At 36.0% G+C, this 54429-nt stretch carries 75 protein-coding genes (2 of these 75 running past the window's edge); 19 read left to right on the top strand and 56 right to left on the bottom strand.

Annotated elements, in window-relative coordinates; all coding sequences use genetic code 11:
* Positions 1-351 carry the 3' end of a hypothetical protein gene (locus DW862_RS13730; RefSeq protein ID WP_050486466.1) on the top strand. It extends 798 nt beyond the left edge of the window, so the window shows 351 of its 1149 coding nt (coding positions 799-1149); its start codon lies beyond the left edge, outside the window; its stop codon occupies positions 349-351.
* 329 nt (positions 352-680) lie between these two features.
* Here DW862_RS13730 and DW862_RS13720 read toward each other — a convergent pair whose 3' ends face one another.
* A complete protein-coding gene (locus tag DW862_RS13720; RefSeq protein ID WP_050486465.1) occupies positions 681-1094 on the bottom strand; it encodes a helix-turn-helix domain-containing protein in 414 nt (137 codons plus the stop codon).
* A gap of 60 nt (positions 1095-1154) precedes the next feature.
* Positions 1155-1394 carry a hypothetical protein gene (locus DW862_RS13715; protein WP_032846211.1) on the bottom strand — a complete coding sequence of 80 codons (240 nt, stop codon included), beginning with the start codon at positions 1392-1394 and terminating at the stop codon, positions 1155-1157.
* Positions 1395-1504: 110 nt separating this feature from the next.
* Here DW862_RS13715 and DW862_RS13710 point away from each other — a divergent pair, with 110 nt between their 5' ends.
* Positions 1505-1951: a hypothetical protein gene (locus DW862_RS13710; RefSeq protein WP_032555589.1), complete on the top strand. Its 447-nt coding sequence runs from the start codon at positions 1505-1507 to the stop codon at positions 1949-1951.
* Positions 1952-2056: 105 nt separating this feature from the next.
* On the opposite strand, the gene DW862_RS13705 is transcribed toward DW862_RS13710, so the two are convergent.
* The 6 genes from DW862_RS13705 to DW862_RS13670 form a co-directional block, all read right to left on the bottom strand.
* Entirely contained in the window at positions 2057-2482 is a 426-nt protein-coding gene (locus DW862_RS13705; protein ID WP_120068815.1) for a hypothetical protein, read from the bottom strand.
* Between the two features lie 7 nt (positions 2483-2489).
* On the bottom strand, positions 2490-2669 hold the full coding sequence (locus DW862_RS13700) for a hypothetical protein (RefSeq protein WP_032846337.1): 180 nt from the start codon (positions 2667-2669) through the stop codon (positions 2490-2492).
* Positions 2666-2866 carry a hypothetical protein gene (locus tag DW862_RS13695; RefSeq protein ID WP_032846339.1) on the bottom strand — a complete coding sequence of 67 codons (201 nt, stop codon included), beginning with the start codon at positions 2864-2866 and terminating at the stop codon, positions 2666-2668. Before DW862_RS13695 ends, DW862_RS13700 begins: the two co-directional genes overlap by 4 nt.
* 385 nt (positions 2867-3251) lie before the next feature.
* Positions 3252-3641, bottom strand: coding sequence for a hypothetical protein (locus tag DW862_RS13685; RefSeq protein ID WP_008768617.1), 390 nt, complete (start codon positions 3639-3641; stop codon positions 3252-3254).
* Positions 3642-3892: 251 nt separating this feature from the next.
* Positions 3893-4078, bottom strand: a complete 186-nt coding sequence (locus DW862_RS13675) for a hypothetical protein (RefSeq protein ID WP_032555586.1) — start codon at positions 4076-4078, stop codon at positions 3893-3895.
* A gap of 19 nt (positions 4079-4097) precedes the next feature.
* Positions 4098-4409, bottom strand: a complete 312-nt coding sequence (locus DW862_RS13670) for a hypothetical protein (RefSeq protein ID WP_032846348.1) — start codon at positions 4407-4409, stop codon at positions 4098-4100.
* Positions 4410-4545: 136 nt separating this feature from the next.
* On the opposite strand from DW862_RS13670, the gene DW862_RS13665 reads away from it, so the two are divergent.
* On the top strand, positions 4546-4764 hold the full coding sequence (locus DW862_RS13665) for a hypothetical protein (protein WP_133304326.1): 219 nt from the start codon (positions 4546-4548) through the stop codon (positions 4762-4764).
* A 52-nt stretch (positions 4765-4816) separates the two neighbouring features.
* Here the strand turns inward: DW862_RS13665 and DW862_RS13660 are convergent, their stop codons facing one another.
* The 36 genes from DW862_RS13660 to DW862_RS13495 form a co-directional block, all read right to left on the bottom strand.
* Entirely contained in the window at positions 4817-5185 is a 369-nt protein-coding gene (locus DW862_RS13660; protein WP_133304325.1) for a hypothetical protein, read from the bottom strand.
* 30 nt (positions 5186-5215) lie between these two features.
* Positions 5216-5911, bottom strand: a complete 696-nt coding sequence (locus DW862_RS13655) for a class I SAM-dependent methyltransferase (protein ID WP_032846354.1) — start codon at positions 5909-5911, stop codon at positions 5216-5218.
* Positions 5912-5931: 20 nt separating this feature from the next.
* Positions 5932-6108: a hypothetical protein gene (locus DW862_RS25940; RefSeq protein WP_165861919.1), complete on the bottom strand. Its 177-nt coding sequence runs from the start codon at positions 6106-6108 to the stop codon at positions 5932-5934.
* A 9-nt stretch (positions 6109-6117) separates the two neighbouring features.
* Positions 6118-6336: a hypothetical protein gene (locus DW862_RS13650; RefSeq protein ID WP_032846355.1), complete on the bottom strand. Its 219-nt coding sequence runs from the start codon at positions 6334-6336 to the stop codon at positions 6118-6120.
* 15 nt (positions 6337-6351) lie between these two features.
* A complete protein-coding gene (locus DW862_RS13645; RefSeq protein WP_032846357.1) occupies positions 6352-7989 on the bottom strand; it encodes a DNA cytosine methyltransferase in 1638 nt (545 codons plus the stop codon).
* Positions 7986-8612 carry a hypothetical protein gene (locus tag DW862_RS13640; RefSeq protein ID WP_008647745.1) on the bottom strand — a complete coding sequence of 209 codons (627 nt, stop codon included), beginning with the start codon at positions 8610-8612 and terminating at the stop codon, positions 7986-7988. Before DW862_RS13640 ends, DW862_RS13645 begins: the two co-directional genes overlap by 4 nt.
* Positions 8613-8627: 15 nt before the next feature.
* A complete protein-coding gene (locus DW862_RS13635; protein WP_008647747.1) occupies positions 8628-8879 on the bottom strand; it encodes a hypothetical protein in 252 nt (83 codons plus the stop codon).
* Positions 8880-8932: 53 nt separating this feature from the next.
* Complete coding sequence (locus tag DW862_RS13630; protein ID WP_120068811.1) at positions 8933-9631, bottom strand: DUF1566 domain-containing protein; 699 nt, start codon at positions 9629-9631, stop codon at positions 8933-8935.
* A gap of 290 nt (positions 9632-9921) precedes the next feature.
* A complete protein-coding gene (locus DW862_RS13620; RefSeq protein ID WP_117615068.1) occupies positions 9922-10230 on the bottom strand; it encodes a helix-turn-helix domain-containing protein in 309 nt (102 codons plus the stop codon).
* A 310-nt stretch (positions 10231-10540) separates the two neighbouring features.
* The gene (locus DW862_RS13610) at positions 10541-10900 is read right to left on the bottom strand and encodes a hypothetical protein (protein WP_243636491.1); all 360 of its coding nucleotides are present in this window, start codon (positions 10898-10900) and stop codon (positions 10541-10543) included.
* Between the two features lie 21 nt (positions 10901-10921).
* The gene (locus DW862_RS13605) at positions 10922-12067 is read right to left on the bottom strand and encodes a hypothetical protein (protein ID WP_243636490.1); all 1146 of its coding nucleotides are present in this window, start codon (positions 12065-12067) and stop codon (positions 10922-10924) included.
* Between the two features lie 78 nt (positions 12068-12145).
* Positions 12146-13135 (bottom strand): hypothetical protein, encoded by a 990-nt coding sequence (locus tag DW862_RS13600; protein ID WP_008768607.1) that lies wholly within the window; start codon positions 13133-13135, stop codon positions 12146-12148.
* Between the two features lie 34 nt (positions 13136-13169).
* On the bottom strand, positions 13170-13628 hold the full coding sequence (locus DW862_RS13595) for a hypothetical protein (protein ID WP_008768606.1): 459 nt from the start codon (positions 13626-13628) through the stop codon (positions 13170-13172).
* A gap of 1018 nt (positions 13629-14646) precedes the next feature.
* Positions 14647-15915 carry an RNA-directed DNA polymerase gene (locus DW862_RS13590; RefSeq protein WP_117615065.1) on the bottom strand — a complete coding sequence of 423 codons (1269 nt, stop codon included), beginning with the start codon at positions 15913-15915 and terminating at the stop codon, positions 14647-14649.
* Entirely contained in the window at positions 15912-16235 is a 324-nt protein-coding gene (locus tag DW862_RS13585; protein WP_115484585.1) for a hypothetical protein, read from the bottom strand. Before DW862_RS13585 ends, DW862_RS13590 begins: the two co-directional genes overlap by 4 nt.
* Complete coding sequence (locus DW862_RS13580; RefSeq protein ID WP_115484584.1) at positions 16225-16827, bottom strand: hypothetical protein; 603 nt, start codon at positions 16825-16827, stop codon at positions 16225-16227. The genes DW862_RS13585 and DW862_RS13580 overlap by 11 nt, the downstream gene beginning before the upstream one ends.
* Positions 16790-17047 carry a hypothetical protein gene (locus DW862_RS13575; protein WP_115484583.1) on the bottom strand — a complete coding sequence of 86 codons (258 nt, stop codon included), beginning with the start codon at positions 17045-17047 and terminating at the stop codon, positions 16790-16792. The genes DW862_RS13580 and DW862_RS13575 overlap by 38 nt, the downstream gene beginning before the upstream one ends.
* A gap of 5 nt (positions 17048-17052) precedes the next feature.
* Positions 17053-17385 carry a hypothetical protein gene (locus DW862_RS13570; RefSeq protein WP_243636489.1) on the bottom strand — a complete coding sequence of 111 codons (333 nt, stop codon included), beginning with the start codon at positions 17383-17385 and terminating at the stop codon, positions 17053-17055.
* A gap of 20 nt (positions 17386-17405) precedes the next feature.
* The gene (locus DW862_RS25935) at positions 17406-17576 is read right to left on the bottom strand and encodes a hypothetical protein (RefSeq protein WP_165861918.1); all 171 of its coding nucleotides are present in this window, start codon (positions 17574-17576) and stop codon (positions 17406-17408) included.
* 13 nt (positions 17577-17589) lie between these two features.
* Positions 17590-17838, bottom strand: a complete 249-nt coding sequence (locus DW862_RS13565; protein ID WP_004318162.1) for a hypothetical protein — start codon at positions 17836-17838, stop codon at positions 17590-17592.
* Positions 17839-17857: 19 nt separating this feature from the next.
* The gene (locus tag DW862_RS25930) at positions 17858-18022 is read right to left on the bottom strand and encodes a hypothetical protein (protein ID WP_165861917.1); all 165 of its coding nucleotides are present in this window, start codon (positions 18020-18022) and stop codon (positions 17858-17860) included.
* A 12-nt stretch (positions 18023-18034) separates the two neighbouring features.
* Entirely contained in the window at positions 18035-18313 is a 279-nt protein-coding gene (locus DW862_RS13560) for a hypothetical protein (RefSeq protein WP_133304324.1), read from the bottom strand.
* A 17-nt stretch (positions 18314-18330) separates the two neighbouring features.
* Positions 18331-18540: a hypothetical protein gene (locus DW862_RS13555; protein ID WP_120068794.1), complete on the bottom strand. Its 210-nt coding sequence runs from the start codon at positions 18538-18540 to the stop codon at positions 18331-18333.
* 17 nt (positions 18541-18557) lie between these two features.
* The gene (locus tag DW862_RS13550) at positions 18558-19259 is read right to left on the bottom strand and encodes a hypothetical protein (protein WP_120068791.1); all 702 of its coding nucleotides are present in this window, start codon (positions 19257-19259) and stop codon (positions 18558-18560) included.
* Positions 19260-19263: 4 nt separating this feature from the next.
* Entirely contained in the window at positions 19264-19728 is a 465-nt protein-coding gene (locus DW862_RS13545) for a hypothetical protein (protein ID WP_120068788.1), read from the bottom strand.
* Positions 19729-19732: 4 nt separating this feature from the next.
* Positions 19733-19966: a hypothetical protein gene (locus DW862_RS13540; protein WP_128131928.1), complete on the bottom strand. Its 234-nt coding sequence runs from the start codon at positions 19964-19966 to the stop codon at positions 19733-19735.
* A gap of 1 nt (position 19967) precedes the next feature.
* A complete protein-coding gene (locus DW862_RS13535) occupies positions 19968-20345 on the bottom strand; it encodes a hypothetical protein (protein WP_008647778.1) in 378 nt (125 codons plus the stop codon).
* A 221-nt stretch (positions 20346-20566) separates the two neighbouring features.
* Positions 20567-21019, bottom strand: a complete 453-nt coding sequence (locus tag DW862_RS13530) for a hypothetical protein (RefSeq protein WP_008768596.1) — start codon at positions 21017-21019, stop codon at positions 20567-20569.
* Positions 21016-21333, bottom strand: a complete 318-nt coding sequence (locus DW862_RS13525) for a hypothetical protein (protein WP_008647782.1) — start codon at positions 21331-21333, stop codon at positions 21016-21018. The genes DW862_RS13530 and DW862_RS13525 overlap by 4 nt, the downstream gene beginning before the upstream one ends.
* A 12-nt stretch (positions 21334-21345) precedes the next feature.
* A complete protein-coding gene (locus DW862_RS13520; RefSeq protein ID WP_032846450.1) occupies positions 21346-22023 on the bottom strand; it encodes a DUF4120 family protein in 678 nt (225 codons plus the stop codon).
* 11 nt (positions 22024-22034) lie between these two features.
* Positions 22035-22211, bottom strand: coding sequence for a hypothetical protein (locus tag DW862_RS25925; protein ID WP_008647785.1), 177 nt, complete (start codon positions 22209-22211; stop codon positions 22035-22037).
* Positions 22212-22213: 2 nt separating this feature from the next.
* Complete coding sequence (locus tag DW862_RS13515; RefSeq protein ID WP_032555573.1) at positions 22214-22477, bottom strand: hypothetical protein; 264 nt, start codon at positions 22475-22477, stop codon at positions 22214-22216.
* A 13-nt stretch (positions 22478-22490) separates the two neighbouring features.
* Positions 22491-22766, bottom strand: a complete 276-nt coding sequence (locus DW862_RS13510; RefSeq protein ID WP_008768594.1) for a hypothetical protein — start codon at positions 22764-22766, stop codon at positions 22491-22493.
* The gene (locus DW862_RS13505; protein ID WP_032846452.1) at positions 22763-23017 is read right to left on the bottom strand and encodes a hypothetical protein; all 255 of its coding nucleotides are present in this window, start codon (positions 23015-23017) and stop codon (positions 22763-22765) included. The genes DW862_RS13510 and DW862_RS13505 overlap by 4 nt, the downstream gene beginning before the upstream one ends.
* Complete coding sequence (locus DW862_RS13500) at positions 23001-23327, bottom strand: hypothetical protein (RefSeq protein ID WP_229119730.1); 327 nt, start codon at positions 23325-23327, stop codon at positions 23001-23003. The genes DW862_RS13505 and DW862_RS13500 overlap by 17 nt, the downstream gene beginning before the upstream one ends.
* 333 nt (positions 23328-23660) lie before the next feature.
* Complete coding sequence (locus DW862_RS13495) at positions 23661-24353, bottom strand: J domain-containing protein (RefSeq protein WP_008768591.1); 693 nt, start codon at positions 24351-24353, stop codon at positions 23661-23663.
* Between the two features lie 1822 nt (positions 24354-26175).
* On the opposite strand from DW862_RS13495, the gene DW862_RS13490 reads away from it, so the two are divergent.
* Positions 26176-27090, top strand: a complete 915-nt coding sequence (locus DW862_RS13490; protein WP_117513990.1) for a hypothetical protein — start codon at positions 26176-26178, stop codon at positions 27088-27090.
* Between the two features lie 45 nt (positions 27091-27135).
* Here DW862_RS13490 and DW862_RS26365 read toward each other — a convergent pair whose 3' ends face one another.
* The 11 genes from DW862_RS26365 to DW862_RS13425 all read right to left on the bottom strand — a co-directional run bounded on the left by DW862_RS26365 (position 27136) and on the right by DW862_RS13425 (position 35820).
* Positions 27136-29241 (bottom strand): hypothetical protein, encoded by a 2106-nt coding sequence (locus DW862_RS26365; RefSeq protein WP_243636488.1) that lies wholly within the window; start codon positions 29239-29241, stop codon positions 27136-27138.
* Positions 29238-29426, bottom strand: a complete 189-nt coding sequence (locus tag DW862_RS13475; RefSeq protein WP_032846052.1) for a hypothetical protein — start codon at positions 29424-29426, stop codon at positions 29238-29240. The genes DW862_RS26365 and DW862_RS13475 overlap by 4 nt, the downstream gene beginning before the upstream one ends.
* A gap of 219 nt (positions 29427-29645) precedes the next feature.
* A complete protein-coding gene (locus DW862_RS13465) occupies positions 29646-30380 on the bottom strand; it encodes a TIGR02757 family protein (protein ID WP_120068779.1) in 735 nt (244 codons plus the stop codon).
* The gene (locus tag DW862_RS13460) at positions 30358-30690 is read right to left on the bottom strand and encodes a hypothetical protein (protein WP_120068776.1); all 333 of its coding nucleotides are present in this window, start codon (positions 30688-30690) and stop codon (positions 30358-30360) included. Before DW862_RS13460 ends, DW862_RS13465 begins: the two co-directional genes overlap by 23 nt.
* Positions 30687-31109 carry a hypothetical protein gene (locus tag DW862_RS13455; RefSeq protein WP_225720544.1) on the bottom strand — a complete coding sequence of 141 codons (423 nt, stop codon included), beginning with the start codon at positions 31107-31109 and terminating at the stop codon, positions 30687-30689. The genes DW862_RS13460 and DW862_RS13455 overlap by 4 nt, the downstream gene beginning before the upstream one ends.
* Positions 31110-31349: 240 nt before the next feature.
* Positions 31350-31937, bottom strand: coding sequence for a tyrosine-type recombinase/integrase (locus DW862_RS13450; RefSeq protein WP_008647802.1), 588 nt, complete (start codon positions 31935-31937; stop codon positions 31350-31352).
* A 121-nt stretch (positions 31938-32058) separates the two neighbouring features.
* Entirely contained in the window at positions 32059-34017 is a 1959-nt protein-coding gene (locus tag DW862_RS13445; protein WP_109115718.1) for a BRCT domain-containing protein, read from the bottom strand.
* A 56-nt stretch (positions 34018-34073) separates the two neighbouring features.
* Entirely contained in the window at positions 34074-34517 is a 444-nt protein-coding gene (gene dut / locus DW862_RS13440; RefSeq protein WP_109115717.1) for a dUTP diphosphatase, read from the bottom strand.
* The gene (locus DW862_RS13435) at positions 34498-34845 is read right to left on the bottom strand and encodes a hypothetical protein (protein WP_008647806.1); all 348 of its coding nucleotides are present in this window, start codon (positions 34843-34845) and stop codon (positions 34498-34500) included. Before DW862_RS13435 ends, dut begins: the two co-directional genes overlap by 20 nt.
* A complete protein-coding gene (locus DW862_RS13430; RefSeq protein WP_008647809.1) occupies positions 34823-35287 on the bottom strand; it encodes a hypothetical protein in 465 nt (154 codons plus the stop codon). Before DW862_RS13430 ends, DW862_RS13435 begins: the two co-directional genes overlap by 23 nt.
* Positions 35287-35820, bottom strand: coding sequence for a DUF4494 family protein (locus tag DW862_RS13425; RefSeq protein WP_115484573.1), 534 nt, complete (start codon positions 35818-35820; stop codon positions 35287-35289). Before DW862_RS13425 ends, DW862_RS13430 begins: the two co-directional genes overlap by 1 nt.
* 222 nt (positions 35821-36042) lie before the next feature.
* Between DW862_RS13425 and DW862_RS13420 the strand changes: the two genes are divergently transcribed.
* The 9 genes from DW862_RS13420 (at position 36043) to DW862_RS13380 (ending at position 44132) form a co-directional block, all read left to right on the top strand.
* Positions 36043-37380 carry a DUF935 family protein gene (locus DW862_RS13420; RefSeq protein ID WP_008647813.1) on the top strand — a complete coding sequence of 446 codons (1338 nt, stop codon included), beginning with the start codon at positions 36043-36045 and terminating at the stop codon, positions 37378-37380.
* Between the two features lie 146 nt (positions 37381-37526).
* On the top strand, positions 37527-38240 hold the full coding sequence (locus DW862_RS13415; protein ID WP_008768578.1) for a hypothetical protein: 714 nt from the start codon (positions 37527-37529) through the stop codon (positions 38238-38240).
* Complete coding sequence (locus DW862_RS13410; RefSeq protein WP_032555571.1) at positions 38225-38719, top strand: hypothetical protein; 495 nt, start codon at positions 38225-38227, stop codon at positions 38717-38719. Before DW862_RS13415 ends, DW862_RS13410 begins: the two co-directional genes overlap by 16 nt.
* On the top strand, positions 38716-39489 hold the full coding sequence (locus tag DW862_RS13405; RefSeq protein ID WP_008768577.1) for a hypothetical protein: 774 nt from the start codon (positions 38716-38718) through the stop codon (positions 39487-39489). Before DW862_RS13410 ends, DW862_RS13405 begins: the two co-directional genes overlap by 4 nt.
* A gap of 52 nt (positions 39490-39541) precedes the next feature.
* On the top strand, positions 39542-40813 hold the full coding sequence (locus tag DW862_RS13400) for an ATP-dependent Clp protease proteolytic subunit (RefSeq protein WP_115484572.1): 1272 nt from the start codon (positions 39542-39544) through the stop codon (positions 40811-40813).
* A gap of 20 nt (positions 40814-40833) precedes the next feature.
* Complete coding sequence (locus DW862_RS13395; RefSeq protein WP_008768575.1) at positions 40834-41904, top strand: hypothetical protein; 1071 nt, start codon at positions 40834-40836, stop codon at positions 41902-41904.
* 79 nt (positions 41905-41983) lie between these two features.
* Entirely contained in the window at positions 41984-42337 is a 354-nt protein-coding gene (locus DW862_RS13390; protein WP_008647821.1) for a hypothetical protein, read from the top strand.
* A gap of 11 nt (positions 42338-42348) precedes the next feature.
* Positions 42349-43662: a DUF2586 family protein gene (locus DW862_RS13385; RefSeq protein ID WP_117615057.1), complete on the top strand. Its 1314-nt coding sequence runs from the start codon at positions 42349-42351 to the stop codon at positions 43660-43662.
* Positions 43663-43670: 8 nt separating this feature from the next.
* Complete coding sequence (locus DW862_RS13380; RefSeq protein WP_008647825.1) at positions 43671-44132, top strand: hypothetical protein; 462 nt, start codon at positions 43671-43673, stop codon at positions 44130-44132.
* 168 nt (positions 44133-44300) lie between these two features.
* On the opposite strand, the gene DW862_RS13375 is transcribed toward DW862_RS13380, so the two are convergent.
* Complete coding sequence (locus DW862_RS13375) at positions 44301-45191, bottom strand: Abi family protein (protein WP_117615056.1); 891 nt, start codon at positions 45189-45191, stop codon at positions 44301-44303.
* A gap of 227 nt (positions 45192-45418) precedes the next feature.
* Here DW862_RS13375 and DW862_RS13370 point away from each other — a divergent pair, with 227 nt between their 5' ends.
* The 6 genes from DW862_RS13370 to DW862_RS13340 all read left to right on the top strand — a co-directional run.
* Positions 45419-45805 carry a hypothetical protein gene (locus DW862_RS13370; protein WP_117615055.1) on the top strand — a complete coding sequence of 129 codons (387 nt, stop codon included), beginning with the start codon at positions 45419-45421 and terminating at the stop codon, positions 45803-45805.
* Positions 45806-46093: 288 nt separating this feature from the next.
* Entirely contained in the window at positions 46094-49846 is a 3753-nt protein-coding gene (locus DW862_RS13360; protein WP_243636487.1) for a phage tail tape measure protein, read from the top strand.
* Position 49847: 1 nt separating this feature from the next.
* Complete coding sequence (locus DW862_RS13355; RefSeq protein ID WP_225472620.1) at positions 49848-50888, top strand: DUF6046 domain-containing protein; 1041 nt, start codon at positions 49848-49850, stop codon at positions 50886-50888.
* 2 nt (positions 50889-50890) lie between these two features.
* A complete protein-coding gene (locus DW862_RS13350) occupies positions 50891-52351 on the top strand; it encodes a hypothetical protein (protein ID WP_070612606.1) in 1461 nt (486 codons plus the stop codon).
* Between the two features lie 4 nt (positions 52352-52355).
* Positions 52356-53270, top strand: coding sequence for a hypothetical protein (locus tag DW862_RS13345; RefSeq protein WP_117615052.1), 915 nt, complete (start codon positions 52356-52358; stop codon positions 53268-53270).
* Positions 53270-54429: the 5' portion of a hypothetical protein gene (locus DW862_RS13340; RefSeq protein ID WP_115484569.1), read on the top strand. The gene runs 520 nt beyond the window's last position; only the first 1160 of its 1680 coding nucleotides appear in the window; it begins with the start codon at positions 53270-53272; the stop codon falls past the right edge of the window. The genes DW862_RS13345 and DW862_RS13340 overlap by 1 nt, the downstream gene beginning before the upstream one ends.

Genomic DNA, 54429 nt, shown 5'->3' with positions numbered 1-54429 from the left:
AATTTATATACTAAATTGTGTTCCTTTTTTCCAGAACTGGACATTATTCACCATTATAAAGCAAAATGGCTCGAAAAGCAACATATTGACATATTCATTAAAGACATTAATACAGCAATAGAATATCAAGGTGAGCAACATTATAAACCTGTTGAACGTTTTGGCGGCGCAGCTGCCTTAAAAACAAACATCAAAAGAGATAATATCAAACTTCATAAATGCCTTCAAAATAAAATAATACTAATTCGTGTTTATCCTAAATACATTTTCGATGATATAACAACCATTATAAGCCGAATAAAAGATGGAAAACATAATAAATATGTATATGATATAGGGGAACTGAACTAATTTCTTTACCTCTACACATCCACCACAAATAATTACCAATTACTATTTGACAAGAAATCATCTTTTAGATCTAAAAAACGATATACCCAAAGCATAAATAACAATACCAATTACCCCAATAGCTAAGAAAAACTTATATAGTAATTCATAATGTTCGTTATACATATAGTCCAATAAAATGGCACTGCCTGCTCCTACTATAATAACTATCGCGCTATTTCCTTTTGACAACCGTTTTTGGGGATTCTCTAATAACCCAAATGGAAACATTAGTACCAACATTATAATAATCCAAATAATAACACAAATGAACGCAACCATAGCAATTATTATTTTTCTATTTTAACTGTATAGCCCAAAACATCTACTATTTTAAGCATTGTGTCTATACTAATAATTGATTTTTTAGATTCAATTTTAACTATTGTAGAATACACAAAACCAGTTTTTTCAGCCAAAGCTCTCTGTGAAATCGCTTTTTCTTTACGAATTAATGCTAATATACTTCCTAATTCTTGTGCATCATTTGTATGATATGAATGTTGACCGTTCTCAATTACAAGAATATGCTGTAGTGCTTTAATATACGACATCATATTCCCCATTTCAAAATTGCTACTTCCTTTTTCTAAACGATATATAGCAGTAGGCATAACCCCCATTTGAAAACAAATATCTTTCATTTTAATGGTAGACTGCTTTCGTATATCTGCAATTATTTGGCAAAATTCTTGTCTATTCATGTTCTTATAGTTAATAATACAACAAAAATAAGCAATGTATTTGATATACACAAATAATACCTATTTTTTCTTTATTATTTTCTCTTCCACAAACCCAACGACCTCATCTATCTTGCTTATACAGTCCTCTATCAGGCCGATATAGTCCTGCATTTTTTCTCCTCTGGAAGACATTTGTAAGCCATCTGGGAGAGAATCGTAGGAGTCTTGTTCTTCATTTAAGATGTCCTCCAGTTCTCCCTTCGCTTCTTCCAGGGAACTAATAACATCGTTGAATCTACCTTTCCTTTCTTTGTTCATTTATTTAAATACGATTATATTCGATTATACACATTATTATTAAATTTGTAGCCAACTATGATAATGAATATCATGTTGGCTACTATTATTTGAAATAAATATTTTTAATCATGTACAAAACACCTAATAAATATTACGAAGACAACCACAAAGAAAACAGTAAACTGTCTTTTAAAGCTTTTCAGAAAAGATCAGAATTTTGGCAGGGTGTACTCGTAGCCAGCGCAAGCCTATACGGGATATTAGTTTCCCTCCATGATAATTTTCAAGAACCGCTATGTACCCGCGTGGTATTTCTTTGTCTGACAGTCGTGTTGACCATTGGTGTGAGTACAGCTGGCGTAACTTTATACAACTACGCAATTCTTCTTGAACGTCATAGGCAAGAGGTCGAGAAGGAATTATTATCTGCATTGAATAAAGATGCTCTGGTGTCGGAGGTACATACCGGTTTATCAAAGAAGGAGGAGTTCGTAGAATGGTTGGCTCTGTTTGCATTGCTAAGTACACCTTTTCTATTACTCGCATACACCATCCTAAAAATGTACGTGAATTAACCTTGTCCCTGTCTTTCCATAAAGGCATCCTCCAGTAATATTCTTCCGGGAACTTGCAGAATGGATGATAGCATGGATCATCCATAAGAGTAAAAGGCATTCTTCTCATAGCAAAAATTCTTTGCTAAAATACCCTTTTGCAATAAGCCACTTAATCATAGACACACAACTGTCAAAAGGACTGTTCTCGATAGGAGTACCGGCAAAACAATCTACGGTATATCTACATACGGAGAAGTTATATCCAGCCTCATACTTAATCAATTCTGGATGGTGAAGAACATTTGGTTTGTCGCAAGGAATCTCATAAGGAAGCAGTTCAAGTAACCGGACCAAGCTCCATGCTGGAATGTCATTGTTATCTATGTTTTCCAGTGATGGCGGACACAATTGTAGTTCCCATTCCAATGAATCAGTTTTTGATTTTGTACAGTGATATACCAAATCTGCTGTTTCAGGTTTTACACCTAACTCTATTAATTGTTGCGACTGCTCTATGCTTGTTGCAACTTGTGTTATAAACTGTGCCATATCGTTATTATTTTTTCATTAGTTCTTCTTCAAATTCGGCAATGATACAATCTGCATCACCACCATGTACCCAATTCTCTAAAACAGAAGCCAGAATTTCTATAGCTCTTTTCTTGGCATCTTCTTCACCTTGTTTGTAGGCATCCGTACCTATTCGATCTATGTCTCCTAAAAAATCATAACTCATACTTTCTCCTTCTTTACCAATTCAACTTCTGTCGGCTCTTCATCTTCCCATTTTACTTCGGGAAATAAAGATGAGTCTAGCTTGTAGAAATCATGGGGATTGTCACTACATGGTTGCCAATTTTCCTTTTTATCATGCTTCACGGGTCGTTCTCTATAAAGATACAAATCACCGTCTTTGTCTCTTGCTATATACATAATCAACAGATTTTAGCTGTTCTTTCAATTCTTCAATCATCCGTTCAAGACGATGATATTCATCTCTTCCTGCTGGATAAGACTGGTCAATACAATCACGACAAAATTCCAGACGTTTAATTTGTTGTTCCAATGTTTCATTCATATTTCTTATTATTATATTTTATTCCAGAGGACAATCACTGGGAATATCAACTTCGTCACTTTCGTAGGGTCGAAGCGCAGCAGCTACTGTCCTTTTTAATTTTTCACAGAAGAGTTTTACGTCATCGTCACAAAACCAATCATACGGATCTGGGTCCGGAAGAATTGTACAATGTGGACATTGTGTACATTTCTCGATTTCATTAACTATTGTTTTACCCATATTGTATATCAACTTTAATTAAACCAATGTTTTCAATATTCCAATCGCTTTTGCTATACTCAAAACTTCCTTCTTTGTTTTTACGGAAGCTGGAATAATTGTCCCATTTGCAGACTTAGAATAGGTCTTGCCACGACATAATTCATAATCGTAACCCATTACTTGTTTCTTACGAGAGAAACCTATACATCCATATTGCAGCGTCCATTCAGAACCACCTCCAAACGGCATATAGTTACCTTTATCATCAGACCACGAATTTTGATGACGTCTTGCATGAAAATAACGAGTACCAGGTTGATTATACAATAGCACTTCGTATGCACTATTAATTGAACGATTATGTAAATTCAATCGTTCGCAATTCAATCGTTGTTGAGTATCAATCGGTAAATCACAGAATTTCATATTTATTCTTATCTGAGTGTTGGTTTCTCGAATGTAATATTAGGCAGAAGAGAGTCGACTTTATTAGCAATTCTACAATTCCATTCTTGTTCTACATTTGATATAGCTTCCATTATCTTACCGAAAAGGCAAACTGGAATTTCATCGCAGCAGGGGTCTATAAAAGAGACACATCCTTTTTCATCTATCTTATACCGTATTAAAAGCTGTTTACGGTCATCTGTAATTCTCTTTTTACTCATTTACGATATTTAATAAGTTAAATTTCCATCTTTACTAATAGTAATCACCCCGCTCGTTACCCCAACAAAATAATACTCGGCCTTTGAGATGATGCCTTTGTTTTTCTCCAACATGTGTTCTGCTTCTATTTTATCAAAAGCGGTAACTAAGCAAAGTGTATTATCAATGCATAGTCTAAAAATAAATGTTCCCATATTAATTACTATCTTTTTATTAGTTAATTTTCACCCAAATACGAGAACCGGGTAAATCTGACTTAGCTGACATTACATGAAATGCCAACACCTTTTTCACATCTACGCGGTTCCCTTTGATTGTTCTTTTAACTTTTTCAGCACTCACAAAATAAGTGTATTCACGTTCACCATTTAGATGTTTGTTAAGAGCTTCTTTTGCGTCAGATTCCTCTTTAAAAACATCATAAGAATATGCGTTATAGGTCCGTTCTCCATCCAATTTAAATTGTAGCTGATAAAAGACTTCATTTGTTTCTTTATCAAAAGATTTTCCTATTCTTATCTTCATTTCTATACATTTATTAGTTAAAGAGCACACCCTAATAAAAATAAAGTGTCGAATTTTAAAATTATTGCTGAAATGGATGCGCCCTTTGTTTTTTATTACTACTTTTACAACTGTCGAATTTAAAAAATTATTGTTTATGAAATTAACTAGTGAAATTATCAACATCCTCAACGCAGGTGGAAGTGTAAAGATTAACTGTAAATCAAAACTAACTTCAGAACTAATCAACATTGCTATGGCTGCGTCAAAGAATAACGTAACTCTCATTTGTACCAATGCAGGATGCAAATTAACATCAGAGCTAATTAACATAGCTGCTGCTGGTAAAGGACATGTTGTTTTTGAATTAGACTAATGTTTAAAGTCAGGGCGTGCACAACTATTGCTACCTGACTTTACGTCATTTTCTATTGTGTAATCCATTTGTACAGTTTTTCGGCAACTTCAATGATGGATTCTTTATCACAGATTTTCACCGATACTTCCACACACCATCTACGCAAATCCATTTCCTGTTCTTTAGGTGTCATTGCTAAATCTTTTGTTTCTGATTTTTCTTTCATACATTCTTGTTTTTTGTTTTGTTCCTCTAATTTGCAACAATTATGTTTATCATCTTGCTTCCAACATGGAAGCCCTGAACCTGAATATAAGTCACAATAGTCACAACCGTCCCAATTTGGGCGTGCTCTACATACATTGATAATATTTTCCCTTTGTTTGTGAGAAAGAAAATAACTTCTTAATCTTTCCGCATTATTAACATTAGTTGCCATGTTCTCAAAATTTATCATTTATAGACTCTCTTATCTTCTTGTCGGTGCCGGTTTAGTTTTAAACATATACAAATCTTTACCATTATTATCAAGAAGATAATAATCCGGTTTTACTAATGTGATCCAGTAATCTGTAGGCAGCAAACGTTCGTCTCCAAAAGAAGGAGACGTGTATTGGCTAGTTGGAACATAATGAGCTTGAAACAAAACCTTATCATTGTTATATGTTGACATGATTCTTGTTATATCTACATCAGAAAAATGTTCCAAGACCCCATGTGTTACCACTACTGTAGATGATTCAAAAAACTTAGGTTCACAAATATTCTCTTTAACATAAAACAATGGGACTTTTCCTAAGTAATTATCCGTGGATATTGAGAGTGTGTTCTTGCAACATAGCTCCAACATAGGAATATTGATGTCAGAGAAGACGACTTTTGAAATTTTCTTTACATCAGAAACGCCTGTTAATCCAAAATAATTAAACAATCTCTCTCCTATTTGCGAAATAGCAAGGCTTACAGTACCTATTCCACATCCTTCCTCCTTTAAGATAAGGGGTGCTTTCAGGTCGTAGGATATTTGTTGTATATTGATAATTATTTCTTCTATAAACCGGTTATATTTTTTACAAAAGACATTCACATAACTGTCGTTACAGACACGACTTTGATAGAAATTATCCCATGTATTCACAGACTCTGTAATATTATCTTTGCTCATATCTCCTTTTGATTCTCAAATTATTCCTCATCAACATACACCTCTTTCTTATTGTCAGGCCAAGATTTACGAATCAGGGAAGTGATCTTCTTTCTTTGAAGTCTCTCGATAGCTTTTCTTTTGGCTTCGGCTTTATTATTAGCCGAAACCACTATTTCAAAAGCATCCAAGTCAATCGTCACTCGGTATTTTTTCATATCATTTTTCTATACTTTTTCCAGATCACTGCTTGCTGCAATTCCTTTTAAAACAGCTCCTCCAACTTCAACACGATAAAAGTAAGAAGGCTGAACATTGTTATCTGAATCTTCAGAAAATGACGGATACACTTTCTTTACTCGACCAATTTTCCCAACCATTGCCGGTTGCAAATCATTAGAGACAATTTTCACATTATCCCCAACATTAAATTTTAAATTTTCCATATTATTGTTGTTGAATTATGCAACCTTACGTTGCGTTGTTACTAATATTTTACATAATGCCTCACAAAGAACTCGTGCCATATTAACTTCTACGGCATTTCCTATATACTTTTTCTGTTCTGCTTTTGTTCCTATTAGCATATAATCTTCTGGGAATCCCATAATACGTTTCAACTCTGGAATCGTTAGCATTCTCATTTTTATGTCGGAAATACCATACATAGCCATGAATTCCTTTATTTTCTTCATTACATCACTATCTGTGTCATATATCTCATATACCAGTCCTCCTGGAAACATCTTAATAAAGCCAGGTAGCTCTCCCTCTCCAGATGCTTCAATCAAATATGGTGGCATCTTATCCATTCTAGCGATTAACGTAAAACAAGGTTTATCTACTGATCCACCAGCAGAATTAAATTGAGGATTCATCAAGTAATGCCATTTACGGTTTGCAGTAATTACTGGTGCCGGTTGATTTATACTTGTGCCAACATTCTTAAAATTTGTATTTAAAATCCAAGGTTTACAGCTTACAAGGCTATATTTGGGATTAACAGTAATACAACCTAGTGGTTTATCCAGCGAAGAAGGCTTACTGTTTCCGTATTGTTGGTCAATAAACACAGAAGAAATTAATGAAAATCGGTCTTTTGTTGTTACAGTTGGTGCTGGTTCATCTACAGATTTACAAAATCCATTTCCATAATGAACAGAAATAAATGCTTTTCCGGTTAGAATATTTAAACGGTTTATGCAAGCAACACCAAGTCGATTTTGAGTAGATATTACTGGACATGGATCCTCAACTCCCAGAGCATTGTACTTTCCAGCTTTACTCATTGAGTTATACTTAACCATGAAGGCATCTTTTCCACCTGCTACAAACTTAATAAGTCCTGCATAAATTCTTAATAAAGAAGAATCTACTAAAGGTGTTTTCCGACCAAATATACTTTTCCCTTCATCATCAAAGTCTAACACTTCTCGTACTGCCTTCCAGTTCTTTAATTTTGGGTCTGGCTTTTTAGAATGGGTTTGCTCTGGAAAAACAATAGGTAAACTCCCTTTCGCAAATATTCCGAAAAATCTCTTCCTAGAAGTGTAAGCCCCATAGTCTGCTGAATTTAATATTTTATGTTCAAATTTGTAGCCATAAGACCTTACGCTATCCAGCCATCTCAAATAAGATTTACCTTTATCACGACTAATGGGTTTACCGTACTCATCCAAATCTCCCCATGACATAAACTCTTCTACATTCTCAATTTGAATATAGTCTGGGTTAATAGCCTCAATATACCGAAACAAGTGCTCTGCAAGTGTTCTACTATCTGCATCTCGTGGTTGACCACCTTTAGCTTTCGAGAAATTAGTACATTCCAACGAAGCCCATAAAACTATCAATGCTTCAGGGTATTCAGCTCTGCATTTTTGTAGATGGGAAACTAAAGGAGATAAATTTAGTGTACGAATATCTTCTGTAAAATGAAGAGCGTCCGGATGATTAGCAGCATGACTTGCAATCGCATTTTTATCATGATTTACACATGCTATTACCTTAGCACATTGTTCATTCTCTAAACGGGCTTTTTCTACCCCTGTGCTGGTTCCACCGGCACCACAAAATAAATCTATATAAAGTAATTTCATTGTTTTTCCAAGTATTCTACAATATCTTCATCAGGCATATTAAAGGTATCTTCATCCAGATAGAAATAAATCTGTTCATCTACAAATTCTGCTTCTCGTGTACTCCAATTACCCATATCATCTAATAATTGTCGCGCTAACCGTTCTACAGATACAGTCACCTTTTCTTCATCAGGAGTATTTTCAAAGATTACTACCGTTTTTATTGGATAATCAGCACCATTCCAATCAATATAATCTGGATTTTGGCAAAACATCCCACGAATAATCGACCATATTTTTTCTGACTGAAAATCAGAATTTTGTATATGCCAGTAACATTCCCAGTATGTAAATCCGGCACTGCGTAGCATTTCCTGAATAACCATATCAGAGGCACCATTACTTATTGCATCTTGAAGTGCGCACCAGTACCCTTGATTGAAGTCAGTCAATTTTGGAGTTAATTCGTCGGCCTTTACTTTTACACTCCCTTTTTTATCAGAAAAAATTAGAGAAACTAATGTGTCATTTTCAACAGGATAAGAAACCGAGGTGCATATTTGCATAACTTTCTGCTCGTCACTATTTTCAGGGTGCCATATTACTTCAGCACCAATATTTATAAAATAGTATTTATTCATGTTCAATTTTATATATTAGGACATATTTAGCGAATCTAACAATTGTTTTAAAGGTTGTTTGTCATCTTCACTCTTAGCTGTTAATAGTTTCACTTCTCCGTCAGCTAATTGATAAAATTCATCTTTTTCAGCATAGTTCATAGCTTTTATATACAATTCAAAAGCATCTTCAATAGACATGCCATCTGCCGAAATATTAGCTAACAATTCTCCCATACACACTTCGCTTTGTGCATATTGTCTTATAATCTTTTTAAATGTTTCCATGTGTCAAAAATATTCTGCCACCCATACCATATCAAATATGGGTGGCGATAATATTAAATAGTCAAGGTCTTAGTCAATTCGCCTTTATAACCACGTTCACGTAACATGTTTATAAGAGCTTCGTCACTATGCAGACAATCGTTACTTTTTGCCTCGCCTGTCAACAGGCTCGGCGAAGGCTGAAATGCTGCAACCGCTCTCACCATGCCACTGCCGTACTTGCCGTTGCCGCTGAAGTGGCCATTACTAAAGCCCACGTACCAGCTGCCGCTCTGACTGTACTCACTGCTACTCCAGACCCAGGTTTCATCAGAATCTTCTGTAGGAAGTAAACATTCATCGGGACATCCAATTTCTTTCATTGCTTTGTTTATCTCATCATGATATGCGCAAAGCACTCCTAGCTCCATCAAACAAGGCAAATACCACTGGAGGCCACCTTTTTGATAGTTCCAGCAGCGTTTGACGGCAGTCATTCCATCAATATCAGTTTGTGCTTCTACAATACGTTTGGTTAGATCAAGTCCGGAGAAAGTTTGCATAGCAACGGATTCATTCTGCTCTTCCGTTAAGATCCTATCAGTATTTCCCCATTGTTCTTGCCAAGTGTCAAACGCCAAAATACGGCTCATAAATTCTGTTGTTACGATAATGCCAATAGCATTAGTATAATTCATACCTCTTGCTCTGAAATCTGCGATTTCATACTGTTTCTTGTCGGCTCCTAAAACCGAAATAGAATACTTTTCCATACTTGTAAATTATTATTAATATTGATTTTAGAACCACACCAATAGCCTTGGAGTCTTCCAATAAAAATTGAATACTGGGAATATCTCTTTAAGTGTGGTGGTTATTTTTCCTGTAATATTTTTCACATGTCTAATTCGCAAATGATTAGCTGTTACGATATAGTCTATTCCTGGGTGTAAACCTATTTGCGAAAGAAGCGATTTCAAGAATATTTTTATATGTTGCTTTGCATCAGTAATTGAACGATAGTCGAAATCAATGTTAGCTACATACTTGATACGCTTGCGTTTCATTTATTTTTCAGCTTGTTATTAAATTTGATCTTTCCATTTCTGTATAAATCAATTTTCTTTTTTCGATACTTCCGTTTTAACTCTGTCCAATATTCTGTTGGATATTGTTTAGAGTGCTTGCGAACAGGAGGAGATAGTATAGATTGTATAAGCCGCTTACTAACATTGAACATAGCGGCCAGTCTTCTTTGGCTATATCCTTCACGGGCCAAAATCTGAATAGCCTGGCGTTGTTCTGGTGACAACTTAGCGCGACCATCAAATTTGGTTCCTGCCAACTTGATATTCTCAATTCTCAATGGCATATTTGTTACTGTTTTAATGTGAATAGATTTTATAGTTTTATATGGTGTGAATAGTTGTCCACTTTAACCATTGTTTAACACAAAAGGCTGCTCTATTTTGTTAGAACAGCCTTTGCTTTACAGACATCATTTTAACTATGGTCGATTGTACCTTAGTCCGTCTGTATGAATAAACCATTTTTTCAAACTTCCGTCTGGCTTCTGAACTTTCTCAATATCCACTGTTAACCAATGAATAGCTCCCTCACCGAACTTAATTTCCCTTTTGGTTGGGTGTCTCCAATAATCAATCGTCTTTTTATGCCCCATATTAATCATCGTTTATTGCCACTGATTTTACCTTGTCTGTAACAGGCATGTATTCAATAATATAAGAAAGATGTCCTGGAGAAATGTCATCCAATTCAATATTTATTTTATTTCCCCATCCATTATCATATACAGATAATTTAATAGAATTATTATTCAACCATACCTTATGTACAACAACATCCATAGGACCACCGTCTAAATTTACTAATATTATAGGCGGACTATATATCTGCTGTTCTATGTTATTGTCATCAATCCATGTAAATTCACCACCATGAGCTTTCAATGCTAATCGTAATTCATCAGCTTCTTTCTTTCTAATTTCATTATACATAGCATAAAAGTTGGTATGTTTCATATACTCCATGATAATTCAATTTTATGATCTACAAACACAGATATATTCCCCAGCAATCTTATATTCTTCATGCCGTCCATCCCAAGAATTAAGTACCGAGCACCAACCATCCTCATTTATGATTGAATCCAACCAATCACTCAATGAATCAGTAGTTCTTTGAGCCGCCACAGATTCACGCCATAAATACGCGTATTCATCATCATTATGTACTATATCATTAGCTATATTGGTCAGTTCATCTTCCGTGCCAATATAATAATCAATACCATTTGCACAGTATAGTTGTTCACCATAGGAACATTCTTCAAATGTATCATTCAAATCACCGAATGTACATCCCAAATGTACTCCCAAAGCTACGAAGCGTTTTGCTTCATCTTCGTCACATTCACGTAAATCCATTACTTGCTGGATGATTTCTTTTGTGGCAATAAACCCTTCTTTCCCCATGTCAAAAACCGCTTCCAGTTCTTCTGTTAACGCAGTTTCTTCTTCTTCAACAAGGTCACAAATATTATTTATGATCCCTTCAATATTATCTGGAAGCGGACTGTATAACCAGCCATTACCATATTTATATCCATTATCTACATATAAGCCTTTTATAGCAAGAAAGAAACATTTTACGTTGTAGTCTGAAGATGTATGGAAGCATTTGTTTGACAATCCAAGGATATATTGAATGGGATTATTCCTCATTTTCTCATAAAGCACATTTCTCACCTGTATTATAGCCGCGTCACTAATATTAAAATTCTTAACAAGAATCTGAAAAGAAATATCATCAAACTGTTCACGGTAATGTTCATTATATGTTTTAAACAACTCCACAAAGTAATTGTAGTCGTTAACATATTGCTCACCGTTTAAATATTCATCTTGACGAACTGTACCGCCAGACATACCACCTAGATGATATTTGTTCCAAAATTCCAAAAGTTTCTTTTGTCCTTCTGTACGAGGATTTATATGATCGTAGCATTGCCCAGCACTCATACCACCAGCCCCACATACCGAAACGCTGAAACTTTGTTTAAATTTTTGCAATGTTTCACGGTTTATACGAGTAGATTCTTCTTTATAAACCTCAAAATCTACAGTCCAACTGTTTTTATTTTGGTCCCGAAATTGGACGGAACGTTTGAATATTATATCGTTTCTCATAATCAATCTTTCTAATTTTATTTTCATAAACCAGAGGAAATGTACCTAAACTGGTTTATGAAAACTGCCTTGATTAAGTTATTTACGCCATTCCTTCATTTTAGCAACCACATCAATGTTGTTGTCATCCAGCGTTTTCTTCAACATACCAATCAAACGCCAACCTTCTCTATTCTCGTACAACTTTGCCTTCTTATTCAAAAAAGCAAGGGACGCGTTTTTACTTAATGTTTTTCCATTGTCATCAATGATAACGCAATTATGAAAACGAATCATGTTCTGCATTGTAAAGAACGCTCCAGCTCCTTTGTAAGCATCTAGCCATGCTGCATTTTGAGGAGTACCCCAATGCATTTTGATACGCCTTTTATTGAACTCCTGCACCGAATGCCAAAGTTCATAAGTGTTTTCGGCATGTTGTATTTTATGTACTGCAAACAACAATGGCTTGATTACTTTTTTATCAAAATCATCAACGAAAATGTTTTGACCGTTGATACGTTTATACGGTACCCCTTTACATTTTCTCAATTTCAACTTCTCAAATCTCTTTTTGAGTTTCTCGATATAGTCTTTTGCCATATCTAATACCACTCTTTTGTTGAACCAGCGATTTCGATCTCTGAAATTATCGACATCACCATTCTGCATCATTTTGTGCTGGGCGTACAACTCGTTATTTAGCATCTTCCACTGATATTCATATCCCATATTACGAATCACCTCTGAAACTCCAATTGGCTTATAAGCACCGTGGGTATTGGTAGTTATATAAATTATGCGGAACATCTGTGCCATTACCCAACGTCTGAATAATTGCCGATTAGGAATTGTGCCTTGAATTATAATGGCCTGGAAGATTGGATCATCTTCTTCCAAGATACTAATGACACCATCTCTTTTTGAGGCTATAAACTCCAAACCATCTGCACTTTGCATTGCAAAAAGCTCACTAACATCAACACCAGCTTTCTTTAGAGCTTCAATACGCTCCTTAGCTTTGGTTTGATTAGCTGTAAGCGTAAACTCGGTACCACACTCAGGACATTCAAATTTTAACTGTTTCATAACTTATTAATAATTTAATTTTTAGTCTGATTATTTATTTCTCTACTGTAACCCAGTTTTTGAGAATTACTAAATCTCTATCTTTGTTGCTTTGCCAAAACCATTTACCCATTTTATTAGCATCCCAACCTATACCCAATATTATTTGACAGAGAATGTATAATTCCAATTCGACTTGTGCTATATCTCGACCAACTCCAAACAACATGTCTTCATCCTCCAAATCTTTATCAGACAAAGCCTTAAAGTATTTTCGGCTTTTACATTCACTCATTGTTGATGGAATAGAATGTTTATATCGAGTATATAAATGCTCTACATTAGACAGAAACTCATCAAGAGAAGCGCATAATTCCACACCTAAGTCTCCCTCATACTGCGAATTCTGTATAATATATTGGCCATTAAGTTTGAAACTTCGTGTTTTAAAATCTACTTTAAACTTGGTTCCGTTCTCTACAGCCTGTATTGATTCTTGATAAATATTTTTCATAATGTTTACTTTTGATTTTATACTCAAACCTTTGACACATTTCTTTAAAAGCCTGATATTAACATCCAGAATACGCCGGAATATAGGTTTATAAAACCGTAGATGCCGGCGTAATTGTCGGATAGTTGTTAAACGCAAGGTTCTTGTATAAATGAAAGTTGTGTTACTTATAAAACAGCCCCCATTTAGCGTGACACATGTCTATATGCTTATGATATATACTGTATCAAGTAATGCCCGCGTAATCCTAGGTCATACATAGGATGACCGTCATCACGCGGGCATCATATCTTGTCCAGTATGTTAAATTACTAAATCCCAGACTGTAAACTTTGTGTTAAGTAATAAGTTGTAATTCTCAAAATATTGGCACATTTCTATACTTATTCGATTTAAAGCTGGTGTGATCAGGAACGGACCAGGACAATTAGTACTCGGCCCTTCCTGATATATAACCAGCTATATAAATGATATTTCTTGAATTACATTTCTGTGCTAAATAGTTATCCTCATAATACTGATACATTACTTTACCCAATAGATGTAATCCGGTTGGATTATCCTGGACCCGACAGATATAATCTTCGGTTCCAGGATATAATTTCTACCGGAGTAGTGAAAATATATTCCTTGGATAACTTCGATGTATTTCGCTTATTTTACAAGTCCTCAAATGAATGGCACATCACTTTACTCTCATGATAATTATAAATATGACCTGATCGAGAACCTGAGGTGAGAGGCTATGCAGCCTTGTAACCTCCGGTGAACGATCAATAGTTCATACTTTAGAATATGAAATTTTCTTCTTGAACTTGCCTGCTGTGCTGCTTTATAAACCCTCATAACAATCGACACATTTCTTTATCTTCATTGATATAATCCAGATGATTATATGGTACCCGGAGTAGATACTGAAGGATGTAATCCTTCAAGGATAGAATCGGGGTACCTAATATATAATCTGGATATTAAACACTTGTTCCTCGGATTCATTTACTGTGTGTTCAGATTGTAGTTACAATATTGCCACTAAAGTATTGTACGCTGCTCTTCTGGTCAAAATAGCATTCTGCATACAACCTATTGTCAAATAACCTTCAATTTCTTTACTCTTAGATTTATTTCGATTAGCCTTTACGTTCCGACCAATACCTCTAACAACACAACCATCCGGCTTATCCTTAACATAGCCAAGGCCACCAACTTTATGTTTCCCAGTTTCAACGGCTCTAAGGCAATCCATTACGAATTTATTCAATTCATTAATATCAACCCGAACATTACATACTGGAAGGGTCTGAGTCGCCCAACTATATTCTCCATTGCCTTTATATAAATATCGGTTAACCGAATCCACAGCCTTCTTCAACGTAATACCACGTTTTCTGATGGTTCTTGATTCTATTTCTTTCTGGAAGGTTTTAAGACGATTGGGAGAGAAAGAAATCATACTTCCCTTAATGCTGAAACCTAGAAATTTGAACCACTTGTCCATAGTCAGGTACTCTACTTTCTTGGGATTCAAATTCATTGATTTTTCGGCCAATCTCTTTTGTAAAATGGTCATAGCCTTTTCATAGTCCGGACCAACGAACAACATATCATCCGAATACCTTACGTAAAACCCATTCAATTGGGACAGTTCATCATCCAAGCTATATAGCAACACGTTGGCTAACCAGCTTGCTACTGCGCATCCTTGTTTAAGTGATTGATATTTCTCATGCAGTTCGTTGTTCTCATCGAAATACAATCCGCAATGATAGTATTTTCTTAATACATCAATTAACACAGAGTGACCATACTTAGCTTCCACCTTATCAAAAGCTGCGTCAATAAACCGGATAGGAACAGTGTCGAAATATTTACTTAAATCAGATTTCCAGCCCACATAACCATCACTTTTCATGTCAACAATTGTGTGACTTACTTCCAGAACCACTTTACCGCAACCAATACCGACCTGATAAGATTTACAAGCAGGATGAATCATCTCTGGCATTAAATCAAATAGCAAATCATTCGCGATGCTTAGGATTATACGATCAATAGGTTCGTTGACATATACAGTACGAAACTCTCCGTTATCCTTCGGAATTTGTGCAATATGTGGTGGTGTTATTTGATATTTACCATTCAACATAGCTTCTGCCATACGAATTCTGGTTGGTTCTTCTGTCAGTTTGATAAGTTCGCTCTTCCGAATATCCTTCAGAACGCCTTTCTCAATTGCTTTTGTCCATCTATTAATGTCGAAGAACATTGTAAGAATCTTATCTTTCATTTTATATCTCCTTTCTTTTTGAGTTGTTCCTTATATCTCCTGTGCTCACGAATTGTTGCTGCCCATTCTGCTTTTGTAGGTTTGTATCGCCCTTCTGCTTTACGCTGTTTTAAACTCTCTTTATTTTTCAAATATTTGTCTGGGCAACAAATAAATTGAATAAGACGCTTGCTCACTCCAAATATTTTAGCAAGTTTAGAGTAACTGATTAATTGCTTTTCTCTCAACCATTTTATATATTCTTTTTGGTCTGGAGTGAGCTTTATTCGTCTATCATATTTGGTTCCAGCGATACGAATCTTTTCTGATTTATACGGCATCGTTTTGAGGAAACATTAAATCATCGTGCAGGTTATTGAGACACCGTTCATCAAACCAACGCCAGACATCGAACTTTGGTGTTCCGGCTGGGAAGTTGAGGAAGTCTTCTTCAATCTCATCATCATTGTTTACCGGAATATCCCCAAACATTTCCCATAATTCTGAAAGGGTGCATAATTCTACATGCTCTTCACAAATATTACACCAGCAATCTTCTTCCTCAACTGAATCATTATAGCTGATTTCATCTGTGTTTGGATTTACCCATGCTCTTTCTTCAACATTATTACTTCCACATTTGGGGCAATACAATGTGTCTAATGACCTTATCCCCTTCTTTTTAAACACTATGTCAAACTGTTTGAGATTTGAAAGTTCGGTGAGAACCATTTCTGTAATAAAGGCTCTCATCTTATTAATCTGTTCATCTGATGATATTCCCCATATATTAGCCGCAGCTTGTACTGCATTTTGCATGGAAAAACAGATTTGAGTCCAATCATCATACTCTTTTTTATCTTCGAGGATTTCATGGATTAGCGTTTTCGCTTTCTCAATGTATTCTTGATTGAATGATTTTGATGTTTTCATATCCTATTGTATTAAGTTCTTCTAACAATGACCGATATTCTTGTTCAGTAGCTAAAGGCCAATTTTTCAGAATGTCAGGAGAGCAGCCGGCGTGTTGTCCGATGTGCATATAGCTTGTCAATTTAGTTTTGGACCTATCCCAAAATTCATTCACAAATACAGCACATATTTCTCCTTCTTCTGGAGATTTTACGAAAGTTATTTTTATTTCATTTTTCATACATATCAATTATTGTTATACCATTCTATTTCAGCATCATTTGCTTCACGATACAGCATATATACACCACCAATAGTTGAGTTGTAAATAAGGGTGTATTCATCCTTTTGATGTACGGAATCAGTGCCATTATTCACCCACCTTGGTTCTTCGCTGCGAATATCATCGTCAGTCCATTCATCACTATCCCATTGCTTCAGATAATCAATAACAGCTTCTCCATTCGCATCGGTAAAAACAGTTCCAGACCCTTTACCATCGTACAGTTTATCACATTCGTCCAGCATATCTCCGTACTGGACATCAATTACAATTCTATAAAGCTTTCGATTTTCCATTGAACTTAAATGCGGCATAACTATCTTTTCTTATTGCGTTTACGATCTCTTCTTATTTGTTTCTTATTGCGCCCACTTTTAGTGGACGAACCTTTATATGCAGGAGGAACCCGTCTCCACGGAGTCGATTTCTCTTCATAGTCTTCTACTCTCTCAAAATAGACGGTAGGTGGATTTTCAAATAATATCATATTCATTCTTTATTTAATCTCTTGCATCAGCCATTTTTCGGCCTTTAGCTGTTGCTGAATAGATATTCGGTTTATCACCTTTGAAACATTTAGTCTTTATCCATTCATATCTTTCAGCTTCCCGGAGATAAAATAATATTCCGTATTCAGATGTATTTTTCAACCAATCTAATTTCTTGATTTGCTCAAATGTCATAGGGCCGCCATATACAAGCGACGATGTTAACATCTGAACTCTTTCTTTCAATGAATATTCACTCATATCTATTCTGTTTTGAGGGCTATTTAATTTCTCCTATTTCATATTTCTGTTTACCGAAGTAAAATCCAAAACATAGCCATTCAAACTCAAATTCATGGTTGTGTAAATTGATATTTATTGCCGGCAACAATGCCCAAAACTGAACATCAAAGTCAATATCTATTTTAAAAGTCCTTCTATTCATATCTTATTTATTTTATACTATTAATATTGTCCTTTTTTCTATACGAAGTAAGTTGTGATTTGTGTCAGGGGCAAGCCATACAAGATACCATTCCCCTTTTATAAATCCTTTCCACATTTTACCTTCGTATCTTCCTGTAGGTATTGAAGTCGAATATTCTTTCAGCCCCTTAAACGTTTGTTCGCTCATAAGTGCATGGGTATCGTCCAATTCAATAAATCTTCTGTGAGGTTGTTGCCAATGTTTCCCTAATGGATCAGTAATTGGCGGTATTATCTGTTCTCCGTTCATTTCTTGACCACTTAAAATTACCAAATCCTGATATCATAGTCTCTAAAATAATCTTCCAGTTCTTTTAGTCCTTCCAAACTGTGCAGTCCACCCTCGCCAACTACTTCAATATCAACAGATATTTCATAGTCTGTTTTAATACTTACCTTTGAGTTATTGAAAGTTTTTCTCACGTATTCTAAAATGCTCGAAGAATCAGTACCATTTTTTACTATATTGAGTACCATTGTTTTTTGAATTTTAATTATGCAACATCATCTAACGGTCCACTATAAACTCTTCCATCCATATAATACAACCTGTCCTCATACTGGTTGTTATGTAATTCCTCCCGGATTGCATTTTCATCATTGGCCCAATACTCATATTCTTCATGCCAGCATTTGAAAAAACTGTCGTAGCATTGTTCTATTAAGTCTGTGAGCGAAAAGTTGTCCGGATAACTGCACCAAGTTTTATAATATTTAATGATAGGTTCAAGCAAGTAATAATCGTAACACATACCAGTTAGTGGACAATCCTCTAAAGATTTAATAACCCTACTTCGTCTATGCTTATAAGTGCGTTTCCCGTCTATACACTCACCTGAAGTTGAATAATATTGGCCATGCGTAATGTATGGCATAATATTATTATTGATATATCGGAACAGTAACTTCCCACACAAATCCTCTGCGTAAATGTCATTATCACAATTAACTGGACATTCAAAAATTGGGTTATAACTACATTTAAAATTAAAATCGTATCCGCTATAGTTAACACTCCAACTATATGATTGGGTGTTTGTCAATTTCTCGAAAGCTCTTAGAGACGTTACATAATCCGAACCATAACCCTCCATGCACTGCTCCATTATATTCCAGCGTTCACGCTCAATAATTTCCTTTTGTACCTCATCCGACAATTCATCAAAAGTGTACAGTTGCAATGTTATTGTTTTCATTGATTTAAGATTGTTGGTTTTCAAACTCCATATAAAGGAACTCTGATATATTTGACTGGAAATTATAGGATATTCCCCATGTTCCAAAAGTTTCAAAGAACCAGTCAGCAAGAAAGTCCCGGTCCTCGTTAGCTTGTTCGCTGTCTTCACCGGCATCTAATCTAGCGATCATAGCATTTACAAGAGGCGTATCGTATGTAACCTCTCCATAAATATGATAAGGGTAGTCATAATCAATGTTATTGAAATTACCACAAATCCTGTGGTCTGGATTATGCAAGTATTTCTTCATATCAGAATTAAATTGCCAAGCCATTACATTGCTGTAATCTTCCAGATACTCATCCGAAAAGTTCTCCATGATAAAATCTTTATTTTCATCATCAACCATGCTTTCACGTGCATCTTTGAGAATTTGACAAAGGCGTGTCGCCATATTGTCAATATTTATATACTTCTTTTCTTCCATTTTACTACTTTATTTGAAGTTGAAGATTATCATTACCATAAGAATACATCATTACAGAAGCTCCACAAGGAGCATTTTTACCAGCATGGAAACATCTCACACCTATTTCACGAAGTTTCTGAAAAGCATCAAATGATTGATTTTCGTTTGGAAAATGCAAATCAATAGAACTACCAATATCTACATGCTGTACCTGCAAGGATACTTTGTTTTTGTGATTTAAGACTATTACATCCATATTATTCATCGTTTTCTTGTTCACGTCTATATTGTCTGTATCTATCGTATGCTTTAAATGTCTCTGCTATAGTTTCAGAGAGATCATCAAATTTTAGAGGAGTAATTTTTGCAAAATATGCAATCCCTTTAGTTGTATAACAACAATTTGTTACAAGTCTATCTGGAGTGCCAAACAAACCACGAACTTTAAATCGGTCATCTGATCTTACTTGGAAATGTTCTGACAACACCTTCAATGTTTCATTACCAGCTTTGACTGCTTCTTCCAAAGTATCAAATATACCTATGGCAATTGTCTTACTACAAGAAGTAGCTGGGCAGCTACCTATCGGTCTGTCATGATAACGAAATTCTATTTCTAACAATTCCTTTTGCATATTTCCTTTTGTTTTTATTATCGAATAGTTTTTTGATGGTGTCCATAGTTGTCCACTTTTTGAATATTAACTCGCTTTAACTTTAAAGGAAAAGGCGCAACCAGAACAATAACATTCTGATCGCGCCACCCTTCAAACAAAAACATGTCGAACAACACACATGGAAACAACAAATATATGTAGTGTTCCGGGAATCGAACCCGGATTTCTACCATAACACTTTACTCGTGCTTACGATACTCTTTCACTTGTTCAATATCATCCATATTGTTCCACCAATTTGAAAAGTCATAGTAAACAAGATCTTCATCAAATTCTTCTTCCCCATTTTCATCTGTAGAAATATAGTCTTCTCTGTCAAGGCTGGCTATATCAATCATATCTTCGGTGTCTGTGATACCGTCAAACCAATCTTGCGCTTCTTTCACATCATCTTCACTAACTCCTGCATCAAAATGTTCTCCATCCTTGTATCCAAGCCAGTCTGCAATTGTATCAAAGTCAAACCAAAAGAAATTATTTATGTCATCATCGGTCCAACCACTTTCAGGAGCAGCACTCTCCATTATGGATTCAATTTTATCCAGTTGTTCATCGGTACAGTTCTTTGCCCGATCCTCACCCCCACTCCAAAATTTGAAATCTCGAAGTGAAATTTCTGATATAACTTTCATAGTTCGTTTGCTTTTAAAAGTTCCTTAGCAACTCTTCCTACCCGCAGCAAGTATTCATTCCAGACTCTCCCATCAGAGATTCTGTTCTGAACAACAGCACTATAACCGCATTTAATATTCAATTCTCTCACATCATAAGGGGAAACAAGCATACCTCCATGTTGTGCCAAGTTATAATCCGGTTCTTTAGGAAATGATTTTATATACCTCTTAATAATTTGAATACTCTCTTGCTTATCCTTTCCTTTGGATAACAATAGTTTCTCAATACTATTCATAACAGCATTGAGATTAGGATTTACTGAATACTTCATATTACAACTGTTTTATGTATGAATACTCCAACGTCTTTCAGTCGCATTTGGGGACATAATTATCCCGCCGCAAATTTTGCGTTCGCCATTTACCACCTCAGAGAATCCAAAGCTATTTTTCGCAAAATCACCATATATTTCAATATGTTGGTTAACGGCAAATCTCACCCATTTTTGTAGACTTTTCAAGCAATCTTCAAAACTTGAATCTTGCAATTCCGAAGCAATATTCTTGACCTCTTTTACACGCTCTGATATTTCTGGGGACATTTTTAATTCCAATGGTTTGTTTATGGCTGCATACTCTTCAGGGTATTGAATGGAAAGTTGATGTATCCGGCTTCCCCAAATATTATTGAATATTGAAATAACCTTATCCTTGGATACTTTCTGAAGCTGTGCTCCATCCCAATAAAAATACTTATTATAGTCCAAATCGTCCCAATAAACAATACTTGCGATAATAGCATGAGAATCTTTCATAATTGCAAACCGGTTACTTTCTGACGAAAAAAGACTTTCTACACTGGGGCCAATAAAACACAAATGTGTTCCGTGTGTGCGCACTAACCAAAAAAATGGCTCATTGGTCTTTTCAAGAGTTTTCAAATCATACTTCTCGAAATCAGAGATGCACAATTTAGTATCGTATAACTCTTTGCGCATTTGTTCAATAATTTCTGGTATCATACTTCTTTATTTTAATTTTCACTTTTTATCAATCTTCCAGTATAACCACGGTATTCAAGCAATGTCACAATAAGATGATCTGGCACATCTCTCAAACGTCTGTAATTTTCCGTTAACACTTCAAGCAGATATTCCTCATCTTGTCCCTGCAAAAGATTAGTCAATTCCCAGCCATAACTTGTGTACATACCTATATATTTACTACTTTGGAATAACGTAATTCTCCAGTGTATCCACGTCTACGCAATTCAGCAAACAACATGTTGTCATCAAAGTCAGACATTTTCAGAGTAGCTTTTACTCCTTGTTGAGTTATGCCCCCACTGGATTTGCGTCTTCTTTCTTTGTCACACTTCTTACAATAGTTTGCCAACCCATCTTTGGTTGCCTTGTTCTTAGAAAAATTTGATTTGGGCAAACTCTGACCACATTCTTTACACACTTTTGTTTCCATTATTGTCTTGATATTAATTGTTCTCTTCAGGATGGAGTTTCAAATACTCGGTAAGTTCACAGTCATATATTTGTTCCTTAGCAATTTCAGAAACAAGGGAATCTCCTTTAGTCTCCCAGAATTTCACCAACAAATCAATATTGGCGCATTCTGGGTGCTCTGTAATTATGCGCTCTCGGATTTCTTTTGGGATGCTATCAACTACATCGCACACATAATTCAAGCGGCAGGCTTTTAATGTTAGTATAACAATAACACATCCCACGATTACTTTGAATATCTTTTTCATTTGATACGTTTTTTACCGCTGTACATTTCCAGTGCACGCTCTACGAGTAAGTTCTGATTCCTGTCATCCAAATTGGCAAAAAATTCTTCTACCGCTCCATAATGACCATTTTGACTATTATATTCACGCCACTTGTTCCATAAATGTCTCCATCCACATTCGGCTTTTTCAAAAGCAACAGCACATTCGTGCTCATCCCAGCAATTCCACATATAGTAGAAGAAACTGGCTATATCATTCTTTTTTACCATTATCTTTCACATCAATCATTATAAACTTGAAATATTTCCAACTCTCCAATACAATACTATATTGCTTCTCATCCTCTAGTTGGTACATGGTACCATCTTTCAATGTTAGGAAGTAAGTGTTTCCATCTATCCTCACAGTCTTCTCCACGCGCTGTATGTTTCCTGTAAATACTCGTATAGTTTTGGCATTTATCGCAATACAGGAAAACAACAGGTATATAACTACCAAGATTCTATAAAATTTACTACCAATTGCAGTAGCTACTTTGATATACTTTTTCCGCTTATATACCACAACATACTTCTTCATAGATTTACGCTTTAAATAAATCATACACAGTTTTCCGTTTCACGGTAACATTTTGAGATTTAGGCAAATAGAATGTCATACTTGCACAAGAGGTAGAAATAACTTTTACGCTCGTTCTTTGGATTCTTGCTCGTTTCATGCTTTATATTTTAAAGGTTTACAATCAGACACAAAAATGGCACGCACTCAAAAGTACATGCCACAATTAAAGTGGGTAACAAAGACTCGCACTTCTTGCACGCTACGCTTCCACGTTCATTTTACCCATAAAAATAGCACGCCTGTATTCACCTTCAGACGTGCTATGTATGTTATGACTTACCAGTTCTTTATTTATGCAGCCATTCGCGCATCATATTCCGCACGCTTTTGAGCATTTCCCAGAACTTCCCATGCTGCATTTACCTCTTGCATCTTTTCATTGGAACCACCGGCATCAGGATGAGCAGATTTAGCAGCTTGTTTGTATGCAGCTTTAATTTCCGCTTCCGTAGCATCATGCTTCACACCCAAGATTTCATAATAGTCAGCAGCTTTTGCGGCTACTTCTTCAAAGTTCAAACGGAATTTCAGAGCATCGAAAGACGCTTTTGTAGCAGCATGGATTTTCTTCTTAAAATCACGCGCTGCACAATCCAGGTCTTTCTTTGTAGGCACCAAACCAATACGGCTCCATACACTTCCCTCAACATCCCACTTCTTTGACACTTTGCAATCACTTGTACGCACTATGATTTCAGCCGGTGTACCGCTACGCAATTTGGATGCAATACCACCATTATCTTCACGCAGCCCAGCTTCCACCGCTTTCACAGTCCAGAACGTAGCTACCACATTCTTCCACACGCGGAAAATCTCGTCCTGTGTCTTATCCTTTGGCGTGTATTCATCACCGGCAAAATTCAGTCCTGAATAATGCGTTTCTCCGTCACGGTTTACACTCTTATACACCAAAGTTACGCCTACCAACTCGTTTGCGTTCAAGTTCTCAAATTGTACACTGTTATACCTACTAATTGTTCCCATGATTACTGTTTTTTAGGAATTTTCTGCAATAGCGCATTGTAGGCAATCGGGGAATCGAACCCCGACCTACCAAAATAGGAACGCACCACCGAAAACGTTTACACGCTTTCGATTGCGTTAAAGCCCAATCAGAGCATACTGGACATTCACCTATCCAGCACACTCTATGTACAACTTTTTGCCCGTCACTAACAGCGCAACGGAGCCGTGCGCCCTGTGTATGAGTGCTCACCAACTGCAACCAAACCGATTGAATTGCAGCTTTTTACATACGCTTTCGCCTATGTGGTAGGTAATTTCCATCGTTACCGTTAAAGCACACTTTTGGCATACACTTTTTCACTGTTAGGGCTGCGTTGCGTTGGTGATTACATATATACGCAAGGGCATATATCTTTCTCAGTTCGCATTAGGGGCAGATTTTCACACCTTTGTGTAAACATCCGTTTTTCGGTATGCAGTCGGCAACTGGGCACAACTATGGCACAAAGTTTACACTTTTCCCTTTTTCCTCACGTCCACACTGGCGAGGGTATAATTTATGCACATTCTAGGCATACTACGCGCTTGTTACGTACAACTTGCTAAACTCATAACGCTATCACAGCGGTTGCGTAGTTTTAACGTATGGACACACCTGGGGCTAACGACGGTTTGCATAACCCTCTTTAATAACTGAGCATTACAGTCAGGTGCATTCTTTCCCCGTTCACAAAACATCCCGTTTTATGTCTGGGCGTGCGCTTTTGCTTTCGCTTTCGCACTCCTTTTGCTTTTATGTACTACTTTCTTTTGTCCGTTTCTTACTTCTTGTTTTTACGGTTATTAATTACGTTTATTATCTCGTATCTGTTTGCGGTTTTCGCTTTTTGTAGGTTTACAGATAAAACCAAAACGGAAAGTAAACACTTTATCAAGTAGCCGTTATCTTAACTTGACGTTGCAAAGATATAACGCCTATTTGATATACACAAATAAAACTGCAAAAACTTTTGTTTTAAAGCTAAAATAATTTGTAAACAATTGATTTTCAACAACATACAAACACGCAACAAAGAAGATTGTTTATAAACAATTGATAATCAATAAAATAAGTATCCCAACACACGCGCGTGTGTGCGTGGTTATTTATTAGGGCAAATCGTGACACACATACACACATGCGCACACATATACGCGCGTAAGATGTTGTTACCTGGATGCAAAAAGGAACGGGAACAAATCACATACACAAAAGGGTAAATTTGTAATAATTTCAAAAGAGTATCAAAAACAAAAGAATAGGCAAAACAAAGAACAAAAGCACATTTGTTTCACTTTTGTATATTAGTGAAACAATATAATTAACTGATTTACAGCAATATGGCAATAAAAAATATAAAAAAAAGAAGGCAGAGCCGGTCAATTATGGAGCGAATACCGTATATATAATCCGACCTGATTTTTCAATCTCGTTTTTTCAAAAGTCGATCATAGTACAAAAAGCCAATTCTCTTCCAGACCACGTTATTCAATACAATAAAATTATCTCCAATTTCTAACATCAATTTTATAATATATCGAATCTGGAAGTAGAGATTTCGTAATTATCCCAGCATCAATTTATTAACTTTATTTTTTATAATACAGAGAAATAATTATTTTCCAATATATTCAAATTGACAACGATATAAAAATTCAATATATAAGTTTTCTGATTTTTTTCAGCCACCTATTTTTTCAGTCTCGTTTTGTGGTAATTAAGCTAAATTTTTATATCCAAATTGATGTTTATCAAAAAATCATATTACATTTGCCTAACAATTGATTATTTTATCCAAATATGAAAACTAAAAAACAAGTAGAGCATTTTCTAAGAAAAAGAAAATATAAGTCTGAAATTGATTTTAAAGGAATCAGTTCTTATTGCAAAACAGAATATAATATTAAGCTGCATGTACCTTCCAGTTATTCAGACGATCCTGAATCTCTCGATTACGCTACATTTGCCAACTGGTTTGACAAAGGATTTGGAGCTGGAGATGCAGTAAAATGGAACGATTCTATAGGTTTGGTACAAGAAGGGAATGTGAATACAGTTTTAATATGCCTTAGAATTGACGGAAACACGCCTAATTTCGACAAAATAACAATTCCTGTAGACATTATAACCCCAGCCGGAGAAAATGCTTTAAATCGCCTCTATTTAGTTTTAGATGAAAATGGCCAGGAATTTGGCAACCCATTTTTCGTAATAAGCGATAAATATATTCCCAAATCATGTGATTTAGTATGCTTCCATAATCATAAAACTGGTCAAGAAGGATATGGGGTAGTAAGACTTGTAGATAAATCCTCTGGAGACATTGTTATGTATTGCTATGTTATCAAAGGGGAACCAGTTAAATACAGCATGAACGAGTATTTGGGAAAAATAGATGATTTTTCGTTCACAACTTTCAAGCCAGCGGATTATCAAAGAAAGGCTCTGGATGTAGAATTAGCTAAGGTCGGTAAAACATGGAATCATTTTCTAAAACGAATTGAGCCTTTGAACATGAAAGTAGCTACAGGAGAACGATACTGGTATATTACGGATAAGATGCAAGTTACTTCAGATGTGGAAAAAGGAACTGTAACAAGCAATAAACGTTATCTGGCAGGCAATTATTTTCGAAGAGAGAAAGATGCGATTAGAATACTGTCTGAAGAAATAGAAATTAGAAGAAACTTTTTAGCCGAACCCGAAATAAGATAATCAAGTCCGGCTAAGGAAAAGGATTCTGGAAGGTGGCAAAAGACTTCATGGTTGTTCTGCCATCTTTTTGTTATAAAGCTCCTCCACATCACTTGCCTGATTTACCTGCACGTTATAGCTTATAATCTTACCAACTGACAACTGTTGAGGATGAAGTTTAACTGTATTTTTTTGAGGAAGCTCTTTCCATAGGGTTCTCAAATCTTCTACAGGCACCTTCGATTCGTTCGAGAAACGTTTAAGCAAATCTTCATAAGCAGCTTTCGTCACTTCTGATGGACGAGGTTGCTGATTACTTTCCCGTTCTTTCACAAACTCAATCATAAGCCATATTGCATACTCGGCGTCCGTCAACATATTCGTATCTTTTTCGGCGACTTGCCGGAGAGATTCAAGAAATATCAATCTGGAGGTTCGGTCCTCTACTCCTTTTCGTTTAATTTTTCTGGAAGATGAGGGAGATTGATTGATGTTTTTAATTTTACTGGGAGTCACATAACATACAGGTTCTCCATTTTGCATCTTAACATCGAATCCAAAAATATTCTTCATGTCTTGTTCTGAAAGAGAGAAATCAGGATTGATAGTTTTTAAATCATTCCAAGCACGGTAAAGAATATCTTTGAAATATTCAACTGGAATGTAATTATCTGGAGAGTCTTCATCATATTGCAAATATCCCCAAACTTCTCTTATTGCCATATCAAAATCATTATCGGCAAAATCTGGAAGGTTAATGATGGTTTCAAAATCAGAAGAAGAAAGATCTGGAAAAGATAAGTCACGAGAATTGAACCATTCCAAAATCTTCATATCAGTTTCTTTATTAAACTCACTTCGTTCGTTATGATTCTCTTTATTCTCTATATTATCTATATATATCTTATTCTGTTGTTCAATATGAGCGGACCCTCGTTCAATATGAACACACCCTCGCTCATATTGAGCGCACCCTCGTTCATATTGAGCGGACCCCTGTTCATATTGAACGAGGTTAGATTGCTCTTTGACTACATTTTCTGATAGTTTTTCTATGTCTTCACCTTTTTCTTCGTCTATTAGCGAGGGTGTGTTCATATTGAGCGAGGGTGTGTTCATATTGAGCGAGGGTGTGTTCATATTGAGCGAGGGTGTGTTCATATTGAGCGAGGGTGTGTTCATATTGAGCGAGGGTGTGTTCATATTGAGCGAGGGTGTGTTCATATTGAGCGAGGGTGTGTTCATATTGAGCGAGGGTGTGTTCATATTGAGCGAGGGTGTGTTCATATTGAGCGAGGGTGTGTTCATATTGAGCGAGGGTGTGTTCATATTGAGCGAGGGTGTGTTCATATTGAGCGAGGGTGTGTTCATATTGAGCGAGGGTGTGTTCATATTGAGCGAGGGTGTGTTCATATTGAGCGAGGGTGTGTTCATATTGAGCGAGGGTGTGTTCATATTGAGCGAGGGTGTGTTCATATTGAGCGAGGGTGTGTTCATATTGAGCGAGGGTGTGTTCATATTGAGCGAGGGTGTGTTCATATTGAGCGAGGGTGTGTTCATATTGAGCGAGGGTGTGTTCATATTGAGCGAGGGTGTGTTCATATTGAGCGAGGGTGTGTTCATATTGAGCGAGGGTGTGTTCATATTGAGCGAGGGTGTGTTCATATTGAGCGAGGGTGTGTTCATATTGAGCGAGGGTGTGTTCATATTGAGCGAGGGTGTGTTCATATTGAGCGAGGTGTGTGGATATTGACGAACGACATCGTTCAATATGGTCAATGGAATCGCTGAAATTGGACGTACCTCGCTATTTAAGCACAAGCCTCGCAGATATACCCATCCTTTATCTGATATTTGAGAACTTACTTTATGTATTGCTCGTATCTCACTCCAATTTACATAGAATGTGCAAAGTGCCCCTTTATTTTGAGAACAGCTGATAAGATTAAGTTGCTTCAAGGTATCTATTGCCCGGCGTACTGAACTAATAGAAGTTCCCATGACGTCAGCTAGTTCTTTGTTGGATATGGCGCATGTTGTCTTATCTCCATCCGTATAGCCTCTTCGTAACAGATGAAATAAAATCATAAAGCCATCACTGGATGTTAATGTTGCCATTGCGTATGGGATGCACTTCCAGTGGTTATCGAATTTCTCGGAAAACGTACTCATTTACTTGTATCATCTTTTATATAAAAACTAATAATCTGCCCTTTAACCATCTGTTTGGTAAGACGGAAACCTATTTGTTTTGCAAATCGTCCTATGCGTTGATTATTGGGTGCATACGGAAATCTTTCAGCATAACATGTTCTCATATCTTCTACAGAAACCCTGTTTTTATTTTCTATATCCATACTTTTATTAAATTAGTTCGTTATACATCTATTTATTATTTCTCTTCGTTTTGACTTGGCATATTATTTTGTTGGCACAAGTTAAGTTGATTTTGGCTCAACAATTCATCGCATGTCCGTTTAAAAGGACAATCTTTACAAGCTGTATTCTGTGCAACCACAATGGTTATAGCCGCGATTGAGACAAGCGACAATACAATTAAAAGAATAACAATCATTTTATTTCAAGTTTTTTGTCATTAATATAAAATCATATTTTAATGGATCCTCTGCATCCCATTGGCGATAAACATGAGTGAGTTCCATAACAGCCTTCCAGCTTTCTTTAGGATAAGATATAATCCCCATACGTTGTGCTTGCTGCGCAACATGGGTATCCATAACAGCGTATAGTTTTTTAGGTTTGATTAAGTCAGTCTGCCATACTCCTAAATCTATTTCATCTTTACGAACCATCCAACGCAATAGCATATTAATACGTTTACAAGCAGAGTTACGATATGGACTTCCAAGACGGGCCGGTTCACACCAATTACATAGCGTGAGTAATAAATCATCAAGTGAAATGGGATGTTTTTTTAAATATTCCTGAATAGAATCGTGTTTACTGTAGAAGCATCTTAATTGATGACACACCTCTTTAAATATTTTTCCTGTAAGAGTACGGTAAATACTACATTCGTCCGGAATATCATAAAAATCACCCAATTTAATATATTTACCTGGCTCCCATCCACATACGTTCATCAACTTCTCTGCACAATATATTATATGACTACGTTGTCCCCATGAAACCATAGCCGTTAATATTGCACAAACCTCAATATCCGCTGTAGTTCTCCCAGAAAGATTCCGTATTTGGTGTACTATTTGAATAGGATCATTTGAGATAAACGCTTTATGGTCAAACTGATTCCACATTCGTTCCATCTCATTTTTTAATGTATGTATCATTATTATCCGCTTTTAAATTGTTACGATAAAAAGTTATCATATCAGCTATAATATTAGTTGCTACTTTGGCTTGTTGTGCCATTTCATAATTTTCCGATTTTACTAAGTTTTCATTCCAGCACCATATATCATATCTGATTTTCCATAAAATCATTTCATTGGCATCATTCGTAAATTGAGAGTGAGATAACATTAGCTTCTGAAGATAATATATCTCTTGAAGAGTTTTGTATTGCTTAGATAGTTTACGAAGTGCATAAATGGCAATGGCAAACAATATTAAGCATAGTATAAAAATTGCATATATCATATTTTTAATTCGTTTATATTTATAAATGAAGGACAGTTTTCATCGCCAATAGTATGATTGGCCGGAATCTTATTGAAAGGTCCATCTCGTTCGCAAGATAAATTATATCTAAGACAATTATAGCGATCCCAACATCCTTTAGCCTGACACTTATGAGGGTCGTTAGATAATTTGGTATAAGTTATCAATGATAGGAAATTGGCAGTATCTGGCAATTGTTTTCTAAAATGTTCTGGGATTTCACCTTGATGCCATATATTATTGGATTTGATTAATGTTCCATCAAATCGCCGAATATAAAACTCTTTGCCTTCAGAACCTTTAATAACGTTATTGGGTCGTTTTACAAATGGATATACAATATAATAATGAGAACCAATAACTTCATTACCTATATCCGGATGAGCTATTTTATCCATCCAGAAAGCACATTTAGAACAGACATTTCGTTTACTCATAATACGCAAAATATCTCCCGGAGGATTACATTCATCCAGGTTCTCCAGCGTATTACATAATTCACAAGTAATGATGATGGGTGGGGATACAGACAGTCCCCTCTTTTGTTGTATAAACATGGTCAATTTTATTTATCCAATTATGGAGTAAAGATAGGGGCACATGTCGTGCAAATCAAAATGTAAAATGTAGCGAAGAAGTTAGAGACGGATAGAATCGAATATAGAATTTATTTCATCTTCTCTAATGCAGATGTATATTTTAGTTATTTCAATGTTAGAGTGATTGAATATCCTGTTCAATAGTAACAGTGCTTCTGACTTGTTTTCGCTTGTATCATAAACATATCGTCCAAATGTTTTTCTAAAAGTGTGTGTAGAAAAATTTTCTATATCCAATTTATATTTAGCTTTCCATTCTTTCATTATCCGATTAAGATATTGGGAAGAGACAGATACTCCTGTAAATTTGCTTTTAAATATTAATTCATTCGGATTAGGGCGTTTAAGCAATATATAAAGTTCCTCTATTCTCGTTTGAATACTTAAATTAAATGGGATTTTTCGTACTTTTCCAGTTTTCTTCTCAATTTTGGTCAATGAACCTTTATGGAGAATATCAGCCCATGCTAAAGACAATACATCTGATACTCGTAGTGCAGTGCAGAATGCCAGTCGAGCATATAGTTCCCATAAATATTGCCGATCCTTATGAAGAAGGCGTAATAACTTCTTATATTCTTCCATAGGAAGATAATCACTTTTAGTTAACTGATTTTTCTTTGCCATAATTATATCAATTCATTTACTTAATGCAAAAGTATGATATTACATCCAATTATACAAATTTAGAAGCGATTAATATCAATTTAAATCAATATTAATCGCTAATATATTGTAATGCAATAATTTAATTATTAAAAAAATCACAGAATTCTTCAATTGATAAAATTGGTATCCCCAATAATTTGGCCTTGGATATTTTTGATGAGTTGGCAGACTTGTCTTTCACCACCAAATGTGTTGTTTTTTTAGACACCCCACTAACAATTTTTCCTCCTTCGTTGGTGATTACTTCTTCAAGATTACTATCTCGAAATCCTGATACACAGATGGACAAACCTTTACATTTACCTTCCAGCACAACGGTCTTTGGGGACAATTTGTAAGGTATTTTAGTTTCCTCTAAAAAGGCCATAAATGGAAAATACCCTAACAATAAGTTTTGTACAGTTATAGGACAATTCTTAAAGTCTTCGCTTTGAACATCCGGTTCGTGATTGATATACCACCCTTGACAGAACGAGCATAAATCCTCATCATCCATTTCATCCAATATTTTTTGGGCCTTTATTTTTCCTATTCCTTTAAAGCAATCGCTGGCTTGCATTAAAGTCGCCAAATCAACTCCTTGCATGATTTTTCTGTTATTCTCCAATATTATATTTGAAATACTGTCTCCGAATCCTTCGATTTTTATCAGATCGTTAAAAGTAATGTTAAGAATCGCCGGTATAGAAGTAAAGCCTGCATTGAATATTTTGGATAATGTTTCTTCTCCCATATTTTCAGCCCCACATGTCAAATAGAAAAATATAATTTTAGCTAATTGAACACCTGGACAACTAGGATTAGTGCAACACAGTTCTATGTGATTCTCATTCCACATAGTCGATGAACTACAATGAGGACACTCTGACATTTCATCCCATAATTTCTCTTGTTCTTCTTGTGTTGCTGGGGTAAGAGTTGATAGAATCTTAGGAATTACCCCTCCAGAACGAGTAACTAATATTTCAGCCCCCTTTGCTATTTCATGATCATTAATCCAGCCGGCATTATATCCAGTAGGATTTTCCATGTTGCAATCTCCAGTATCAACCATTTCAATATTAACCACAGGTTTAAGGGCACCCGACTTACTGACTTTCCATACAATATCCTTTACTGTTGTCTCGAAAGATTCTGTAAAATCTGGATGTTTGTAGGCAATGGCATATAATGGATTTCCAGATGTTTGATGTCTGCCAATAACTTCCCATAAGCGCAAATCATCAACATAAATCACAATACCGTCAATTGGATACACCTTACTCCACTCTTTGAATAAATTCATCAGTAGCTCTTCGTTCAGTTCATCTATAAAAGCAAAATGGTAAAGATGCTCTTGTTGATAGATATTACAAATAGTTTCTATCAGACTATGGAAGTTGTTATAATCATGTAGGGAACTCTCATCCACCCCATATCTGAAGAAAGAAGCGTGTTCAAGATAATCACATGGCTCATCTCTATTTAAAAGACCGGCAGCTGTGTTACGCGGTGATTTAAAAATATCTCCTGTGAATTTAGAACGTTTCCCATGAAAATGCCGCTCCCAATCACTTCTGTTGATAACAAATTCTCCAAAAGTATAATGAAAACTGCTGGCAGGGTTATAACATTGAATGGATGCTCGATAATGGCTAGTACAATCTTGCCCTTCATTTTCTATCCCTCCACGAGAATATGCCTCACCAGTTAATTCATTATATAGTAGAGAAAGACCATCCAGCTTAGGCATACATATTACACCTGCATTTCCTTTCAAGCCTAAAGACATATACCATTTTTTAAGTTCTGATATATCCTTTACTTTATTTAAAGATTTCATTGGGATTGGCAAAGCCCGTTTTCGGGTTTCAGGTACAAAAGCGGGTTCGGTATGTTTGAACCATTCATTGTCTGGATCAAGTGTTTTTAATAGTTCTATTTCTGCATCATACTCCGCATCTGAAATTTCTGGCGTACCCATACGATACATTTTATTGTGTCGCTTAATCATATCAAGCAACACATCTTTTGTTTCAACTGTAAAATTAAGCTCCATATCCTATAATATTTATAAATTAAATAATGGGGCACATAAAACGTACCCCATATTTCTTATTTTATTCCTGAATGCCCAAATCCTTGTTCACCGCGTTCTGTGGTCTCTAAATCTTCGATTGAAGAAACAGGCTCCCATTCTGCTTGTTCATATTTAGAAATAATCATTTGGGCAATCCGTTCCCCGTCATTAACAGTAAACGGCTCTGTTCCATGATTAATAAGAATTACACCTACATCACCTCGATAGTCGGCATCCACGCATCCTGGAGAATTAAGACAAGTGATTCCTTTTTTAAGGGCCAGTCCACTTCTAGGCTGAATTCTTGCTTCAAAACCTTCTGGAAGTTGTATATGTAATCCTGTTGGAACCAATACACGTTCTCTAGGATTAATAGTAATTGGAGCATCAATATTTGCTCTTAGGTCCAGTCCTGCTGATTGCTTAGTTGCGTATTGAGGCAACGGATGTTTTGATGTACTATAAACTTTTACTTTCATACGTTCTATTGTTTTTATTATATTTCCATTTTTTACGGTTCATCGCCATCGTGGGATATGTCTGACGTTCGATACCACATAATTTGTCATATTCCTCTAACTTCAATGAACCTATATCTGATAATTCTATTTCAACATCACTGCCTATATATCTAAAATAATACATACCATTGGAAATCAATGTACCGACACAAGCCTTAGAAATATTTCCAGGCTTTAAACCGCTGATTTTAGCTGCCTCATTTACTGAAGCAGCCATAAGAGCCAATGTTTTTCTGCGATTAAATATTAAGACAGCTTTGGGTTTACGAAAAATCTTCTCTGCCATCCCAAATTTGTTTGAGCAATTCTGGAGGAAGCCTTTTCTTTACCAACGAAATTAAATGTGTATCTGACACAACAACTCCAGTAACAAACATTTCGTCTATTATTTCATTGATATATGCGCAGAATTGCGGATCAACATAAGATAAAAACGGATAGCATAAACATCCGTCAATCAATTGATGCCCCTCCGTGTTGATTGATACCAGTTTCTCTAAAGGCAACTTGTAAGTTTCTGCAATAGCCTTGATTTGGAAATCAAACTTATGAAAGAAGTCTTCTATGCTTAATTTATTGTCGGGGTCTTTAGATTGGAGATAATATGTAGCATCAAAAATTCTGCTACCATCAAAATGAGTTCCAAAAAGGAGATTAGGAAATTCCGGGAGTGAGACTTCTGTACATTTGATATTTATAATTTTCCCGGTTCCCTTAGGAGAAGTCATTATACCCTAATGTTGTTTTGATGAGTTTCAGGTGTAACCATGACCGATTGTGCTTTGTCATATTTGACATTGCGAATAGTATATTCACGTGTTTCCCCAGCCTGTTTTAAGTAAGTGCGAATATTTTCTATCGCTTCAGATGAAGAATAAGCCGGTACATAAATTGTACTGTTGGAACTTTTGGTTTTACCAGTCTTTTCGTCCACATCATAATAAACAAGAGATACTTGATACAACCCAACTTCTGTATCTTCACTTTCTTCAAAAAAATAGGATATTAATCCACAAATTAGTTCAGTATCAGTAGCAAATGTATCGTTATAAGCAACTTCTGAAATTTTGGTGCGGACAATTTCTACATCCACATCACCAAACTCATCTTTTCCTTCAGCCAACTTATATGCGATTTGTTCTGCTTCGGTATAGCATGTAGCCATTACCAGATCTTCTGATTTGATGGGAACAATAGCACCTAGATCATTTGTGCCCTTGTATGCCATCTTAATGCGAAAATAATTAAAATCTTTACTCATTTTAATGACGTATTATTTGTTAAACATTAAATTATCGACGCAAAGATATTTTATTTTATCATATTGACAATACAAAATTATATATTTAACACATATTTTATAGCTATATATCTATAATACTGATATTTACAAATTTCAGATTATAATACATATACTCCTACCTTATCATATATATAGAAACCAACTTTAGACTCGCTATCTATTCTTTCAAAAACTCTTAATATGAATGTAATTAGTGCAGAAACAACATTTCACGGCACTCCTTTAGAAAGCATATTTAAAACTAGCAAAAAAACTATTCAAGAATATGTTAGGGAGATTGACCGTCATTGTAGATACAAATCCATTCAATCCCAAGTAACACGCGGGGTTGTTTTAGATGATCGTGGTCCACTGATAGATTTATACGAAGCATGTGTAGAGCAGGATGCTCATTTACGTGCAGTATTAGAAACTGTAGAATCACAGATTATAGGCGAACGATACATGTTGGCAAGACAAAATGAACGAGGAAAATATATTAAGGATGTAGAAGAAACCAAAAAGATACAAGGTTCTCAATTCACTAAAATCATAAAAGGTATTGTTGAAGCCAAATGGTACGGTTACACCTTATTAGAAATAATGCCTGATATTAATCCTTTAACAGGAAAGCTAGCTGAAGTAAATATTATTGAGCGAAGAAATGTATTGGCAAGTCAATTACGAGTTGTGCAAAGACAAGGGCAGTGGAATCCTGGATGGGATATTGCTTCATCGCAATACTCCAAGAATTATATACTTATTGATAATGGTGACTTGGGGCTATTCTCTGCAACTACCCCAACTATCCTTGCAAAAAAATTCACTCTTGCTAATTATGTTAATTTTAGTCATACTTATGGTCAACCTATCATACATGGTAAGACTGAATCAGAAAGCATCCAAGATCGACAACGATTAGCACAAAACATTGCAAATGCGGCTCAGAATAAAATAATAGTCACAGGATTGAACGATGATATTGACATTAAGACATTTACAATGTCAAATTCCGAACACATATATACTAGTTTAATAAATTTTGCCAATACAGAAGTTTCTAATTTAATAGTTGGCTCTGAATCTATGGCTGGAGCAACCCAATCTTATGTTGGATCAACAAATGCTCACCAAGACATTTTTCGGGAGCGCATAGAAATGTATCGCGGTTTCATTGAAAATGTAATGAATGAAGAGATCGTTCCTAGATTAGTATCTATGGGATATATCAAGCCGGGATTAGAATTCAAATATGCCAACCGTGTAGAAATGAGTAACAAAGACAAGATTAGCTTATATTCTTTTATTACAGATAAGTATGAAGTATCAGCAGATGAAATCGAAAAAGAATTTGGTATTGTCGTAGGGAAACAATTTAACGCTATATCGGAAATGGCAAGTAATAGCGGGAGCATAAATGGAAGTTCCAATGATAGACGCATTATGTCCGATGAAGAATATTACAAAAGATATGGGCATAGGCGTGGTGAACGAAAGAATTCAAGCAACGTTGAAAATTTTCTAATGGAAGGAGAATAAAAGATAGCACTTCTCCTTCCGTCCTTGCAGAATCTAAATCGAACAAAGATGAAGAGAATGCTGAATACCTTGCTATCTACGCTGTTTTCCAGAAGTTTTTACAGGACTATGGCAATATAGAGGATCGTTGGGATTTATTAGAAGAAATGATGACGTTACGTGCGGAATTTGCATTGAATCATGCAATCAAAGGTTTTGGTATGGACTTTGAAAAAGCACTGGAATTACTTCGTAATCACAATGATGGATTAACCAAATTAGAAAAAGAGCAACGTAATATATTAGTAGCTGCATTAGATAATCTTGTTGATTTTGCAGTAGCTGAAGAATTTCAGATGTCGGAGAACCTTCCAGACAATTTTAATATTACCAATGAAGTAGATCTGGCAGAAGCTGAAAATATTTTTCACAGATACAATAGCATATACGCGAATATTGAAAACGAAGATATTGAATATGCGATGGGAATTGCTGCTGGTTGGATTTTGTATAGCAATAATACAGTGTTAACATATATGACACAGGGAGATAATAGGGTGCGCCCTTGGCACCTTGCATTAGAAGGGACTAGCTACCGCAAAGCATCTTTCCCAGCATGGTTAATCCCCCCAATTGAACATGGATGCCGTTGTTTTCTAGTAGAAGAAAGTGCTGACGTTCTCAACCAATCCAAATTATCACAGGTGATGGGACAAATTATTGAGATGCCCGATTTTGTTAATCCAGTATTTAAAGAAAGTGTAGCAAAGGGTGGGCGAATATTTAGTGATGCACATTCATACTTTATTATTCCTAAAAAGCATAAAAAGAGGCTGCGCACCATTGCTAATAAAATTAAGGACAAATGGCTGGAAAAGTAATAACTCCAAGACAATTAGCTCAACAATGGTTGAGATTGCCTAATAAATTTGAAGTTAATGTATTCAATTTTGAAACATTGGTAGGTAATGCCGCAAAAAAAATATTTAGAGACTCTTTTTATCTCCGGCGGTTCAATTCAGCCGGAACTTTTTCTTGGCAATCCAGACGTAATCATAAGCCACACCCTATATTGGAAGAAACAGGAGCATTAAAACATTCAATAATATGGGAACGCTTTCATTCTAATAAGAATCGTGGTGTTAAATTATTCACAGATCCAGACATGTTCAAATTTAGTAATAGGCAATATGGAAGAAACTTTTGTTATGCAGCAATACATAATGAAGGAGGGAAAATTGCCAAACCAGGTTCTCCAGCATCCTATATTAGACAAAGGCAATTTATAGGATATTCTACAACCGTAGCTGATAAAATTTCATCTTACAGTATTCGTATTTTTGATGGCTTTCCAAAATGATAGTAGATAAATATAAAACAGATTTACCGGACAGTTTAAAAGACACGTTTGCAAAAGACACCTCTCCCCTTCCCGATGATGACGATACTACTTTGGAGGAAGTAGACAACAACCCTTTAGAGGATGTGTATTTAGCTGTAAAACGTGTATTAGAGTCCTTACATACAGACCCTAACGATAATAATTCGCCTAAACTATTTCAAACTGTAAAAATAGATAACGGACAGTTTGAACGTATTGTTCGTACTCGTGGTAATACAGAATATGCTATACCTTTTCCTGCGGCATTTATTCGGTTTGTGAATGTACGTTATTTAGTTGCCCAACAAAGAATTGGAGAAGGGCGTGCCACTATGCGTATCAGATTTGTGCTTAATGATTTAAACAATAGTGACGATATTGTTGAGACACATGGATTTCGCGTTTTTCAACAGATCAATGATGCAATTCAAGATGCGAAAGATTACGAAGAAGCATTAAATGAACGTTGCAATCTTACCTATTTTGATATGCCGGAATCTTTAGATCATGGGCTACAGCCATACTGGATTGACTACGAGATATGGTTTAGAACATCATCCTCTTTCCAGTATCGCAAATGGGTAGACAGGTATTTAGTTATGCCACCATTCACGAACCATTCTGATGCACCAGAACATGATTCAGAAGCACATGGTAATCACAAGGAACCTAAAATCGAAGATGTAGCTAAGTATGAACCTTCTGTAGAAATGCCTTCAACTGATCCTCCAACCGGTCAAGTCGAATAACAAACTTACAACCATTAAAGAAGCTGATACCTATTCTTGTGAAAAAGCTCAAATGAAAGTAGATGAATTAAAATATGTAGTTGGAGAAGCGCAAGAAGCAAAACCGGTATATATGCGCTTCTATGGCAAAATTGACGAAGAGAGCACACGTAATTTCAATGATGAATTTTTATGGATACAAGATTACGTTAAACCCTCGAAAATTGTAATCAGCATTAATAGTGAAGGTGGAAGCGTTCTGTACGGAATGGGAACATTCTCCATTATACAGCAATGTCCCATTGAAGTTGAAACAATTGTAGAAGGATTGGCAGCATCAATGGCTTCAGTACTGTGGGCGGCAGGAACTCGTTCTTACATGCGTGACTATTCTATTTTAATGATCCATAACCCCTTCATACGTGACGAAAACTCACGCAACCCAGACAATGAACAAATTGTAAATGCTTTTCAGAAACAGATTGAGACCATATATCATAAAAGATTTGGTCTTACGAAAGCTAAGGTTCGAGAAATCATGGATGGCAAAGAAGGTTGTGATGGAACTTATTTTGATGCAAAATCTGCCGTAAACGCCGGTATATTATCAGCAGAATGTGTTTTAAAAACCTCTAAACAGGTTTGTAATAAAGTAAAAGATCAAATTGAAGGAGTAGTGGAAGCGAACGCCCTTCAAAAAATCATGGCTTCTATCAATACAGAACTGGGCAATTTTAAACCACTTGATGATTCCAGTTCTATTCCTAATCAAAATCAAATAGAAAATTCAAATTCACAAAAAACAATGGACAAAGAACAAGAATTTGCATTTGGTTCTGTATGCGCCCAGCTTGGTTTGGAGAAAACCTCTGAAGTTTCAGCTGTTATTACCCGAATTGATGCATTGAAAAATGCGGAAAACAAGGCAGCAGAAATTCAGGCTTCATACAATGCTTTGAAAATTCAGAAAGAAGGATTGGATGCGCAACTTACCAATGTTCAAAACGAATTGACAACTGTCAAGAACGAATTGAAAAGTTACAAAGATGCTGAAGAAGCAAAACGTAAAGAAACTATCGAACAGTTCGTTGACAATGCAATTGCTGAAGGTAAAATCAATTCTGATGCAAAACCTAAATGGGTGGAAATGGCTCAAAACGATTTTGAGATGGTACAGGCAACACTGAATTCCATTCCAAAACGTGATAAAATTTCTGCTGAAATTGCAAATGATCCTGCCAACATTGAAAATGCAGAAAATCAGATGACCGAGGCAGAAAAGAAAATGGCTAAGGCTGTTGAAGCTGTCGTAGGAACAGATTTCCAATTTAAAACACTTGACTAAAACAAAATAACATAAACAACATGGCAAGTTCAGTAAATTTTGCGCAAAACACATATTCTGGTGAGGTCCTTAATGACCTCCTGACATATACCGCGCAAGGGAATGATACATACAAAGAAGGTTTGATTCATATCAAATCTGGAATCCAGTTCAAATACACCATCCCCACTATCCAATTGGGAAAAGTAATTCAAGATAACGTCCCCACTCCAAACTCAACTCATGGCGCAGGAGCAGGAACTACTGGTGGATTGAACCAATACACATTAACAGAACGTTACCTGGAACCGCAAGAATTCATGGTGTACCTTGAATTTAACCCCCGTGACTATGAAAAGTATTACAAATTTGCCCAGCCGGAAGGTAATTTGGTATTCCGTGACTTAGACCCAAAAGTACAAGCTAAAATGCTGCGCCTCTTGATGGATCGAAAGAATGAGTATATCGGTGAGTCTATTTGGTGCTCCGCAAAAGGTGGTTCAGCTGCCGCAAAAATTACCGCTCCTGAAGGTTGCACAACGATTGGAGGTGAAAATGCCGGTGGCCCAATGAAATACTTTGACGGTGCAATCAAACGTATTCTGGCAAATACTGCAACAAATGCAACAGAGGTAGAGAAAGCTGGTGGACAAGTCATTATTGCCGGTACTACAGAATTGAGCACAGGTGCCAATGTAGAAGCCGCTCTCAATGCTATGTGGAAGAAATGCCCGAAACAAATCCGTAAAAAAGCAGGACTGGTATTTGTATGTGGCTGGGATATTTGGGATTTATATGATCAATATCTAAGCGACAAAACAGTGAAATACTCCGACAATACTAAGGTTAACGAGTATCGTTTTAAAGGTAAGCGTATTGTACCTATTGTCGGCATTCCAGAACATACTATCGTACTCGGAGAATTTACTACCGGCATGGAATCTAACCTGTGGATGGGGGTTGACTATGCAAATGACGCTGAAGTAGTAAAGGTTGAACGGCTACAAGCTAACAGCGAATTGTATTTCTTCCAGATGCGAATGAAAATGGATGTAAACATCGTTCGTCCGGCAGAAATCGTAGCATGGACCGCTTACAAAAATGCAGAATAACAAATTGAATTAAATATCTCATCATAGTTTATCACAAGGGAGTGGAGTCGGTACTCCATTCCCTTTTTTAATTTAAGTTATGGCTAGAAAAAAGAATACAGAAGCTCCGGTTACAGAAGAGGTTAAAACACAAGATCCTACAGTTACTTCAGAAACACCGGTTATTTCAAATGAAGAATCTGAAAAACAAGAGCAAGACACTGTTGAAACTCCAGATACCTCCTCTATCAAAGAGTCTTCTCAAAAACCTGAAAAAAAAGACAAAACAAAAGAAAAAGATGAAATACCAGAATTCGTAAAAGAACTGTTACAAAAATATCCTGGCTATCCGGCATTGTATATTGATTCCAAAGGTGGTGTATTCACCGCAGATGCACAACCTAATTGGGTGAAGGATGCTATTCTTTATCAAAATCCGTATTACAAACAATAAAATTTACAAATATGGCATTAGGTGGCGTTTTTATGAGTGATACCGATGGAAACATTGGAACAAGCTCTACAACCTCAACTGAAAAAGTCACAGGTTTGCTGTTTGATATTTCCAAACAAGCTAAATTCTTCGAAGAAGGTGCTGGTTTGGCCGTAAAAGACAAATTACAAGGTAATGTTATTGAAATCAATTCTATGGATGATTTGAAAGAACTTGGCATTACCGCATACTCCGGTGACACTGAAAAGGATTTACTGTTTGGAATTCCTTATTATCATATCAATCATTTCTTTGGAATACAAGGAAGCACAGGACGTTTGTTTATCATGTTTGCAGACTGTGGTGTAGATTGGAATGCTATAGAACAAATGCAACGTGCAGCACATGGTATGATTAACCAACTCGGTGTTTGGACTGAACAATCGTTGTGGAAACAAACAGATCCGGAAGCAGAAACATATAGCATTGACCTAGTTACAGATCTGCAATCCAAAGCTGCGTCTTTAGCTGATGAAAATGCTCCTTTATCAATCTTGTTATGTGCAAATTCCGCAGTAATTGCAACAGCTGAAGAATCTGTGAAGAAAGTAGAACTGGGCAAAATACCTACGTGTGTCATTAATGCTCGGTTTGTCAGTGTATTGCTTGGCCAGGGATTAGACGCTGATGTATCAGCTATGCAGCTTGCTAACCCGAACCTCACTCCTGTAGGAAATATTGGAGCCGCACTCGGATGTATCGCTTCAGCAAGCGTACAAGAATCATTCGCATGGGTAAATAAGTTCAATTTGATTGGTTATTTCCCAGATATTGAAATGGGATTCGGAGATGTCACTTTAAATAGCGAGGATAAGTTAACAAGTACATTAAAGTACTCATCTTTGAATAAAATCCAATTGGATGATCTGGACGATAAGGGATATGTCTTCTTGTGCAAATATTCTGGTTTGGAAAGCGGAGTCTTTTTCTCTAAAGACCAAACGTGTTCAAACGGAGATTACCGAACAGTTGCTAGAAACCGTACAATTCATAAGTCAAGACGCGCTGTACGTAACGCATTATTACCTTATGTCAACTCTCCGTTGAAAGTAGACCCCAGCACTGGATATTTATCTTCTGCAAAGATTACGATGTTTCAAAATATTGTTTCTGACATCCTCACAACCATGCAGACTAATGAAGAAATCTCTGGCTTTTCTGTAACAATTGATAAGAATCAAAATGTATTAAAGAATGATACACTGATCATTAAATATTCACTTGTTCCGGTGGGTGTAGCGTCCCGTATTGAAGTAGTCGAGGGCTTGGCATTAACCAATAAATAATTAACAAGATGGCAATAATTAACAATGTAGCATACAGCTGGTCTATGATCCGCATTTCCATACCAGCATTGGATATTTCAGAAGATTCTACTATTATGCAAGGAGTTTCTGAAATCAAGTGGAACAAGACTCGTAAAGTTGAAAACAACTACGGTATTGGAGGAAATGCTATCAATCGTGGTTTTGGCAATAAAACCTGTACAGCCTCCATTACAATGGATTATAATACCGTTTCCCAACTCCGAGCATTGGCTGGTTCTTTAATGGATTTGGGAGAATTTGACTTGATCATCTCATTTACTAATGCTTATGCCGGTGAAGACTGGACCGCCGAAACTGTAACGCTAAAGGGATGCCTCTTTAACGAAGACGGAATGGAAAGTAAACAAGATGATACAAACATTACAAAAGAATTCAATTTGAATCCTTTCGACATTATCACAGGAGAAGGAACTAGTTCTTGGCTATAACTTCTAGTATAATACGTTTTTGAAAAGGCGAGTTGAAAACGGCTCGCTTTTCATTTTATCTATAAAATAAAAAGGGATGCGTTAACACATCCCTTTATTATCCGTTTTATAGTGCAGAATTGACGACTAAGCTCAAATATGCACTTTTTACGTTGCAAAAATAATGTTTTATTTCCAATCTACAAAATTCAGTAAGTGTATTTTTGAGCAATCCTTAATTATTTGGTTTGTTTTACCACTTCTTTTTATGTTTACCAGATGATTTATGTCTTGTTCAAGCTCTTTTTGCCTATTTATTGATATTTTACCAAGTATATAATCAATAACACCAATAATGCCACTAACATATTGCCGGGATTGATTATCGACATTTGCTGGATGTACCTTTACGCCCAATGGCAATGTGATATTATACAAACAACTACCATGTGCACATTTGTTTCTGATAAACATGATTGTTTCAAGATAATTCTTGAATATTCCTATTGTACAACCGTATTTGTTTGCTATCTGTAATTGAACACCTTTATCTCGCAAACTTTTGTACAACATGCAAACATTGCCGATTGTCATAAATTCCAACGTTTTCCATGCAGGTGCATATCGGTCATTTATGTGAGTTTTATGATGACGCAGAATAACCGGATTCTTAGAAATCTGTGCATACACCATATCGTCAAATGTATTGATAAAAGATGAAAGCATAATTGCAGGATCTACAAACCATGTAGGAGAATTTTTATAATGGTTTGATATAATATATGTGATAGTTGTGCGGATATTGACTTCTATTCTATTTAATGCGTTCAATAGAACCCTTCTCAAATCATAATCGAAATAATACAAATCCACAATTTCCTTAAAAGAAGTGCCTTTACACAGTTTATGGTTGCGATTCCTTAGACTGGGAAAAGTTTTTTCAAACGGAAAAGAATAGAATCCCAATCTATAATACCCCACATCTAGTAAAATCTCCTTTGCCTTCTCTTCATCCTCAAAGACCATACCATGTTCTTTGAGTTTATTTATCTGTTCTTCTATATTCAATGCGTGTTTCATATAACAAAATATCTCATAAAAATAATAAAAGCCACTTATGAGTGGCTCATTTCCTTACAAGAAAGTAAGGCGTTGCTTTTTATATGTTGTAAAGGTAATAGATTTTATTTTATATACCAAATAAAATAATACAGAGAATATACATTTAACATTTTATTTGCATTCACACACAACCTACCAACATTATAATTACTATTCTTGGATAAACATCAATAATCATAATTATAATGGAAAATGTAAACGAAGACTTTTTCTTGCCTGAAGATATTCAGACCGAGATTGAAAAGAAAGTAAAAGAGCTGAAAGATTCAGATCCCAAACTAAAACGTGTATTCCCGATTTTTGTGGAAGGAGATGAAGACGAAGGCGAAAAGCCATATTATATCGGTTATTTTAAACAGCCGCCTTTCCCGACATTCAGTAAATATTTGTCTCTCTCCCAAAAGGATCAGGCCGGTGCCATGCGAGAATTGGCAAAAGATTGCTTTGTCGATGGCGATAAAGAACTGATTAAAGATGATTCCTTATTCATCTATGGCTTAATGCCACACCTGGCTCAAATCATCGAGTTGCGCAAAGGAAAACTCGTAAATTTATCAAAAGCTGGGAAGTAAAAGACGATCAACTTATTCGTCATAGACTGATATTTATCCGTCATTATTTTCCCAGCGTAAACCTTGATGAGTTAAACGATGAAGAATTTGCAATGCTTTCTGAAGATGCCGTATGGCTCCACAGCAAAATGCTCATAACTCAACAAGCAAGTGCACTTGGAATGCTTGCGTAAAGTGTCTTATTACTCGTTTTTTCTACGTAGCCCTTTATCCTCTGTCGGATAAGGGGCTTTTTCAATCTTTCAGGGTACCAAACCGCTATTCTTTAGAAAATCAAAATACAAAAAGATGGCAGAAAATTATATTGTTAATTATCAGATAAACGTTAACTCTAACCCAGCTTTAGAGTCTATACGCAAATTTCAGCAAGCCACAGCTGAAATGGAAGCATTAACAAAGCGATTTGATGTTGTTGCAAAAAGCATCGGTAAGGTTAATTCAGCATTGGCTTCTATTAAAACTAAGCCTATCAATATACAGATTAACACAAGCGCGGCAGAAGCTAGTTTAGAACGTGTTTTAAAGCAATTAAGCAATATTAAATCACAGGCAAAGACTGCATTAAATGGAGTAATGGGTAAACCTTTATATTCTACTTCGGATATAAAGAAACTGGAGCAGGCTATTAATTCTATAAACGGCAAAACTATAGAACCAAGAGCAAGTACAAAAAAAGCGATAAATAGCCTTGACTTACTATTACAGAAGATTGAGCAGATAAAGTCAAATAGCAAAATAACTATCACCGCAAGTGCAGCTGGAGCATCCAAAGCTGTTGCTGGTGGCATAACTAAAAGTAATATTCCTGCTTCAACAGCACGACAAGTTGGAGCGGGACATAGTACCTATCTATACCCTTCTACCCGGCAAGTATTGGGACCTACATACGCAAATACCGGAACGAATGTTGCGGGCGAAATGATTAAGGGTATGGGAATTGCCTATGGACTTAGCTCTTTAATGTCTGGGGTAACTTCTGTATTTAGAGATGCTTCTACCTATGATAATATAGCCAAAACGACAAAGAATATCCTCCAGACTCACGATAAAGGTGTAGGGTTTGAAGGTCGGTTTAATGAAATGAACCAGCTCATGCGCCAAGTCGGTGTTGAGACTAAATATACAGCCCCACAAGTTGCATCAGCTGGAAAATTCTTAGCTATGGCAGGATATGATGTCGATCAAATAAAACATGCCATCCGGCCTATATCTGATATTGCACTTGTAGGTGATACAGACTTGGGAGAAACAGCAGATGTTGTAACAAACATTATGACCACTTATAAAATCCCAGCAAAACAAATGGATAACACAGCTGACATTCTTACGATGACGTTCACAAAAACGAATACAACATTGTTAGAATTAGCTGAATCATTTAAGTATGCAGGTACGGTAGCTCATCAATCCGGGTTAGATTTTGAAACAGCTTCGGCAGCTTTGGGCGTATTAGGTAATGCCGGTTTAAAAGGTTCTCATGCAGGTACAACATTACGCATGATGTTACTAAACATGATGAATCCAACCAAAAAAGGACAAGAAGCATGGGATATACTAGGTATTAGTCCCAAAGACAAAAATGGTAATCTTCGGAATCTCACTGATATTTTGAGTGATTTGCACAAAAAACAACAAAGCATGAGTTCCGGTGACTTCACAACATTAATTAATAAGATGTTTCGAGTTACTGCGGCTCCAGGTGCATTAGCTTTGATAAATAATGTAGAAGATGTGCAAAAAACCACAGAGCTTAATCGGCATTCAATGAACCTAGCATCCGACTTGGCTGACGAAAAGAAAAACACCATACAGGGTCTTTGGTATCAGATGACCTCAGCATTTACAGAAACTGGAATGCAAGGGTTTGAACAAATGCAAGGAGTAATCCGAGACTTCCTGCAACGCATGATTGAGTTAATGAAATCCACAGAATTTGCAACTGCATTGAGAAATGCAATGGACATGTTCATTAAAGTATTAGATGTTATCGTTGATGTATTTAAAAAGATCATGTCTATTTGGAATTTCCTACCCAACTGGCTAAAAAATGGGGTTGTATGGTTTGTAAAAATTCAAATGGAATTAGGTATTATTGCTGGTATTGGACAAAGTATATTAAGTACAGCATTAATGATTCGTGGGGTATTCATGGGGGATTGGCTATCTAAATTCTTTTTAAAGCCACTGTTTACCGCACTTACTTATATGATACGCATATACAATATAGAAAAAAGCCGCCATAATTTAAGTAAGGGACAGGCTATTTTCAATGCGTTAGGTGGTGGTTTACTACATGGTGGAAGTAAAATTAAACAATGGTTTGTTGGAGGAAATACAGTCGGTAATGTTGTAACAAATAGTAGCAATAAGACTATAAATACTCTCACGGAAATAGGCAATACCACATTATGGGGAGCAATAAAAGGGCTTGCACGTTTTTTCTTGACTAATCCAATTGGCTGGGGATTAAGCGCAGCTTATACAATCTATAAACTTGGTTCATATATATATCAAACACAAAGAATAACAGAGGCTGCTCGTCAAGCCAATGAAGCATGGGCACAAAGCTATCGTAATTTGAATATTGACAAGTTAAATCTATCCGATCCAGATGCCTTAATGATTGGAAATATGCGTATTTTCAATAATGAATTGTTAACCCAAAACGAGCGTATCGCCCAGTCTACCGAATTATGGCATCGTTACTGGATAGAAAAGAATGGTCCAAAACAAAGTGTAGACGACCAAACCAAATTCTTTGACACAGCCGCAGGTAGAGACCCGGAATTACTAAAACGATTAGAAGCCGCAGACCAATGGACAGGTGTAGATAAAGCCTTTCAGTCATTGTCCAGTGCACTAGGTATGAAACAGACTGTCAAAAAAGGTCTGAACGGCGAAAATTATTATGCGTATGAGTTACATGGCCGTACTTTAAGTGGAACGAATACAAATGTTTTTGCAAGAAACGGAGATATAAGCGAACAAGTGGCTGTCCAAATGATGCTGGCTCAATTAGCAGACCATAATTCTAAAGAGAATATGGCTTTGAGCAAATATCTTTTGCACAATGCCACTTCTGCTCGTAGTTCGGAAGATCTATCGAATATACTAAAGAATGCAGCAGATAGATTTATACCTAAGATGGGTAGTTGGGATTCTCGATGGGACTGGATTAGCACAGAAACATTCCATGATAAGATGACCGAAGGTGATGTACATCGCTCACAAGCATATATACGTCATCTAGCTCAAATTATGCAAGGAACAATAAGTACATGGGATGATTACGCTTCAATTCTTAAAGATTTTGAGTCTGGAGAAACAATAGACCCAACAAGAACCCAGAAAGTATTACAAGGGTTATTTGGGCCGTTGTTTGATCCAACTAAAGGGTTATTTGGAACAGAAGGATGGTCAAAGCATGTACAAGATATTATCAATAATCCGGGAAAATATAAACTAGAAAGTCAACAAGAAGCAATAGATTATATTACTGAAACCTTTGATAAGTTAGTTTCTTGGTATAACGATTTGTATTATGGACATAAATCTTTGTTCGCTCCGTTCATAAATAGAACACCGATTCAAAATCTTCTTTCTGAAGGAGATATTCTTCCTACGGGCGGTTTTTATGGTCCACAAAAAGAAGGTGATAAAGCGATTTTTGACGGAGCACAATACATAGCTAAAACAATAGCTCCATACGCTACTCCACAGTGGGTAGATAAAAGTGGGAAAATATATACCCCTAAAAATGCTAAGGATACATTTAAGTGGGACCCTACGACTGGTAACAAAGAGCAAGATTTAGCCTCCAGCCTTCATAACGGAGCCGACCAATCTCAATATAGGAGTCATAATAATTATAATGCAGCTCCTAAACAACTGATAGTACGAATAGAAAATCTAATGCGTGTGGATCATCAAACAATTGATATGACAGATGATAGACAAGTCGCGGCAATAACAAACGTAAAACAAGAATTAGCAACCGCCTTGTTAGATGTAGTTCAAGATTTTAATGCAAATATGATGTAATATGAGTTTTATAAGCTCTACATTTTCTAATTTAACGATTAATGTTGGTAAAGGGCTGGCAAACACCGGTGTGAATGCCGCCTTTTATGCAGCTAACTATAGAAAAAGAGATGGACAATTGAAATTTATATCCAATAGAGGATATAGTAATGTATTTGTTTATGCAGCCAAAAGAACGATGATGCAAATGACTTTTGCTACCATCAACGATCTTTATCCCAAATATATACGCCAGTTGGACAGAAAGAATGCCACCGCAGCCTATCAGAAGAACCAAGGTCAAGAGCTTCAGAAAATCATAACGAACGGTCAGAAGGCAGATGAAGATACCTTTAATAAACAAGGGGTTGTATTAAAGTATCAAGGTAAACCTGCCAATGAAGGTTTACTTCTTTGGATTAAAAATGAAAGCGGCCAGGTTCAAACGGTTCAATTCAATACTTATTGGGATAAAATAAAAGGATTGAGCAATGAAGCTGCTGCCAGTTCATCACTTAACACTGCTACGGAAGTAAAGGTGCCCGGCGATCCTGTTTTCTTAGACTTAGGTGCTATAGTGCAAGCACAAAGTTCTAACAATCTTGTATTAACCAAGGTACAAGGAAGAGATTATTCACGTAAAGAATTGATTTCAGGAGGCGATATAAATTTTACTGTAACAGGAAAGATTGTTAGCAATTATCCGGATGTATATCCGTATGCAGAAGTTTCCAAATTTATAACATTGATGCAACATAAAGGAGTTATCCAGGTATTTAATCTCATGTTTCAACAGTTCAATGTGACACAAATTCTGATAAAAGACTTCAATATGGGGCAAAATGAAGGCTTTAAGAATGTTCAACCATATAGTTTTACATGTGTTGCCGTTGAACCGGATGACGCGGTTAATGTAGTGCAAGATACCATAAATGGAACAAACCTTGAAATCTCTCAAATGAAAAAACAAGGTTGGGCCAAAGTTCTTCTTGATAAGGTTAAAGCATCTGCTGCTAATCAAGCCGCTCAAATGATTGAATCATTAACTTCTAACACCATTTAAGTATGAAACTTCCAGAAGCAATAATTATAGATGGTAAAGAATGCCTTGATATATTGTGCTGTAAAATCCTAATATGGGAAGCTAATAGTGACGTTATAGAAATTAACGATCCTGATGAAAATAAATGCCTTGTTATTCGGGAATGTGAAAGTATTGAGATAAACGATACTTATAAGAAACTTATTAATTCAGCTTCTGTCAGATTCCCAAGAGGAACCGTAATTAAACGCACTATAACTTCCGAGAACATAGAAAAAGAAGGTGCAACTACTGTTTATACAGAGCGTTTAATAGACGGTACAGTTGTAGAAAAGCGAAAAGGATATTCGACAGCCCAGCCGACTGATTTTAAGGTAGGACAACGTATCCGGATATATTTAGGCTATTATAAAGATAGAGGAAAGGTCTTCAAAAATGCGACCGAGAGACTTCAGGCAATGGAGAAAGAGGCATTTGTCAAGAACGTTCCCGATTTTGACGGTTATATCGTAAAATGCAGTGTAAGCACACCTATTGAAATCAAATGTGAGAATCTGGCAAGTGGGCTAAAACGAAAAAATGTCGTTAAATTAGGCCCAATGACTGTTACAGTAAACGATTTGTTGAAAGAGGGAGGAAAATACGATTTATTAAAAGGAACAGGGTTAAAATTGCATCCCAAAACAGCAGAAAGGGACATTAATATTGGCAAGATCCAGTTAACAGAAGATTTGACAGTTGCGGATGTATTAACAGAATGGAATAAATACGGGCTATATAGTTTTATTAGGAAAGATACAGATGGAACTCCTTATGTTATGGTAGGGCATACTTATTTATCAGGAAATGTTGCCAGCTCTATTTTAAATACAGATGGAAGTTCTGATACTCCTCAAATACAATTTAATTATCATGTAGCCCAAGATAATTTAACTTTGATGAATTGTGATCCCCGATATTTAGCGGTCTCCGCTGAAGGATTCAAGTTTGAGGGTAACAAACAAATCAAGTATAATGTAACAGTTCGTTTAAATCCAGAATGGACCGGACAAAATGATACAGAACATAAGAAATTCCAGATTCTGAATGAAACAAAACTTAGCAAGAAATCCCTAAAACTTGGAGCTATCCCCAAATCAAAGACTAAGGATAGAGTAAACCTAAGTGCGTACAACGTTATCCCTTATGTATCATCAAAAATTGGCATTAGCGAGGACGAATTAATAAAAGAAGCCGAAGCCTTTTTTGAAGGATATAATAGAAATGGCGTTGAAGGTAGTATTACTATCTTCGGAGATTTACACAGAACTAATTTAGGCATGAGGCATTTGGAATCTGGAATGAAAGTCGTTTTACTTGATAAACGCGAACCTGAAAAACAAGGTTGGTATCTTATTGAAGAAATCAATACAAAATTTGGTGTTAACGGTTTTAGGCAGACTTTAAAACTCCCCTACTGTATTGCCAAACCAGAAAAAGAATAAAACTATGGCAGATAAAATTACAAGCGATTTAAGCGCAAACAGTGCTATTTATGATGCTATACGACAAATTGCATTTCATAAATTGGTAAACCCGCGAAACAACGTTATAAAAAACACAGCCAAAATATCAGGTTTTGTTGTTAAAATACATACAGATGGAGAACTGTGCGGAACTGTTGATGTACAAGAATATACTCATACACTTACAGACAAACAGGCTATTGATGACGGGCTTCCAGTTGGTTTACATGAAGGCGTATATCTTTCAGCTATTCAAAATAATGAAAAAGGTTTAGTGGTTATCCCCTATCTTTATTCGGATGTCGTAATAACAACAGACCCTGAAACATTACGCGAATATGTTATCCAATACTCTCATGCAGACACAATACAAGTAGACGCGCATAACAAAGTAATTATTGGAGCAACAGAAACAAAAGAATGGGAAGATTCAGAGGATACTCCAGATGTAGATGAATTGGAAAAGACAGGTGTTCATGCTCACACGACTTATACCCCTGTTTCGATATTGTCGGAAGTTGCTAAAGGAGAAGGGGAAAGTGATAAAAGTATATTCAAAATAACCGCTGATGATATTTTATCCCAACATGATAAAAGTCAAATACTTCTTGATGCCCAACAAATTTTGGCAAAATATAATGCAAAAGAAATTATAATCAAAGAAGATGGAGTGTATTTGGGTAGCGGTAGTGCCAATGAACCAGCAGTACTTGGAAATCAATTAGCAACTTTATTGGTTGACTGGCTAGGAGCATTATCTCAAATGATGACCCCAACTATGATGGGACCTCAACCTCCAGCTAATTTGGCAAAGTTTGTATCCCTTCAAGCAAAAGTTAACTCCTATAAAGCATCTATATCAGGATTTTTATCAAAAACCGTAAAAGTGGCAGAATAATGGCAAAGTTAAATGAAGGTATATCACAAATTAAGAAAGGTAGTGCATTGGAAACAATGTACAACCGGCTCTTAACAGGGATGGAACAAGCTTCACACGAAACACTTCCAGATTTTACAGGTTCGGATTATGTGGATGGTTATGTCGTGAATGAAGAAAAAATCAATCTTGAAATACATGAATATGAAAATATAACCAGAAAGAACTCTGCATATCTATTAGCAAATACTATTATAAGTAGTTTAAGCAGTGAAGAAGGCGGCGGAAGTGGCACCGGTGGGTTTGTTTCCATAAATGGTGACTCTATGGCCGGTTTATTAAAGGCATTGTATGGTTTTACAGCCGGAGACAATGGAATAAAAATATTGGATGTTTACCAAACGTCCGAAAGTAATCCACAAGAGCGAAAAAATATAGTTTCTATTAACGGTGAATTGCATCTCCCCACACATGGATTATACATTAACGGTTGTAATGTTATAAGTTATGATAATGATATAATCGCATTAAACGGCGATGTTATTTGTAGTGGATATATTAGACTTGGAGATTTAGAAATATCCAAGGATGGCATTAGCTATCAAGGAAACGAGTTTTATCATTCTGGGAATTCAAATAAAGAAGATGTAAACTGGACTATGAAAGACGGAACGCTTGCAGGAGATCTATCTGTAAAAGGTACAAGCACATTCCAATCTGGCATTACCGCCTTACATGGTGTAGATCTAGGATTTGATAATACAAGTGTATTGTCTATTTCTGCCAAGCGGTTAGCTCAATTAACAGGGGATTTGAATATTATAACAGGGGGCATACAATTTGATGGCGATTACATTATTCATGCCAAGAATAACAATGTTATCTCATTTTCTGCGTCTAACAAAATATTAAATTTGGGAGACAATAACACCAAGCAAATTAATCTGCAAACCAGTATTTATGATGATGACGGTGAATATGAAATGATTTCCAAATATGGTTCTGCATATTTCCCTGAATCATTTAAGGCAGGGCACAATTTAGGGAATATATTGATTGAAACATACAAAAAATCGTCTGAAGATTCTGGCGTAATATTCAGACGTTATATTAGATTAAAATCAGAAGATGGACCAGGCTTTTATAGTGATGGTGATAGCGTATTTTTTGAAGCTCCATT

Origin of the sequence: Bacteroides sp. AM37-9 (assembly GCF_003603455.1) — a bacterium.
Lineage (GTDB): Bacteria > Bacteroidota > Bacteroidia > Bacteroidales > Bacteroidaceae > Bacteroides > Bacteroides xylanisolvens.
The sequence above is the reverse complement of the archived record's forward strand: the minus strand, read 5'-3'. Positions and strand labels throughout refer to the sequence as shown.

What these genes read in the sequence shown, in the direction of transcription:
- DW862_RS13720 (WP_050486465.1), bottom strand. Translation starts at nt 1,094, where the DNA reads ATGAATAGACAAGAATTTTGCCAAATAATTGCAGATATACGAAAGCAG.
- DW862_RS13715 (WP_032846211.1), bottom strand. Translation starts at nt 1,394, where the DNA reads ATGAACAAAGAAAGGAAAGGTAGATTCAACGATGTTATTAGTTCCCTG.
- DW862_RS13710 (WP_032555589.1), top strand. Translation starts at nt 1,505, where the DNA reads ATGTACAAAACACCTAATAAATATTACGAAGACAACCACAAAGAAAAC.
- DW862_RS13705 (WP_120068815.1), bottom strand. Translation starts at nt 2,482, where the DNA reads ATGGCACAGTTTATAACACAAGTTGCAACAAGCATAGAGCAGTCGCAA.
- DW862_RS13700 (WP_032846337.1), bottom strand. Translation starts at nt 2,669, where the DNA reads ATGAGTTATGATTTTTTAGGAGACATAGATCGAATAGGTACGGATGCC.
- DW862_RS13695 (WP_032846339.1), bottom strand. Translation starts at nt 2,866, where the DNA reads ATGTATATAGCAAGAGACAAAGACGGTGATTTGTATCTTTATAGAGAA.
- DW862_RS13685 (WP_008768617.1), bottom strand. Translation starts at nt 3,641, where the DNA reads ATGAAATTCTGTGATTTACCGATTGATACTCAACAACGATTGAATTGC.
- DW862_RS13675 (WP_032555586.1), bottom strand. Translation starts at nt 4,078, where the DNA reads ATGGGAACATTTATTTTTAGACTATGCATTGATAATACACTTTGCTTA.
- DW862_RS13670 (WP_032846348.1), bottom strand. Translation starts at nt 4,409, where the DNA reads ATGAAGATAAGAATAGGAAAATCTTTTGATAAAGAAACAAATGAAGTC.
- DW862_RS13665 (WP_133304326.1), top strand. Translation starts at nt 4,546, where the DNA reads ATGAAATTAACTAGTGAAATTATCAACATCCTCAACGCAGGTGGAAGT.
- DW862_RS13660 (WP_133304325.1), bottom strand. Translation starts at nt 5,185, where the DNA reads ATGGCAACTAATGTTAATAATGCGGAAAGATTAAGAAGTTATTTTCTT.
- DW862_RS13655 (WP_032846354.1), bottom strand. Translation starts at nt 5,911, where the DNA reads ATGAGCAAAGATAATATTACAGAGTCTGTGAATACATGGGATAATTTC.
- DW862_RS25940 (WP_165861919.1), bottom strand. Translation starts at nt 6,108, where the DNA reads ATGAAAAAATACCGAGTGACGATTGACTTGGATGCTTTTGAAATAGTG.
- DW862_RS13650 (WP_032846355.1), bottom strand. Translation starts at nt 6,336, where the DNA reads ATGGAAAATTTAAAATTTAATGTTGGGGATAATGTGAAAATTGTCTCT.
- DW862_RS13645 (WP_032846357.1), bottom strand. Translation starts at nt 7,989, where the DNA reads ATGAAATTACTTTATATAGATTTATTTTGTGGTGCCGGTGGAACCAGC.
- DW862_RS13640 (WP_008647745.1), bottom strand. Translation starts at nt 8,612, where the DNA reads ATGAATAAATACTATTTTATAAATATTGGTGCTGAAGTAATATGGCAC.
- DW862_RS13635 (WP_008647747.1), bottom strand. Translation starts at nt 8,879, where the DNA reads ATGGAAACATTTAAAAAGATTATAAGACAATATGCACAAAGCGAAGTG.
- DW862_RS13630 (WP_120068811.1), bottom strand. Translation starts at nt 9,631, where the DNA reads ATGGAAAAGTATTCTATTTCGGTTTTAGGAGCCGACAAGAAACAGTAT.
- DW862_RS13620 (WP_117615068.1), bottom strand. Translation starts at nt 10,230, where the DNA reads ATGCCATTGAGAATTGAGAATATCAAGTTGGCAGGAACCAAATTTGAT.
- DW862_RS13610 (WP_243636491.1), bottom strand. Translation starts at nt 10,900, where the DNA reads ATGAAACATACCAACTTTTATGCTATGTATAATGAAATTAGAAAGAAA.
- DW862_RS13605 (WP_243636490.1), bottom strand. Translation starts at nt 12,067, where the DNA reads ATGAGAAACGATATAATATTCAAACGTTCCGTCCAATTTCGGGACCAA.
- DW862_RS13600 (WP_008768607.1), bottom strand. Translation starts at nt 13,135, where the DNA reads ATGAAACAGTTAAAATTTGAATGTCCTGAGTGTGGTACCGAGTTTACG.
- DW862_RS13595 (WP_008768606.1), bottom strand. Translation starts at nt 13,628, where the DNA reads ATGAAAAATATTTATCAAGAATCAATACAGGCTGTAGAGAACGGAACC.
- DW862_RS13590 (WP_117615065.1), bottom strand. Translation starts at nt 15,915, where the DNA reads ATGAAAGATAAGATTCTTACAATGTTCTTCGACATTAATAGATGGACA.
- DW862_RS13585 (WP_115484585.1), bottom strand. Translation starts at nt 16,235, where the DNA reads ATGCCGTATAAATCAGAAAAGATTCGTATCGCTGGAACCAAATATGAT.
- DW862_RS13580 (WP_115484584.1), bottom strand. Translation starts at nt 16,827, where the DNA reads ATGAAAACATCAAAATCATTCAATCAAGAATACATTGAGAAAGCGAAA.
- DW862_RS13575 (WP_115484583.1), bottom strand. Translation starts at nt 17,047, where the DNA reads ATGAAAAATGAAATAAAAATAACTTTCGTAAAATCTCCAGAAGAAGGA.
- DW862_RS13570 (WP_243636489.1), bottom strand. Translation starts at nt 17,385, where the DNA reads ATGGAAAATCGAAAGCTTTATAGAATTGTAATTGATGTCCAGTACGGA.
- DW862_RS25935 (WP_165861918.1), bottom strand. Translation starts at nt 17,576, where the DNA reads ATGATATTATTTGAAAATCCACCTACCGTCTATTTTGAGAGAGTAGAA.
- DW862_RS13565 (WP_004318162.1), bottom strand. Translation starts at nt 17,838, where the DNA reads ATGAGTGAATATTCATTGAAAGAAAGAGTTCAGATGTTAACATCGTCG.
- DW862_RS25930 (WP_165861917.1), bottom strand. Translation starts at nt 18,022, where the DNA reads ATGAATAGAAGGACTTTTAAAATAGATATTGACTTTGATGTTCAGTTT.
- DW862_RS13560 (WP_133304324.1), bottom strand. Translation starts at nt 18,313, where the DNA reads ATGAACGGAGAACAGATAATACCGCCAATTACTGATCCATTAGGGAAA.
- DW862_RS13555 (WP_120068794.1), bottom strand. Translation starts at nt 18,540, where the DNA reads ATGGTACTCAATATAGTAAAAAATGGTACTGATTCTTCGAGCATTTTA.
- DW862_RS13550 (WP_120068791.1), bottom strand. Translation starts at nt 19,259, where the DNA reads ATGAAAACAATAACATTGCAACTGTACACTTTTGATGAATTGTCGGAT.
- DW862_RS13545 (WP_120068788.1), bottom strand. Translation starts at nt 19,728, where the DNA reads ATGGAAGAAAAGAAGTATATAAATATTGACAATATGGCGACACGCCTT.
- DW862_RS13540 (WP_128131928.1), bottom strand. Translation starts at nt 19,966, where the DNA reads ATGGATGTAATAGTCTTAAATCACAAAAACAAAGTATCCTTGCAGGTA.
- DW862_RS13535 (WP_008647778.1), bottom strand. Translation starts at nt 20,345, where the DNA reads ATGCAAAAGGAATTGTTAGAAATAGAATTTCGTTATCATGACAGACCG.
- DW862_RS13530 (WP_008768596.1), bottom strand. Translation starts at nt 21,019, where the DNA reads ATGAAAGTTATATCAGAAATTTCACTTCGAGATTTCAAATTTTGGAGT.
- DW862_RS13525 (WP_008647782.1), bottom strand. Translation starts at nt 21,333, where the DNA reads ATGAAGTATTCAGTAAATCCTAATCTCAATGCTGTTATGAATAGTATT.
- DW862_RS13520 (WP_032846450.1), bottom strand. Translation starts at nt 22,023, where the DNA reads ATGATACCAGAAATTATTGAACAAATGCGCAAAGAGTTATACGATACT.
- DW862_RS25925 (WP_008647785.1), bottom strand. Translation starts at nt 22,211, where the DNA reads ATGTACACAAGTTATGGCTGGGAATTGACTAATCTTTTGCAGGGACAA.
- DW862_RS13515 (WP_032555573.1), bottom strand. Translation starts at nt 22,477, where the DNA reads ATGGAAACAAAAGTGTGTAAAGAATGTGGTCAGAGTTTGCCCAAATCA.
- DW862_RS13510 (WP_008768594.1), bottom strand. Translation starts at nt 22,766, where the DNA reads ATGAAAAAGATATTCAAAGTAATCGTGGGATGTGTTATTGTTATACTA.
- DW862_RS13505 (WP_032846452.1), bottom strand. Translation starts at nt 23,017, where the DNA reads ATGGTAAAAAAGAATGATATAGCCAGTTTCTTCTACTATATGTGGAAT.
- DW862_RS13500 (WP_229119730.1), bottom strand. Translation starts at nt 23,327, where the DNA reads ATGAAGAAGTATGTTGTGGTATATAAGCGGAAAAAGTATATCAAAGTA.
- DW862_RS13495 (WP_008768591.1), bottom strand. Translation starts at nt 24,353, where the DNA reads ATGGGAACAATTAGTAGGTATAACAGTGTACAATTTGAGAACTTGAAC.
- DW862_RS13490 (WP_117513990.1), top strand. Translation starts at nt 26,176, where the DNA reads ATGAAAACTAAAAAACAAGTAGAGCATTTTCTAAGAAAAAGAAAATAT.
- DW862_RS26365 (WP_243636488.1), bottom strand. Translation starts at nt 29,241, where the DNA reads ATGAGTACGTTTTCCGAGAAATTCGATAACCACTGGAAGTGCATCCCA.
- DW862_RS13475 (WP_032846052.1), bottom strand. Translation starts at nt 29,426, where the DNA reads ATGGATATAGAAAATAAAAACAGGGTTTCTGTAGAAGATATGAGAACA.
- DW862_RS13465 (WP_120068779.1), bottom strand. Translation starts at nt 30,380, where the DNA reads ATGATACATACATTAAAAAATGAGATGGAACGAATGTGGAATCAGTTT.
- DW862_RS13460 (WP_120068776.1), bottom strand. Translation starts at nt 30,690, where the DNA reads ATGATATATGCAATTTTTATACTATGCTTAATATTGTTTGCCATTGCC.
- DW862_RS13455 (WP_225720544.1), bottom strand. Translation starts at nt 31,109, where the DNA reads ATGGATAAAATAGCTCATCCGGATATAGGTAATGAAGTTATTGGTTCT.
- DW862_RS13450 (WP_008647802.1), bottom strand. Translation starts at nt 31,937, where the DNA reads ATGGCAAAGAAAAATCAGTTAACTAAAAGTGATTATCTTCCTATGGAA.
- DW862_RS13445 (WP_109115718.1), bottom strand. Translation starts at nt 34,017, where the DNA reads ATGGAGCTTAATTTTACAGTTGAAACAAAAGATGTGTTGCTTGATATG.
- dut (WP_109115717.1), bottom strand. Translation starts at nt 34,517, where the DNA reads ATGAAAGTAAAAGTTTATAGTACATCAAAACATCCGTTGCCTCAATAC.
- DW862_RS13435 (WP_008647806.1), bottom strand. Translation starts at nt 34,845, where the DNA reads ATGGCAGAGAAGATTTTTCGTAAACCCAAAGCTGTCTTAATATTTAAT.
- DW862_RS13430 (WP_008647809.1), bottom strand. Translation starts at nt 35,287, where the DNA reads ATGACTTCTCCTAAGGGAACCGGGAAAATTATAAATATCAAATGTACA.
- DW862_RS13425 (WP_115484573.1), bottom strand. Translation starts at nt 35,820, where the DNA reads ATGAGTAAAGATTTTAATTATTTTCGCATTAAGATGGCATACAAGGGC.
- DW862_RS13420 (WP_008647813.1), top strand. Translation starts at nt 36,043, where the DNA reads ATGAATGTAATTAGTGCAGAAACAACATTTCACGGCACTCCTTTAGAA.
- DW862_RS13415 (WP_008768578.1), top strand. Translation starts at nt 37,527, where the DNA reads ATGATGACGTTACGTGCGGAATTTGCATTGAATCATGCAATCAAAGGT.
- DW862_RS13410 (WP_032555571.1), top strand. Translation starts at nt 38,225, where the DNA reads ATGGCTGGAAAAGTAATAACTCCAAGACAATTAGCTCAACAATGGTTG.
- DW862_RS13405 (WP_008768577.1), top strand. Translation starts at nt 38,716, where the DNA reads ATGATAGTAGATAAATATAAAACAGATTTACCGGACAGTTTAAAAGAC.
- DW862_RS13400 (WP_115484572.1), top strand. Translation starts at nt 39,542, where the DNA reads ATGAAAGTAGATGAATTAAAATATGTAGTTGGAGAAGCGCAAGAAGCA.
- DW862_RS13395 (WP_008768575.1), top strand. Translation starts at nt 40,834, where the DNA reads ATGGCAAGTTCAGTAAATTTTGCGCAAAACACATATTCTGGTGAGGTC.
- DW862_RS13390 (WP_008647821.1), top strand. Translation starts at nt 41,984, where the DNA reads ATGGCTAGAAAAAAGAATACAGAAGCTCCGGTTACAGAAGAGGTTAAA.
- DW862_RS13385 (WP_117615057.1), top strand. Translation starts at nt 42,349, where the DNA reads ATGGCATTAGGTGGCGTTTTTATGAGTGATACCGATGGAAACATTGGA.
- DW862_RS13380 (WP_008647825.1), top strand. Translation starts at nt 43,671, where the DNA reads ATGGCAATAATTAACAATGTAGCATACAGCTGGTCTATGATCCGCATT.
- DW862_RS13375 (WP_117615056.1), bottom strand. Translation starts at nt 45,191, where the DNA reads ATGAAACACGCATTGAATATAGAAGAACAGATAAATAAACTCAAAGAA.
- DW862_RS13370 (WP_117615055.1), top strand. Translation starts at nt 45,419, where the DNA reads ATGGAAAATGTAAACGAAGACTTTTTCTTGCCTGAAGATATTCAGACC.
- DW862_RS13360 (WP_243636487.1), top strand. Translation starts at nt 46,094, where the DNA reads ATGGCAGAAAATTATATTGTTAATTATCAGATAAACGTTAACTCTAAC.
- DW862_RS13355 (WP_225472620.1), top strand. Translation starts at nt 49,848, where the DNA reads ATGAGTTTTATAAGCTCTACATTTTCTAATTTAACGATTAATGTTGGT.
- DW862_RS13350 (WP_070612606.1), top strand. Translation starts at nt 50,891, where the DNA reads ATGAAACTTCCAGAAGCAATAATTATAGATGGTAAAGAATGCCTTGAT.
- DW862_RS13345 (WP_117615052.1), top strand. Translation starts at nt 52,356, where the DNA reads ATGGCAGATAAAATTACAAGCGATTTAAGCGCAAACAGTGCTATTTAT.